The 56,401-nt window shown below is 72.2% G+C and carries 53 protein-coding genes and 1 pseudogene (1 of these 54 only partly in view); 45 read left to right on the plus strand and 9 right to left on the minus strand.

The features are described 5' to 3' along the window. From coaD to mutM, 6 genes are all read left to right on the plus strand, one after another. A protein-coding gene (gene coaD / locus ACZ3ZE_RS30125) for a pantetheine-phosphate adenylyltransferase (RefSeq protein WP_329428554.1) crosses the window boundary here: on the plus strand, nt 1–101 show its 3' end. It extends 391 nt beyond the left edge of the window; 101 of the gene's 492 nt are visible here — the last part of the coding sequence; the start codon falls outside the window, past its left edge; the stop codon is at nt 99–101. 109 nt (nt 102–210) lie between these two features. Beyond that, nucleotides 211–1,278 (plus strand): ATP synthase F0 subunit B, encoded by a 1,068-nt coding sequence (locus ACZ3ZE_RS30130; protein ID WP_361177664.1) that lies wholly within the window; start codon nt 211–213, stop codon nt 1,276–1,278. A gap of 112 nt (nt 1,279–1,390) precedes the next feature. Next, nucleotides 1,391–2,068, plus strand: a complete 678-nt coding sequence (locus tag ACZ3ZE_RS30135; RefSeq protein ID WP_361177662.1) for a YceD family protein — start codon at nt 1,391–1,393, stop codon at nt 2,066–2,068. A 2-nt stretch (nt 2,069–2,070) separates the two neighbouring features. Next, the gene (gene rpmF / locus ACZ3ZE_RS30140; protein ID WP_015036448.1) at nt 2,071–2,244 is read left to right on the plus strand and encodes a 50S ribosomal protein L32; all 174 of its coding nucleotides are present in this window, start codon (nt 2,071–2,073) and stop codon (nt 2,242–2,244) included. A 19-nt stretch (nt 2,245–2,263) separates the two neighbouring features. Next, entirely contained in the window at nt 2,264–3,073 is an 810-nt protein-coding gene (gene rnc, locus ACZ3ZE_RS30145; protein ID WP_361177659.1) for a ribonuclease III, read from the plus strand. 111 nt (nt 3,074–3,184) lie between these two features. Further along, nucleotides 3,185–4,045 (plus strand): bifunctional DNA-formamidopyrimidine glycosylase/DNA-(apurinic or apyrimidinic site) lyase, encoded by an 861-nt coding sequence (gene mutM, locus ACZ3ZE_RS30150; protein WP_467261467.1) that lies wholly within the window; start codon nt 3,185–3,187, stop codon nt 4,043–4,045. A gap of 61 nt (nt 4,046–4,106) precedes the next feature. On the opposite strand, the gene ACZ3ZE_RS30155 is transcribed toward mutM, so the two are convergent. Next, nucleotides 4,107–4,499, minus strand: coding sequence for a winged helix-turn-helix transcriptional regulator (locus ACZ3ZE_RS30155; RefSeq protein ID WP_361177655.1), 393 nt, complete (start codon nt 4,497–4,499; stop codon nt 4,107–4,109). A 132-nt stretch (nt 4,500–4,631) separates the two neighbouring features. Between ACZ3ZE_RS30155 and ACZ3ZE_RS30160 the strand changes: the two genes are divergently transcribed. Beyond that, a complete protein-coding gene (locus ACZ3ZE_RS30160; protein ID WP_361177653.1) occupies nt 4,632–5,216 on the plus strand; it encodes a flavodoxin family protein in 585 nt (194 codons plus the stop codon). A 97-nt stretch (nt 5,217–5,313) separates the two neighbouring features. Here the strand turns inward: ACZ3ZE_RS30160 and ACZ3ZE_RS30165 are convergent, their stop codons facing one another. Then, nucleotides 5,314–6,147: a CAP domain-containing protein gene (locus tag ACZ3ZE_RS30165; protein ID WP_361177651.1), complete on the minus strand. Its 834-nt coding sequence runs from the start codon at nt 6,145–6,147 to the stop codon at nt 5,314–5,316. Between the two features lie 162 nt (nt 6,148–6,309). Here ACZ3ZE_RS30165 and ACZ3ZE_RS30170 point away from each other — a divergent pair, with 162 nt between their 5' ends. The 4 genes from ACZ3ZE_RS30170 to ACZ3ZE_RS30185 all read left to right on the plus strand — a co-directional run bounded on the left by ACZ3ZE_RS30170 (nt 6,310) and on the right by ACZ3ZE_RS30185 (nt 12,618). Continuing rightward, nucleotides 6,310–6,591, plus strand: a complete 282-nt coding sequence (locus tag ACZ3ZE_RS30170) for an acylphosphatase (protein WP_132919092.1) — start codon at nt 6,310–6,312, stop codon at nt 6,589–6,591. 413 nt (nt 6,592–7,004) lie between these two features. Next, a complete protein-coding gene (locus ACZ3ZE_RS30175; RefSeq protein ID WP_351671903.1) occupies nt 7,005–7,220 on the plus strand; it encodes a hypothetical protein in 216 nt (71 codons plus the stop codon). Between the two features lie 186 nt (nt 7,221–7,406). Continuing rightward, entirely contained in the window at nt 7,407–10,976 is a 3,570-nt protein-coding gene (gene smc, locus ACZ3ZE_RS30180; RefSeq protein ID WP_467261469.1) for a chromosome segregation protein SMC, read from the plus strand. A 208-nt stretch (nt 10,977–11,184) separates the two neighbouring features. Continuing rightward, entirely contained in the window at nt 11,185–12,618 is a 1,434-nt protein-coding gene (locus tag ACZ3ZE_RS30185) for a sugar porter family MFS transporter (protein WP_361177646.1), read from the plus strand. A gap of 146 nt (nt 12,619–12,764) precedes the next feature. On the opposite strand, the gene ACZ3ZE_RS30190 is transcribed toward ACZ3ZE_RS30185, so the two are convergent. Both ACZ3ZE_RS30190 and ACZ3ZE_RS30195 read right to left on the minus strand, forming a co-directional pair. Then, nucleotides 12,765–13,742 carry an LLM class flavin-dependent oxidoreductase gene (locus ACZ3ZE_RS30190; protein ID WP_361177644.1) on the minus strand — a complete coding sequence of 326 codons (978 nt, stop codon included), beginning with the start codon at nt 13,740–13,742 and terminating at the stop codon, nt 12,765–12,767. A 52-nt stretch (nt 13,743–13,794) separates the two neighbouring features. Next, a complete protein-coding gene (locus ACZ3ZE_RS30195; protein WP_361177642.1) occupies nt 13,795–15,300 on the minus strand; it encodes a cytosine permease in 1,506 nt (501 codons plus the stop codon). Nucleotides 15,301–15,385: 85 nt separating this feature from the next. On the opposite strand from ACZ3ZE_RS30195, the gene ftsY reads away from it, so the two are divergent. Continuing rightward, a complete protein-coding gene (gene ftsY, locus ACZ3ZE_RS30200; RefSeq protein WP_361177640.1) occupies nt 15,386–16,591 on the plus strand; it encodes a signal recognition particle-docking protein FtsY in 1,206 nt (401 codons plus the stop codon). 93 nt (nt 16,592–16,684) lie between these two features. Here ftsY and ACZ3ZE_RS30205 read toward each other — a convergent pair whose 3' ends face one another. Next, the gene (locus ACZ3ZE_RS30205; RefSeq protein ID WP_361177638.1) at nt 16,685–17,338 is read right to left on the minus strand and encodes a bifunctional DNA primase/polymerase; all 654 of its coding nucleotides are present in this window, start codon (nt 17,336–17,338) and stop codon (nt 16,685–16,687) included. 413 nt (nt 17,339–17,751) lie between these two features. On the opposite strand from ACZ3ZE_RS30205, the gene nsdA reads away from it, so the two are divergent. The 6 genes from nsdA (at nt 17,752) to ftsH (ending at nt 27,587) form a co-directional block, all read left to right on the plus strand. Beyond that, nucleotides 17,752–19,224, plus strand: coding sequence for a transcriptional repressor NsdA (nsdA, locus tag ACZ3ZE_RS30210; RefSeq protein WP_467261471.1), 1,473 nt, complete (start codon nt 17,752–17,754; stop codon nt 19,222–19,224). Between the two features lie 369 nt (nt 19,225–19,593). After that, nucleotides 19,594–20,934: an ammonium transporter gene (locus ACZ3ZE_RS30215; RefSeq protein ID WP_361177634.1), complete on the plus strand. Its 1,341-nt coding sequence runs from the start codon at nt 19,594–19,596 to the stop codon at nt 20,932–20,934. Next, the gene (locus ACZ3ZE_RS30220; protein ID WP_329424608.1) at nt 20,931–21,269 is read left to right on the plus strand and encodes a P-II family nitrogen regulator; all 339 of its coding nucleotides are present in this window, start codon (nt 20,931–20,933) and stop codon (nt 21,267–21,269) included. Before ACZ3ZE_RS30215 ends, ACZ3ZE_RS30220 begins: the two co-directional genes overlap by 4 nt. A gap of 31 nt (nt 21,270–21,300) precedes the next feature. Continuing rightward, nucleotides 21,301–23,826, plus strand: coding sequence for a [protein-PII] uridylyltransferase (locus ACZ3ZE_RS30225; protein ID WP_467261473.1), 2,526 nt, complete (start codon nt 21,301–21,303; stop codon nt 23,824–23,826). A gap of 138 nt (nt 23,827–23,964) precedes the next feature. Then, entirely contained in the window at nt 23,965–25,518 is a 1,554-nt protein-coding gene (gene ffh, locus ACZ3ZE_RS30230) for a signal recognition particle protein (RefSeq protein ID WP_361177630.1), read from the plus strand. A 152-nt stretch (nt 25,519–25,670) separates the two neighbouring features. Next, nucleotides 25,671–27,587 (plus strand): ATP-dependent zinc metalloprotease FtsH, encoded by a 1,917-nt coding sequence (gene ftsH / locus ACZ3ZE_RS30235; RefSeq protein WP_361177628.1) that lies wholly within the window; start codon nt 25,671–25,673, stop codon nt 27,585–27,587. A 117-nt stretch (nt 27,588–27,704) separates the two neighbouring features. Here the strand turns inward: ftsH and ACZ3ZE_RS30240 are convergent, their stop codons facing one another. Next, entirely contained in the window at nt 27,705–28,430 is a 726-nt protein-coding gene (locus ACZ3ZE_RS30240) for a class I SAM-dependent methyltransferase (protein WP_467261475.1), read from the minus strand. Nucleotides 28,431–28,759: 329 nt separating this feature from the next. Between ACZ3ZE_RS30240 and ACZ3ZE_RS30245 the strand changes: the two genes are divergently transcribed. The 17 genes from ACZ3ZE_RS30245 (at nt 28,760) to ACZ3ZE_RS30325 (ending at nt 41,696) form a co-directional block, all read left to right on the plus strand. Then, the gene (locus tag ACZ3ZE_RS30245; protein ID WP_351667678.1) at nt 28,760–29,353 is read left to right on the plus strand and encodes a hypothetical protein; all 594 of its coding nucleotides are present in this window, start codon (nt 28,760–28,762) and stop codon (nt 29,351–29,353) included. Between the two features lie 157 nt (nt 29,354–29,510). Then, complete coding sequence (gene rpsP, locus ACZ3ZE_RS30250) at nt 29,511–29,957, plus strand: 30S ribosomal protein S16 (protein ID WP_361177624.1); 447 nt, start codon at nt 29,511–29,513, stop codon at nt 29,955–29,957. Nucleotides 29,958–29,959: 2 nt separating this feature from the next. Continuing rightward, nucleotides 29,960–30,199 carry an RNA-binding protein gene (locus ACZ3ZE_RS30255; RefSeq protein WP_005311361.1) on the plus strand — a complete coding sequence of 80 codons (240 nt, stop codon included), beginning with the start codon at nt 29,960–29,962 and terminating at the stop codon, nt 30,197–30,199. An 89-nt stretch (nt 30,200–30,288) separates the two neighbouring features. Next, nucleotides 30,289–30,891, plus strand: a complete 603-nt coding sequence (gene rimM, locus ACZ3ZE_RS30260) for a ribosome maturation factor RimM (RefSeq protein WP_361177621.1) — start codon at nt 30,289–30,291, stop codon at nt 30,889–30,891. Beyond that, nucleotides 30,888–31,709 carry a tRNA (guanosine(37)-N1)-methyltransferase TrmD gene (trmD, locus tag ACZ3ZE_RS30265; RefSeq protein ID WP_361177619.1) on the plus strand — a complete coding sequence of 274 codons (822 nt, stop codon included), beginning with the start codon at nt 30,888–30,890 and terminating at the stop codon, nt 31,707–31,709. The genes rimM and trmD overlap by 4 nt, the downstream gene beginning before the upstream one ends. Before the next feature lie 128 nt (nt 31,710–31,837). Beyond that, nucleotides 31,838–32,188, plus strand: a complete 351-nt coding sequence (gene rplS / locus ACZ3ZE_RS30270; RefSeq protein ID WP_329424626.1) for a 50S ribosomal protein L19 — start codon at nt 31,838–31,840, stop codon at nt 32,186–32,188. Between the two features lie 39 nt (nt 32,189–32,227). Then, nucleotides 32,228–33,040 (plus strand): signal peptidase I, encoded by an 813-nt coding sequence (lepB, locus tag ACZ3ZE_RS30275; RefSeq protein WP_361177616.1) that lies wholly within the window; start codon nt 32,228–32,230, stop codon nt 33,038–33,040. Next, complete coding sequence (gene lepB / locus ACZ3ZE_RS30280) at nt 33,033–34,109, plus strand: signal peptidase I (RefSeq protein ID WP_442304990.1); 1,077 nt, start codon at nt 33,033–33,035, stop codon at nt 34,107–34,109. The genes lepB (ACZ3ZE_RS30275) and lepB (ACZ3ZE_RS30280) overlap by 8 nt, the downstream gene beginning before the upstream one ends. Beyond that, a complete protein-coding gene (gene lepB / locus ACZ3ZE_RS30285; RefSeq protein ID WP_361177680.1) occupies nt 34,024–34,989 on the plus strand; it encodes a signal peptidase I in 966 nt (321 codons plus the stop codon). The genes lepB (ACZ3ZE_RS30280) and lepB (ACZ3ZE_RS30285) overlap by 86 nt, the downstream gene beginning before the upstream one ends. A 65-nt stretch (nt 34,990–35,054) precedes the next feature. Next, nucleotides 35,055–35,807, plus strand: a complete 753-nt coding sequence (gene lepB, locus ACZ3ZE_RS30290) for a signal peptidase I (protein ID WP_361177612.1) — start codon at nt 35,055–35,057, stop codon at nt 35,805–35,807. Then, the gene (locus ACZ3ZE_RS30295; RefSeq protein ID WP_361177610.1) at nt 35,804–36,298 is read left to right on the plus strand and encodes an NUDIX hydrolase; all 495 of its coding nucleotides are present in this window, start codon (nt 35,804–35,806) and stop codon (nt 36,296–36,298) included. Before lepB (ACZ3ZE_RS30290) ends, ACZ3ZE_RS30295 begins: the two co-directional genes overlap by 4 nt. A gap of 55 nt (nt 36,299–36,353) precedes the next feature. After that, nucleotides 36,354–36,662 (plus strand): DUF2469 domain-containing protein, encoded by a 309-nt coding sequence (locus ACZ3ZE_RS30300; protein WP_005311352.1) that lies wholly within the window; start codon nt 36,354–36,356, stop codon nt 36,660–36,662. A gap of 195 nt (nt 36,663–36,857) precedes the next feature. Continuing rightward, complete coding sequence (locus tag ACZ3ZE_RS30305; protein ID WP_467261477.1) at nt 36,858–37,223, plus strand: YraN family protein; 366 nt, start codon at nt 36,858–36,860, stop codon at nt 37,221–37,223. Then, nucleotides 37,223–38,836: a YifB family Mg chelatase-like AAA ATPase gene (locus ACZ3ZE_RS30310; protein WP_361626131.1), complete on the plus strand. Its 1,614-nt coding sequence runs from the start codon at nt 37,223–37,225 to the stop codon at nt 38,834–38,836. The genes ACZ3ZE_RS30305 and ACZ3ZE_RS30310 overlap by 1 nt, the downstream gene beginning before the upstream one ends. Further along, entirely contained in the window at nt 38,833–39,996 is a 1,164-nt protein-coding gene (dprA, locus tag ACZ3ZE_RS30315) for a DNA-processing protein DprA (protein WP_361626134.1), read from the plus strand. Before ACZ3ZE_RS30310 ends, dprA begins: the two co-directional genes overlap by 4 nt. A gap of 245 nt (nt 39,997–40,241) precedes the next feature. After that, nucleotides 40,242–41,078 carry an RNA polymerase sigma factor WhiG gene (gene whiG, locus ACZ3ZE_RS30320; protein ID WP_329424639.1) on the plus strand — a complete coding sequence of 279 codons (837 nt, stop codon included), beginning with the start codon at nt 40,242–40,244 and terminating at the stop codon, nt 41,076–41,078. A 57-nt stretch (nt 41,079–41,135) separates the two neighbouring features. After that, on the plus strand, nt 41,136–41,696 hold the full coding sequence (locus ACZ3ZE_RS30325; RefSeq protein ID WP_361177678.1) for a TetR/AcrR family transcriptional regulator: 561 nt from the start codon (nt 41,136–41,138) through the stop codon (nt 41,694–41,696). A 119-nt stretch (nt 41,697–41,815) separates the two neighbouring features. Here ACZ3ZE_RS30325 and ACZ3ZE_RS30330 read toward each other — a convergent pair. After that, nucleotides 41,816–42,217, minus strand: a pseudogene (locus ACZ3ZE_RS30330) (murein hydrolase activator EnvC family protein); the annotation flags it as partial. 255 nt (nt 42,218–42,472) lie between these two features. On the opposite strand from ACZ3ZE_RS30330, the gene rpsB reads away from it, so the two are divergent. The 10 genes from rpsB (at nt 42,473) to ACZ3ZE_RS30380 (ending at nt 53,951) form a co-directional block, all read left to right on the plus strand. Continuing rightward, complete coding sequence (rpsB, locus tag ACZ3ZE_RS30335; protein WP_361177605.1) at nt 42,473–43,396, plus strand: 30S ribosomal protein S2; 924 nt, start codon at nt 42,473–42,475, stop codon at nt 43,394–43,396. A gap of 111 nt (nt 43,397–43,507) precedes the next feature. Continuing rightward, nucleotides 43,508–44,344 carry a translation elongation factor Ts gene (tsf, locus tag ACZ3ZE_RS30340; RefSeq protein ID WP_361177603.1) on the plus strand — a complete coding sequence of 279 codons (837 nt, stop codon included), beginning with the start codon at nt 43,508–43,510 and terminating at the stop codon, nt 44,342–44,344. A gap of 157 nt (nt 44,345–44,501) precedes the next feature. Continuing rightward, nucleotides 44,502–45,266 (plus strand): UMP kinase, encoded by a 765-nt coding sequence (pyrH, locus tag ACZ3ZE_RS30345; RefSeq protein WP_467261479.1) that lies wholly within the window; start codon nt 44,502–44,504, stop codon nt 45,264–45,266. 94 nt (nt 45,267–45,360) lie between these two features. Further along, nucleotides 45,361–45,918 (plus strand): ribosome recycling factor, encoded by a 558-nt coding sequence (gene frr / locus ACZ3ZE_RS30350; protein ID WP_329424646.1) that lies wholly within the window; start codon nt 45,361–45,363, stop codon nt 45,916–45,918. Next, the gene (locus ACZ3ZE_RS30355) at nt 45,918–47,030 is read left to right on the plus strand and encodes a phosphatidate cytidylyltransferase (RefSeq protein ID WP_467261481.1); all 1,113 of its coding nucleotides are present in this window, start codon (nt 45,918–45,920) and stop codon (nt 47,028–47,030) included. Before frr ends, ACZ3ZE_RS30355 begins: the two co-directional genes overlap by 1 nt. Nucleotides 47,031–47,163: 133 nt before the next feature. Continuing rightward, a complete protein-coding gene (locus tag ACZ3ZE_RS30360) occupies nt 47,164–48,780 on the plus strand; it encodes an MFS transporter (RefSeq protein ID WP_361177597.1) in 1,617 nt (538 codons plus the stop codon). Nucleotides 48,781–48,863: 83 nt separating this feature from the next. Then, nucleotides 48,864–49,970: a dual-specificity RNA methyltransferase RlmN gene (gene rlmN, locus ACZ3ZE_RS30365; protein WP_361177595.1), complete on the plus strand. Its 1,107-nt coding sequence runs from the start codon at nt 48,864–48,866 to the stop codon at nt 49,968–49,970. Nucleotides 49,971–50,182: 212 nt separating this feature from the next. After that, on the plus strand, nt 50,183–51,277 hold the full coding sequence (locus tag ACZ3ZE_RS30370) for a thiamine ABC transporter substrate-binding protein (protein WP_361177593.1): 1,095 nt from the start codon (nt 50,183–50,185) through the stop codon (nt 51,275–51,277). A 41-nt stretch (nt 51,278–51,318) separates the two neighbouring features. Beyond that, nucleotides 51,319–52,932, plus strand: coding sequence for an ABC transporter permease (locus ACZ3ZE_RS30375; protein WP_361177676.1), 1,614 nt, complete (start codon nt 51,319–51,321; stop codon nt 52,930–52,932). Continuing rightward, entirely contained in the window at nt 52,932–53,951 is a 1,020-nt protein-coding gene (locus ACZ3ZE_RS30380) for an ABC transporter ATP-binding protein (protein ID WP_467261483.1), read from the plus strand. Before ACZ3ZE_RS30375 ends, ACZ3ZE_RS30380 begins: the two co-directional genes overlap by 1 nt. Before the next feature lie 169 nt (nt 53,952–54,120). On the opposite strand, the gene ACZ3ZE_RS30385 is transcribed toward ACZ3ZE_RS30380, so the two are convergent. Together ACZ3ZE_RS30385 and ACZ3ZE_RS30390 are read right to left on the minus strand one after the other, a co-directional pair. Further along, entirely contained in the window at nt 54,121–55,092 is a 972-nt protein-coding gene (locus tag ACZ3ZE_RS30385) for a hypothetical protein (protein WP_361177589.1), read from the minus strand. Nucleotides 55,093–55,170: 78 nt separating this feature from the next. Then, nucleotides 55,171–56,280: an LOG family protein gene (locus tag ACZ3ZE_RS30390; protein WP_442304993.1), complete on the minus strand. Its 1,110-nt coding sequence runs from the start codon at nt 56,278–56,280 to the stop codon at nt 55,171–55,173. Nucleotides 56,281–56,401 lie beyond the last annotated feature (121 nt).

Genomic DNA, 56,401 nt, shown 5'->3' on the forward strand with positions numbered 1-56,401 from the left:
AGGAGGTCGCCGCCTGGGGCGGCGACGTCTCCCACCTGGTGCCCCCGGCGGTCCTCGGCCGGCTCACCGAACGGCTCGCCGAGCAGCGCTCGGGGCAGTGACCCGCGGCCACCGCTCCTGACGCTCCGTCACCAGGTCCCGGACGGGGCCCGACTGGCCTTACAGTCGTCCCGTCCGTCTCCATCCAGCTGTAGAGAGTGGCGAGCACCGGTGGACGTGCAGAAGAAGCTCGACGAGATCGTCACGACGGTCCAGAGCGCCCGTTCCATGCCCATGTCGGCGTCCTGCGTGGTCAACCGGGCCGAGCTGCTCGCCCTGCTCGAAGAGGTGCGCGAGGCCCTGCCCGGCTCGCTCGCCCAGGCGCGGGAGCTGATCGGCGGCCGGGAGCAGATGGTCGAGCAGGCCCGCCAGGAGGCCGAGCGGATCATCGAGGCGGCGCACGCCGAGCGCGGCTCGATCGTCTCCGACAGCCAGGTCGCCCGCCAGTCCCAGGGCGAGGCCGACCGCATCCTCACCGAGGCCCGCCGGGAGGCGGAGGAGATCCGCGCCGAGGCCGACGACTACGTCGACTCCAAGCTGGCCAACTTCGAGGTCGTCCTCAACAAGACCATCGGCTCCGTCGACCGCGGCCGCGAGAAGCTGCTCGGCCGGGGCCCCGGCCTCGACGCCGACGGGTACGCCGACCCGGACGCCCCCGAGTACAGCGCGGACCCGCAGACCCTGATCCACCGCGCCGACGCCTACGTGGACGCCAAGCTGGGCGCCTTCGAGGCCGTGCTCTCCAAGACCCTGGAGGCCGTCGGCCGCGGCCGGCAGAAGCTGCACGGCCGGATCGCCTCCGACGACCTCGGCGAGCACATGGCCGCCCAGGACGCCGCCGGCGCCTCCGTGCACACCAGCGACGCCGACTACCTGGCCGGCCTCGCGGAGCTGGCCGACCCCGAGCCCGTACACATCCCGCAGCAGCAGGTCCCGCCGCAGCCGCAGCACGACCCGTACGGGTACGCCGCCCAGCAGCAGGTCCCGCAGGTCCCGCAGGCGCAGCCGGTCCCGGTCCAGCAGACCGACCCGTACGGGTACCAGCAGCAGGACCCGTACGCGTACCAGCAGCCGCAGGCCGACCCGTACGGGTACGCGGCCCAGCAGCAGTACGGCTACGAGCAGCAGCCGGCCCAGCCCGCGCACCCGCCGCAGACCGCCGCGCTCGACGAGACCAGTTTCTTCGACACGAGCATGATCGACCTGGAGGAGCTGCGCCGCTACGAACAGGGACACTGAGCCGGGACCTCACCCGGATTGGGCCCTGAGCGAAGCGTCCAGTATCCTGGCTCTTCGGTCGCGCCTATGCTCGCGACCCGTGCTGCCCACGGTCGGCAGCCCCCCTCACGATATGAACGATCCGAAAGCAGGAAGAACCCTGAGTACGCGCCTCGACCACCGCGACCCCCTCGTGTTCGACACGCACGAGCTGGGGCGGCGTCCTGGCGCCCTCCAGCGGATCTCCCGCACGATCGACGCCCCCAGGGACCTGGGTGTCGCCGGGGTCATCGGAGTGCCCGAGGGCGCTCCGGTGGAGATCGACCTCCGACTCGAGTCGGTCATGGAAGGGGTGCTTGTCACAGGCACCGCCCGTGCATCGGCCGAGGGGGAGTGCGTAAGGTGTCTGGAGTCCGTGGAGCTTGAGCTCGACGCCGACTTCCAGGAGATGTTCTCGTACCCCGACTCCGACGACCGGGGCCGCTCCAAGGCGGCCGCGGACGACGAAGCCGAGGACGACGAGAGCATGATCCCCCTCGAGGACGGCATGTTCGACCTCGAGCCGGTGCTGCGTGATGCGGTGGTGCTCGCACTGCCGATGCAGCCGGTGTGCCGGGAGGACTGTGAAGGTCTGTGTTCCACCTGTGGAATCAACCTGAACGAGAACCCGGACCACCACCACGACGCCGTCGACATTCGTTGGGCGGCACTGCAGGGACTCGCCGGTTCGCAGGGAACCGATGAGAAGGACAACATGCGCGGCTCCTCTGACGGTGACGTCCGAAGCGCCGCCGAGAAGCAGGAGAAGTAGCCGTGGCTGTTCCGAAGCGGAAGATGTCGCGCAGCAACACGCGCCACCGCCGGTCGCAGTGGAAGGCTGCGGTCCCCACCCTGGTTTCGTGTGAGCGTTGCCAGGAGCCGAAGCTGCAGCACATCGCGTGCCCGAGCTGCGGCACCTACAACAAGCGCCAGGTCCTCTCGGTCTGAGTGGCTGGTGAGAGGCACGATGTCTGACCACGTCAACACAGCCTCGTCCCACACGCTTCTGGAAGGGCGGCTCGGGTATCAGCTCGAGTCCGCCCTTCTGGTGCGTGCGCTCACCCACCGTTCGTACGCGTACGAGAACGGCGGTCTGCCCACCAACGAGCGTCTTGAGTTCCTCGGGGACTCTGTGCTCGGCCTGGTGGTCACGGACACGCTCTATCGCACCCACCCCGACCTGCCCGAAGGCCAGCTGGCCAAGCTGCGGGCCGCGGTGGTCAACTCGCGTGCGCTGGCGGAGGTGGGCCGCGGGCTCGAACTCGGCTCCTTCATCCGGCTCGGCCGGGGCGAAGAGGGCACGGGCGGCCGGGACAAGGCCTCCATCCTCGCCGACACCCTTGAAGCGGTGATCGGCGCGGTCTATCTCGACCAGGGTCTCGACGCCGCGGGTGAGCTGGTGCACCGGCTCTTCGACCCGCTGATCGAGAAGTCCTCGAACCTCGGCGCAGGCCTGGACTGGAAGACCAGTCTCCAGGAGCTGACCGCGGCCGAGGGTCTGGGTGTTCCGGAGTACCTCGTCAGCGAGGAGGGTCCGGACCACGAGAAGACCTTCACTGCTGCCGCCCGCGTCGGTGGTGTCTCGTACGGCACCGGCACCGGCCGCAGCAAGAAGGAAGCGGAACAGCAGGCGGCCGAGTCCGCGTGGCGCGCGATTCGCGCGGCCGCGGACGAGCGCGCGGCGGCGGCGAAGGCCGCTGCCGAGAACGCCGCCTCCGGCAACGGTGGGGAAGAGGTCGCCGACCCCTCTTCCGCCGACGACCAGGCCTCGGCCTGATCCGTTCGCTTCCCGGAGCCCCCGCCCCCTTCCCGGGGACGGGGGCCTCGTCATGCCGGGACGGTTGTAGGCTGCGGACATCACCCGCAGGAACCGTTCCGGAGGAGTCCCGTGCCCGAGCTGCCCGAGGTCGAGGTCGTACGACGCGGTCTTGAGCGGTGGGTCGCCGGACGCACCGTCGCCGAGGTCGAGGTCCTGCACCCCCGGGCCGTACGGCGCCACCTGGCGGGCGGCACGGACTTCGCGGCCCGGCTGAAGGGACAGCGGCTCGGCACCGCGCGGCGCCGCGGCAAGTACCTGTGGCTGCCGCTCGCCGACACCGACGCCTCCGTCCTCGGCCACCTCGGCATGAGCGGGCAGCTGCTCGTGCAGCCCGAGGACGCGGCCGACGAGAAGCACCTGCGGATCCGGGTGCGCTTCGCCGACTCCACCGGCACCGAGCTGCGCTTCGTCGACCAGCGCACCTTCGGCGGGCTCTCGCTGCACGACAACACGCCCGAAGGGCTGCCCGACGTCATCGCGCACATCGCGCGCGACCCGCTGGACCCGCTCTTCGACGACGCCGCGTTCCAGGCCGCGCTGCGCCTGCGGCGTACGACGGTCAAGCGCGCGCTGCTCGACCAGTCGCTGATCAGCGGCGTCGGCAACATCTACGCCGACGAGGCGCTGTGGCGCTCGAAGCTGCACTACGACCGGCCGACCGCCACCCTGACCCGGCCGCGCTCGGCCGAGCTCCTCGGGCATGTACGGGACGTGATGAACGCGGCCCTCGCGGCCGGCGGCACCAGCTTCGACGCGCTGTACGTCAACGTGAACGGCGAGTCCGGGTACTTCGACCGCTCGCTCGACGCGTACGGGCGGGAGGGCGAGCCCTGTCACCGCTGCGGTACGCCGATGCGCCGGCGCGCGTGGATGAACCGGTCCAGCTACTACTGCCCGCGCTGCCAGCGCCCGCCGCGCGTCACGGCCTGACAGGCCTGACCGCTGTTACCGGTCTGACCGGCCTGACCGGTCCCACCCGGCCGGCCGTCGCTCACGGCGCGACCGGCTCCGCGCGCCCCGCGTCATAGGTCTCGCGGGCGGCGAGCACCTGGTCCATCCGGCCCTCGACGAGGTGGATGAGGCCCAGCAGCCGCTCGGCGACCTCCTGGCCCAGCGGGGTGAGCCGGTACTCCACCCGCGGGGGGTTGGTGGGCTGCGCCTCGCGGTGCACCAGGCCGTCGCGCTCCAGCGCGTGGAGCGTCTGGGACAGCATCTTCTCGCTGACGCCGTCCACCCTGCGCCGCAGCTCGTTGAAGCGGAACGTGCCCTCGTGGAGCGCGCCCAGCGTCAGGCTGCCCCAGCGGCCGGTCACGTGCTCCAGCGTGCCGCGGGAGGGACAGGACTTGGCGAAGACATCGAAAGCGAGGTCCGGGTCGTCGGTCATGCCCTCTACCATACTCGCGCACAGCGCTGTGGAGAGGGCTGCGCTGTATCGCAGGTTGCGCTATCGAAAAGTTAGTGCTCTACTTCTTGTCGTCACCCCCTGCCGTCCTTCGCGCCGCCGAGGAGCTCCTCCATGACCACGCCCGTCGTCTCCATCGCGTACCACTCCGGCTACGGCCACACCGCCGTCATCGCCGAGGCCGTCCGGAACGGGGCCGCCGACGCCGGCGCCACCGTCCACCTGATCAAGGTCGACGAGATCACCGACGCCCAGTGGGAGCTGCTCGACGGCTCCGACGCGATCGTCTTCGGCTCGCCGACCTATATGGGCACCGCCTCCGGCGCCTTCCACCAGTTCGCCGAGGCCAGCTCGAAGCGCTGGTTCGCCGACGCCTGGCTGGACAAGCTGGCGGCCGGCTTCACCAACTCCGCCTCCAAGAGCGGCGACAAGCTGCACACCCTGCAGTTCTTCCAGACCCTCGCCGGCCAGCACGGCATGACCTGGGTCAACCTGGGCCTGAAGCCCGGCTGGAACAGCAGCACCGCCTCCGAGAACGACATCAACCGTCTCGGTTTCTTCTCCGGCGCCGCCGCCCAGACCCCCAGCGACCTGGGCCCCGAGGCCGTCCACAAGGCCGACGTCGCCACCGCCGAGCACCTCGGCCGCCGCGTCGCCGAGACCGCCCGCACGTTTGCGCTCGGCAAGGCCGCGGCCTGACCCGTACCCCATGCGAAAGGCCCCGTCACCTCTGTGGTGACGGGGCCTTCCCCGTGTGTACGGGGGTGTGCGCGGGCGGGTGGGGGCGTGCGGGGGATCAGTAACCGAAGTCCTGGGTCCACCACGGGCCGCCGTCCGCGAAGTGCACCCCCACGCCGAGCGTCTTGTAGTCGCAGTTCAGGATGTTCGCCCGGTGCCCGTCGCTCGCCATCCAGGACTTCATCACCGCGGCCGCGTCCACCTGGCCGCGGGCGATGTTCTCGGCCCCCAGACCGCTGACGCCCGCCTTCTCGGCGCGCACCCACGGGGTCCGGCCGTCCGGGTCCGTGTGGTCGAAGAAGTTCCGCGCGGCCATGTCCGCGCTGAAGGCGCCCGCCAGGGACGCGAGCTGCGCGTCGGAGCGGATCGCGACGCAGCCCACCTTGGCGCGCTCGGCGTTCACCAGCCGGACGACCTCCGCCTCGGCTGCCGTCTCACGGCCGGCCAGGGAACGGAGGGTGGCCACCGGCTCCGGAGCCTCGGTGGTCGGCGCCTGGGTCGGACGGGCCGTCCTCGAGGGCGTGGGCGCCGGGGCCTTCGGGCTCGGCGCGGCCGTCGTCCTCGTGGGGGTGGGCTTCGGCGAGGGCGTCGCCGGGGCCTTCGACGGGGTGGCGGTCCTGCCGTTCCCCGTGCCCGTGCCCGTACCGGTGTGCTTCGGCGTGGAGTCGCCGGCCGGGGTCGCCGAGGCGCCGCCCTGCGTGGTCAGGCTCGGCGCCTGCTGGGTCGCGACGCGCTCCTTGCCGCCCGAGCCCGCGCTCCCCACCGTGAACGTGTCCCCGCCGGGCAGCAGGCCCGAGGTGACCGCGATCGCGCCGATGGCGACCGCGGCGGAGACACCGAGCAGCCCGGTGCGTACCGGCGCGCCGCGTCGCGCGCCCCGATGGCGTCCCATCCGCTCTGCCTCCCTGAAGGACGATCTTTGCTGGTGTTTGCTTCTGCTGATGCTGTCGAACGGGACTCGTCCACTCGGGTGACTCCCATTCCGTCGGGACTGTACGCCATGACATGCGGGGCTGACGTGCTCCTTCGGCAATCCGCCCGCTAGCGTGCAGCCATGAACGACGACGTACGGATGACCGCCTGGGTGCGCGGCCGGGTACAGGGAGTGGGCTTCCGCTGGTTCACCAGGGCAAACGCGCTGGAGATCGGAGGGCTCGTGGGCTTCGCCCTGAACCTCGACGACGGCCGGGTGCAGGTCGTGGCCGAGGGGCCGAGTGAGAATTGCCACCGTCTCCTGGACTGGCTCCGGTCCGGCGACACGCCCGGGCGCGTGGACGGAGTCACTGAGATATGGGACACGCCCCGCGGCATCTACGAGACCTTCGCGATCCGCTGAACCCGCCCGACGATCTTGTCCGAACGCCCCCGCGCGACGGCCCGTGAGGGGCGCGCGGGGGGCGCTCACGGCGTACGGGGAAGGGTCGCCGGCAGCGGAAACCCCCTGGTGATTGCCAAGAAGGGCTTGCCGTGCCAGGCTGCGCGAGTAAGGATGATCTCCAGAGCCCCAGGGCACCGAGTTGCGAGGCGCCGCCGCCCTTCCCGCGGCCGTGGACCCCCCGGTAGCCCTTGATACGGGGCGTGATCGTGTTGACCGTCAAACTTTTTGGTGAGACTCTGGAAGCCCCGCGCACCTTAGCTGTCCGACCGTGGAAACCGGCACGACAAAGAGCATGGTCGGGCACCGCGGGTGCGAATCCCTCACGACCCACACCGTTACGGTCGGTCACTCAGTGTGGAGGACCATCCATCATGGCAAAGGCGCTTCTCGGTTACGTCGGCGGCTCCGACCCGCGACTCCTCGCCGAGATGCGACGGCTTCAGCAGCGCGTCCAGGACCTCGAGTCCGAGCTGGTTAGGATCCAGTCCGAGAACGACGCGCTCGCCGCTGCCGCCGCTCACCACGGAGAGTCGCTGCTGGACAGCATCGACCTCGACGTTCCCAAGGCGGAGCCTGCGCTCACCTGACGCCCCGTGCCGGGGCACCGGTGAGAAACACTCTCGCTAGCACAGCTAGATATGCAAGGGACGCCTAGGCGTCCCTTCTTTCTTGCGCCACCTCTTTCGCGCGCCACCCTGGTCCCCCTCTTTGGGGGAGGGTGTGCCCAGTGCGTTCACGGGCGAAACCCGACACCCCGGGTAGAGTCCGCAGGCGTGCACCTCAAGGCCCTGACGCTCCGCGGTTTCAAGTCGTTCGCCTCCGCCACCACGCTGCGGTTCGAACCCGGGATCACCTGCGTCGTCGGCCCCAACGGCTCCGGCAAGTCCAATGTCGTGGACGCGCTCTCCTGGGTCATGGGCGAACAGGGGGCCAAGTCGCTGCGCGGCGGCAAGATGGAGGACGTCATCTTCGCCGGCACGACGGGGCGGCCCCCGCTCGGCCGCGCGGAGGTCTCGCTGACCATCGACAACTCCGACGGCGCGCTCCCCATCGACTACGCCGAGGTCACCCTCACCCGGATCATGTTCCGCGGCGGCAGCAGCGAGTACCAGATCAACGGCGACACCTGCCGGCTGCTCGACATCCAGGACCTGCTCTCCGACTCCGGCATCGGCCGCGAGATGCACGTCATCGTCGGCCAGGGCCAGCTCGACTCCGTCCTGCACGCCGACCCCATGGGCCGGCGCGCCTTCATCGAAGAGGCCGCGGGCGTCCTCAAACACCGCAAGCGCAAGGAGAAGGCGCTGCGGAAACTGGACGCGATGCAGGCCAACCTCGCCCGCGTCCAGGACCTCACCGACGAACTGCGCCGCCAGCTCAAGCCGCTCGGCCGGCAGGCCGCCGTCGCCCGCCGGGCCGCCGTCATCCAGGCCGACCTGCGCGACGCGCGGCTGCGGCTGCTCTCCGACGACCTCGTCCGCCTCAAGGAGGCACTGAACGCCGAGGTCGCCGACGAGGCCGCGCTGCTCGCCCGCAAGGAGTCCACCGAGGGCCGGCTGAAGGCGGCGCAGGCCGCGGAGGCCGCGCTGGAGGACGAGGTGCGCCGCCTCGCGCCCCGGCTCCAGCGCGCCCAGCAGAGCTGGTACGCGCTCGCGCAGCTGGCCGAACGGGTACGCGGCACCGTCTCGCTCGCCGACGCCCGCGTGACCAGCGCGACCGCCCGGCCCGAGGAGGAACGGCGCGGGCGCGACCCGGAGGACCTGGAGCGCGAGGCCGCCCGGGTCCGCGAACAGGAGGCCGAACTGACGGCCGCTCTGGAGGCCGCCGAGCGGGCCCTGGAGGACACCGTCGCCCACCGCGCCGAACTGGAACGCGCCCTCGCCGTCGAGGAGCGGCGCCTCAAGGACGTGGCCCGGGCCCTCGCCGACCGCCGCGAGGGCCTGGCCCGGCTGCACGGGCAGGTCAACGCGGCCCGCTCCCGCGCCGCCTCCGCCCAGGCCGAGATCGACCGGCTCGCCGCCGCCCGCGACGAGGCGCGGGACCGGGCGGTCGCCGCGCAGGAGGAGTACGAGCAGCTGAAGGCCGAGGTGGACGGCCTCGACGCCGGCGACACGGAGCTGGGGGAGCGGTACGAGGCCGCCCGCCGGGAGCTCGCCGACGCGGAGTCCGCCCTCGCCGCCGCCCGCGAGGCCGCCGGCACCGCCGAACGCGCCCGCGCCGCGGCGGGCGCCCGCCGCGACGCCCTCGCCCTCGGACTGCGCCGCAAGGACGGCACGGGCGCGCTCCTCGCCGCCGGGCTCACCGGCCTGCTCGGCCCCGCGGCGGAACTGCTCACCGTCACGCCCGGATACGAGGTCCCGGTCGCCGCCGCCCTGGGCGCCGCCGCCGACGCCCTCGCCGTCACCGGCCCGACCACCGCCGCCGAAGCCCTCCGCCTGCTCCGCAAACAGGACGCGGGCCGAGCCTCACTGCTGCTCGCGGGCGCCGGGGACCCGGCCGCCCCGCCCCACCCCGCCCCGCCGCCGGCCGGCGCGGTGCCCGCCGCCCCGCTCGTCTCCGGTCCCGCAGACCTCCTCGGGGCCGTGCGCCGGCTGCTCCGGGACGTCGTCGTGGTGGACGGGCTCGACGAAGCCGTCGAGGTCGTGCGGGCCCGGCCGGGGCTCACGGCGGTCACCGTCGAAGGGGACCTGCTCGGGGCGCACTTCGCGCAGGGCGGCGCCGCGGGTGCGCCCAGCCTGCTCGAAGTGCGGGCCTCCGTCGACGAGGCGGCGGCCGAGCTGGCCGAACTGGACGTGCGCTGCGAGGAGCTGGCGGCCGGGCAGGAGGCCGCCGCCGAGCGTCGGCGCGCGGTCGCCCGGCTGGTCGAGGAGCTGGGCGAGCGGCGCCGGGCCGCCGACCGGGAGAAGTCGTCCGTCGCCCAGCAGCTCGGGCGGCTCGCCGGACAGGCCAGGGGCGCCGCAGGGGAGGCCGAGCGGACCGCCGCGGCCGCCGCGCGGGCGGCGGAGGCCCTGGAGACGGCGCTGGCCGAGGCGGAGGAGCTGGCCGAACGGCTGCTCGTCGCCGAGGAGGCGTCCCTCGGGGACGGAGCGGACGAGGAGCCGGACGGGGCGGTCCGCGACCGGCTCGCCATCGACGGCTCCAACGCGCGCCAGACCGAGATGGAGGCCCGCCTCCAGGTCCGTACCCACGAGGAGCGGGTCAAGGGCCTGGCCGGACGGGCCGACTCCCTGGACCGGGCCGCCCGCGCCGAGCGCGAGGCCCGGACCCGCGCCGAGCAGCGCAGGGCGCGGCTGCGCCACGAGGCGGAGGTCGCCGAGGCCGTGGCCTCCGGCGCCCGTCAGCTGCTCGCCCATGTGGAGGTCTCGTTGGTGCGCGCCGAGCGGGAGCGGGCCCTGGCGGAGGCCGCGAAGGGCGCCCGCGAGCAGAGTCTCGCGGCGGCACGTACCCGTGGCCGTGAGCTGAAGGCGGAGCTCGACAAGCTCACCGACTCCGTCCACCGCGGCGAGGTCCTGGGCGCCGAGAAGCGGCTGCGGATCGAGCAGCTGGAGAGCCGTTCGCTGGAGGAGCTGGGGGTGGAGCCGGCCGCGCTGGTCGACGAGTACGGCCCGCACCGGCCCGTACCGCCGTCGCCGCCGGCCGAGGGCGAGGAGCTGCCGGAGGACCCGGAGCATCCGCGCAACCAGCCGCGCCCCTTCGTCCGTTCGGAGCAGGAGAAGCGGCTGAAGGCCGCCGAACGGGCGTATCAGCAGCTCGGCAAGGTCAATCCGCTCGCCCTGGAGGAGTTCGCGGCCCTGGAGGAGCGCCACCAGTTCCTCTCCGAGCAGCTGGAGGACCTGAAGAAGACCCGGGCCGATCTCCTTCAGGTCGTGAAGGAGGTGGACCTGCGGGTCGAGCAGGTCTTCACCGAGGCGTACCGGGACACGGCCCGCGAGTTCGAGGGGGTGTTCTCCCGGCTCTTCCCGGGCGGCGAGGGCCGGCTGGTGCTCACCGACCCGGACGACATGCTCCGTACCGGCATCGACGTGGAGGCCCGTCCGCCGGGCAAGAAGGTCAAGCGGCTCTCGCTGCTCTCCGGTGGCGAGCGTTCGCTGACGGCCGTGGCGCTGCTCGTCTCCATCTTCAAGGCCAGGCCCAGCCCGTTCTATGTGATGGACGAGGTCGAGGCGGCGCTGGACGACACCAACCTCCAGCGGCTGATCCGGATCATGGAGGAACTCCAGGAGTCCTCGCAGCTGATCGTCATCACCCATCAGAAGCGCACGATGGAGGTCGCCGACGCGCTGTACGGCGTGTCGATGCAGGGCGACGGCGTCTCGAAGGTGATCAGCCAGCGGCTGCGGTGAGCGAGCTCTGTGTTTAGAACTTGAAGGCAGGACACATTGAGGTGCCTATTAAGTCACACGACATCGAGTATTGACTTCGAAACATGAAGGCATAGTCTCTGACGCGTTGCTTCTACCTTCAAGTGGTCGGCGCCGTGAAGTTGTGCCCCACTTGAAGGGCTCGCCCCCCACCGCACCGGCGACGCTGCCGGGGCCCCGAGGAGTCCTTGTGACCAGCACCGCGCAGGCGCCCACGCCGCCGCCGTCCGAAGGGCGTTCGGCCCATCCGGACCACATCGGACACGTCATCTTCATCTCGGCCTCGGCCGCGATGGGCGGGTTCCTCTTCGGTTACGACAGCTCCGTCATCAACGGCGCCGTAGAGGCCATCCGCGACCGGTACGACATCGGCTCCGCCGCCCTGGCCCAGGTCATCGCCATCGCGCTGATCGGCTGCGCCATCGGCGCCGCCACCGCCGGCCGGATCGCCGACCGCATCGGCCGCATCCGCTGCATGCAGATCTCCGCCGCGCTCTTCTCCGTCAGCGCCGTCGGCTCGGCGCTGCCCTTCGCCCTGTGGGACCTGGCCTTCTGGCGCATCGTCGGCGGCTTCGCCATCGGCATGGCCTCGGTGATCGGCCCGGCCTACATCGCGGAGGTCGCCCCCGCCGCGTACCGCGGCCGCCTCGGCTCTTTCCAGCAGGCCGCGATCGTCATCGGCATCGCCATCTCCCAGCTGGTCAACTACGGCATCCTCCAGCTGGCCGACGGCGACCAGCGCGGCAAGATCGGCGGCCTGGAGGCCTGGCAGTGGATGCTCGGCGTGATGGTCGTGCCGGCGCTCCTCTACGGCCTGCTCTCCTTCGCGATCCCCGAGTCCCCGCGCTTCCTCATCTCCGTCGGCCGCGTCGACCGCGCCAAGGAGGTGCTCGCCGAGGTCGAGGGCCACGGCGTCGACCTGGACCACCGGGTCGCCGAGATCGACCAGGCCATGCGCAGCGAGCACAAGTCCACCTTCAAGGACCTGATGGTGGCCGGCCGCAAGTTCAAGCTGCTGCCGATCGTCTGGGTCGGCATCGGGCTCTCCGTCTTCCAGCAGCTCGTCGGCATCAACGTCGCCTTCTACTACTCGGCGACGCTGTGGCAGTCCGTCGGCATCGACCCGTCGAGTTCGTTCTTCTACTCGTTCACCACGTCGATCATCAACATCATCGGCACCGTGATCGCGATGGTCCTGGTCGACCGGGTGGGCCGCAAGCCGCTCGCCCTCGTCGGTTCCGTCGGCATGGCCATCGCGCTCGCCTTCGAGGCCTGGGCCTTCTCCGCCGACCTCGTCGACGGCAAGCTGCCCACCACCCAGGGCGTCGTGGCGCTCGTCGCCGCCCACGTCTTCGTCCTCTTCTTCGCCCTCTCGTGGGGCGTGGTCGTGTGGGTCTTCCTCGGCGAGATGTTCCCGAACCGGATCCGCGCCGCCGCCCTCGGCGTCGCCGCCTCCGCCCAGTGGATCGCCAACTGGGCCATCACGGCCAGCTTCCCGTCCCTCGCGGACTGGAACCTCTCCGGCACCTACATCATCTACACGGTCTTCGCCGTGCTCTCGATCCCCTTCGTGCTCAGGTACGTCAAGGAGACCAAGGGCAAGGCGTTGGAGGAGATGGGCTAAACCCCGCTGCCCCTCTCCTCACACACGAGACTGCCCCGGCCCAAGGCATCCGCGCCTTGAGCCGGGGCAGTTCGCGATGCCTGAGCCGGGGCGGTTCGCCGTGCCTGAGCCTGGGCGGTTCGCCCTTGCCCGAGCGGGGCGGTCCGCTATCCCTTGAGCCGGGGCAGTACGGCGTCACAGAACAGGCGCACGCTCCGCCAGCCCTCCTCGACCGGCATCCCGCCGCACAGCGGATGCAGCACCAGGCTGTCGAGCTCCCGCCCGAGCGCCACGCACTCCTCGGGCGTCACCACCCGGTAGACCCCCTCCGCGCGCAGCTCCGCCACGCTCCCCGCGCCCGAGCGGACGGCCGAGCGGATGTCCTTCGACTGCCAGGAGGCGTAGGTGCGGGCCTCGTGCAGGAAGTGCTCCCCGAACTCCGCCCAGGTCCGGTCCGGGTCCTCCGACACGTGCAGCAGCGGGGTCTCGCGGGCCGGCATCATCGTCCAGCCCTCCGTGCCGTGCGCGGCGCACTGCTCCTGGTAGTACGTCTCCAGCTCGGGCAGGTGCGCGCTCGGGAAGAAGGGCAGCCCCAGCCGGGCCGCCCGCCGGGCCGCCGCCTTCGACGAGCCGCCGACCAGGAGCAGCGGGTGCGGCTGGGTGAAGGGCCGGGGCGTGATCCGTACCGTACGGCCCTGGTACGTGAAGGGCTCGCCCGACCAGGCCGTGAGCAGGGTCTCCAGGAGCAGGTCCTGGAGCTTGCCGCGGCGGCCCCAGTCGACCCCGCGCTCCTCGTACTCCTCGGGCCGGTAGCCGATCCCGGCGACGGTCACCAGCCGGCCCGCGCTCAGCAGGTCCAGGACGGCGATCTCCTCCGCGAGGCGCAGCGGGTCGTGCAGCGGGCCGATGATCGCGGAGACGGTGACCGCGATCCGCCGGGTGGCGCCGAAGACGGCCCCGGCGAAGGCGAAGGGGGAGGGGAGCCAGTTGTTGACGGCCCCGTGGTGCTCCTCGGTCTGCACGGTGTCGACGCCGTGCGCGTCGGCGTGGGCGGCCATCTCGACGGCCGCCCGGTAGCGGGCCGAGAGGGAGGCCGGGTCCGCGTGCGGATCGACGAGGTTGAACCGTACGACGGTGAACGGCATGGGAAGTCCCCCTCCACGGGTGCGTCGGAGGGGGACGGTATCTGACGTTGCGTCAGATGGAAACGGTCGCGCGCGTCCCGTCGGATTCCTCACCGGACTCGGCGGACGCGGCGGGCTCACCCGGCTCGCCCGGCTCGACGGCCGGCCGTGCCGCCCGGTCGCGGGGGAGCACCGCGTACAGCACGCCCGCCACCACGATCGTCGCCGCCCAGCCCAGGCCGTTCCGCCCGATCCAGGACGAGGCCAGCGGGCCGGAGAACCAGTCGACCTTGGTGAACAGCAGGCCCACCACCAGCGCCACGCCCCACGCGGCCATCGCCTGCCAGGCGAAGCCGCCCCGGTACCAGTACGCGCTGGTCCGGGTGGTGTCCATCAGCGCCTCGGCGTCGTACGTCCGGCGGCGCAGCATGTCCACGCCGAAGACGCCGATCCACGCCGAGAACGCGACCGCGAGCAGGGTCAGGAAGGAGATGAACGAGCCGATGAAGCTGGTCGCCACCACCATCAGGAGGAAGCCGAAGATGAGGCTGATCACCGCGTTCACGCTGACCGCCGCCGCCCGCGGCACCTTGATGCCCAGGGTCTGCGCGGTGAACCCGGCCGAGTACATCGACATCGAGTTGATCAGCAGCATCCCGATCAGGGCGATCAGCAGGTACGGCACCGAGATCCAGGTGGGCAGCAGCTCGCCGATGAAGGAGACCGGGTCCTGCGCCGAGGCCAGGTCCGGCGTCGAGACCGCCATGACCGCGCCCATCAGGACCATCGGCAGCACCACGATGCCCGCACCGCCGACCGTCGTGCCGACCAGGCCCTTGGAGGAGGCGCCGCGCGGCAGATAGCGGGTGAAGTCGGGGCCGGACGGCACCCAGCTGATGCCGCCCGCCGCGATGGTGCCGACTCCGGCCACCAGCATCGCCGTCGAACCGGCCGGCTTCGCGAAGACCGCGGACCAGTCCGTGTTCGCCACCAGGTAGCCGAGGACCAGGACGGAGAAGGCGCCGAACAGGTACGTCGACCACTTGCTGCACACCCGCAGCGCGTTGATGCCGAGCCCGGAGACCAGGAAGGTGCACGACACGAAGAGCAGCAGCGTCACCACGATGAGCGCCGTGTTGGACTTCACACCGAAGAGCAGGTCGAGCACGGTCAGCACCGCGTAGGCGCCGGTGACCGCGTTGATGGTCTCCCAGCCCCAGCGGGCCACCCAGATCAGCGCGCCCGGGAACAGGTTCCCGCGCTGCCCGAAGACCGCGCGCGACAGCGCCATGCCGGGCGCCCCGCCGCGCTTGCCCGCGATCGAGATCAGTCCGACGATCCCGTACGACAGGACCGGCGCGGCCACCGCGACGAACAGCACCTGCCAGAAGTTCAGGCCGTTGAAGACGATCAGGCCGGCGCCCATGGTGAGCAGCAGCACACTGATGTTGGCGGCTACCCAGGTGGGGAAGAGCTCACGGACCCGGCCGGTCCGCTCGGCGTCGGGGACGGGTTCGAGGCCGCGGCTCTCCAGCGTGCCGCCGCTCGGCGCGCCTTCGGTCTCGGAGGCGTGGGGCATGGGGGTACTCCGTACAAATGTGGGGGGACCCACCCAGACTACGTGCTCCTCGAACAGTCCTCCCGTGGCCGATACTGGACGGGTTATGGAACTCATCCTTGCTGTAGTCATCGCTCTGGTCGTCGCGGTCGCCGTGACCAGCGGACTCGTGATCAGCGGTCGCAAGAAGAAGCAGCTGCCGCCCGCCGAGCCGCCGTCCACCACGCCGACCATCACCGCTCCGCCCGCCGAACCGCACGTCGGCGACGAGGCGGAGACGCCGCGGGAAGAACCACGCCGCACCGTCGAAGAGGTCACCCTCCCCGCCCCCGAGGCCCCCGCCCCGGTCGAGGAGCCGGTCGCCGAGGTCCCCGCGATCGAGGTGCCCGAGCCGACCGCCGGCCGCCTCGTGCGGCTCCGGGCCCGGCTCGCCCGCTCCCAGAACTCGCTCGGCAAGGGGCTGCTCACGCTCCTGTCCCGCGAGCACCTCGACGAGGACACCTGGGAGGAGATCGAGGAGACCCTCCTCACCGCCGACGTCGGCGTCGCCCCCACCCAGGAGCTGGTCGAGCGCCTGCGCGACCGGGTCAAGGTGCTCGGCACCCGCACCCCCGAGGAGCTGCGCGCTCTGCTCCGCGAGGAGCTCGTCGCCCTCCTCGGCGCCGACCTCGACCGCTCGGTGAAGACCGAGAGCCCCGAGGACGTCCCGGGCGTCGTGATGGTCGTCGGGGTCAACGGCACCGGCAAGACCACCACCACCGGCAAGCTGGCCCGGGTGCTCGTCGCCGACGGCAAGTCCGTCGTCCTCGGCGCCGCCGACACCTTCCGCGCCGCCGCCGCCGACCAGCTCCAGACCTGGGGCGAGCGTGTCGGCGCCCGCACCGTGCGCGGCCCGGAGGGCGGCGACCCGGCGTCGATCGCCTACGACGCGGTCAAGGAGGGCATCGCCGAGAAGGCGGACGTCGTCCTCATCGACACCGCCGGCCGGCTGCACACCAAGACCGGCCTCATGGACGAGCTCGGCAAGGTCAAGCGGGTCGTCGAGAAGCACGGCCCGCTCGACGAGATCCTGCTCGTCCTCGACGCCACCACCGGCCAGAACGGTCTGATCCAGGCCCGCGTCTTCGCCGAGGTCGTCGACATCACCGGCATCGTCCTCACCAAGCTGGACGGCACCGCCAAGGGCGGCATCGTCGTCGCCGTCCAGCGCGAGCTGGGCGTCCCGGTCAAGCTGATCGGCCTGGGCGAGGGCCCGGACGACCTCGCCCCGTTCGAGCCCGGCGCGTTCGTGGACGCGCTGATCGGGGACTGATCCGCCACCCGCGTACGACGAAGGCCCCCGCCGGATGCGGCGGGGGCCTTCGTCGTACGTCCCGGGGGAGGGAGGGGCGCGGGGAGGTCTCCCTCAGAAGTGCGTCCGGTGGCAGATGTACGCCAGCGTGCCGAGCAGCAGCCGGGCCTGCGGCGGCGCTCCCGCCGTGTCCAGCGTCGGCGGGCGCAGCCAGCGCACCGGGCCGAGGCCGCCCAGGTCCGAGGGCGGGGCGGTGACGTGGGCGCCCGCGCCCAGGCAGTGGAGGTCCAGGTCGGCGTCGTCCCAGCCCATCCGGTAGAGCAGCTGCGGCAGCTCGGCGGCGGCGCCCGGGGCCACGAAGAATTGCGCCCGGCCGGTCGGGGTGGCGCTCACCGGGCCCAGGGGCAGCCCCATGCGCTCCAGCCGGACGAGGGCTCTGCGGCCCGCCGCCTCCGCGACCTCGATGACGTCGAAGGCCCGGCCGACCGGCAGCAGCAGGGCCGCCCCCGGGTAGTCGGACCAGGCCTTGGTCGCGTCGTCGAGGCCCGCGCCGGCCGGGACCGGCTCGGCGAACGAGAGCGGATGCGCCCCCGGCGCCGTACAGCCGAGGTCGCCGCAGGAGCAGCGGCCCGCGACCGCCCTCGCTCCCGGGACCACGTCCCAGCCCCACAGTCCGGTGTACTCGGCCACCGCTGTGCACTCCGTGGTGCGTAGGCGGCGGCGTGAGCCGGACCGCAATTCACGAATGCCGCCGATCGTGAAGCCCATGCCCCCTCCAACGGGTCGGACGCGCCGGTGGTTACGGACCGGGGAGCCACCGTCACGCTCCGCCGCCCCGAGGGGCGCGCGGTGACGCGGGGGGTGGTGCGGACCGCTGCGCGCGCCTCTCCGCGCATCGGTCCACTGACCCTGCTCCGTCGCATGTCAAGTGAATCGCGTTCCGTGCGGGGGGAGTTCATTCGAAGGGGTGGCGAATGGTGGCGTTTCTTGAATCGCCATGCCGGGGCGGTGATCGTAGGATTACCTTCGGTACACGAACCCGGGGCGGATCGCACGCACGGGTATGCCGGAGGCAAGCCGGTTTTCCGTTCGAAGGAGTACAAACACCGGACGGGAACCGTGAAACACGGCATTCTGGCAGGGGTTCGCAGGACGGCATTCAGGTGGATGGGGGCGTTCCAGTGGGCGGCAACGGCGCAGAGGGTTCGACTGCCGGCAAGCGCCCGAACGAACAGCTGAGTTCGTGGTTCGTGCGCAGCGGCTGGTCGAAGGGCGAACTGGCGCGCCAAGTGAACCGCCGGGCACGCCAGATGGGCGCGCACCACATCTCCACCGACACCTCGCGGGTGCGCCGCTGGCTCGACGGCGAGCAGCCCCGCGAACCCATCCCGCGCATCCTCTCCGAGCTGTTCTCCGAGCGCTTCGGCTCCGTCGTCGCCGTCGAGGACCTCGGGCTGCGCACCGCCCACCAGTCGCCGTCCGTCTCCGGCGTCGACCTGCCCTGGGCGGGCCCCCAGACCGTCGTGCTGCTCAGCGAGTTCTCCCGCAGCGACCTGATGCTCGCCCGCCGGGGCTTCCTCGGCTCCTCCCTCTCGCTCGCCGCGGGACCCACCCTCATCGAGCCGATGCAGCGCTGGCTGGTGCCCACCCCCGCCGGCGAGCCCCTGCCCGGACCGGGCCCCGACGAGCGCCGCGCCCACCGGCTCTCCCCGGTCGAGCTCGACCTGCTGGAGTCCACCACCGCGATGTTCCGCCAGTGGGACGCCCAGTGCGGCGGAGGACTGCGCCGCAAGGCGGTCGTCGGACAGCTCCACGAGGTCACCGACCTGCTCCAGGAACCGCAGCCCGCCGCCACCGCCCAGCGCCTCTTCAAGTGCGCGGCCGAACTGGCCGAGCTGGCCGGCTGGATGAGCTACGACGTGGGCCTCCAGCCCACCGCCCAGAAGTACTTCGTGCTCGCCCTGCACGCGGCGAAGGAAGCCGGCGACAAGCCCCTCGGCTCGTACATCCTCTCCTCCATGAGCCGCCAGATGATCCACCTCGGCCGGCCCGACGACGCCCTCGAACTCATCCACCTCGCCCAGTACGGCAGTCGGGACTGCGCCACCCCGCGCACCCAGGCCATGCTGTATGCGATGGAGGCCCGCGCCTACGCCAACATGGGCCAGCCCTCCAAGTGCAAGCGGGCCGTGCGGATGGCCGAGGACACCTTCTCCGACGTCGGTCTCGACGGCGAGCCCGAGCCCGACTGGATCCGCTTCTTCTCCGAGGCCGAGCTCAACGGCGAGAACTCGCACTCCTACCGCGACCTGGCCTACGTCGCGGGCCGCTCCCCGACCTACGCCTCGCTCGCCGAGCCCGTCATGGAGCGCGCCGTCGAACTCTTCGAGAAGGACCCCGAGCACCAGCGCAGCTACGCCCTCAACCTCATCGGCATGGCCACCGTCCACCTCCTCAAGCGGGAGCCCGAGCAGTCGGTCGTCCTCGCCGAGAAGGCCCTCGGCGTCGCCCGCAAGGTCCGCTCCGAGCGGGTCAACAACCGGCTCCGCAAGACCGTCGACACCGCCGCCCGCGACTTCGGCCACCTCGCCGAGGTCGTCCACCTCACCGACCGGCTCACCGCCCTGCTCCCCGAGGCCGCCGAGGCGGTCTGAGCCCCACCGCCGGACCCACCCCGGCCCCACCGCAGGACCCCACCGACCCCGGCCGCGCCGGCCGTCCCGTAACGCCCGACTCGGCTCCCCCGCCGCAAGGACACACGGACGCCGGCGCGGCCGGCTCCTTTGTGCGCGGCTCCCGCGGCGCTCCCGGTCCCGCGCGGAGGGTACGCCCGTAACCGGACCGTGACCCCCGCGTTCACGGTCGCGTAACACGCCCCGCCCCTTCGTCACTGCGGCGAAACATCGAGCGGCATCGGCGGAAACCGGCCTGCGCGAATCTCTGGCGCATAACCGGCCACCCCTCACGGCCAAGCCGCTCCGGCCCCGCCCCGCACAGGCCGCCCCGACGACGAGGAGACGCCGATGGCAGCAGCCATCACGACCCTGGCAGCAGACGCGCCCGCGCTGTCCGCCGCCAACACCGGGTTCATGCTCATCTGCTCCGCCCTGGTCATGCTGATGACCCCGGCTCTCGCCTTCTTCTACGGAGGCATGGTCCGCGTCAAGTCCACCCTCAACATGCTGATGATGAGCTTCATCAGCCTCGGGATCGTCACGATCCTGTGGGTGCTCTACGGCTTCAGCATCGCCTTCGGCACCGACTCCGCCTCGCTCTTCGGCTGGTCCTCCGACTACGTCGGCCTCAGCGGCATCGGCATCACCGAACTGTGGGACGGCTACACCATCCCGGTGTACGTCTTCGCCGTCTTCCAGCTCATGTTCGCGATCATCACCCCGGCCCTCATCAGCGGCGCCCTCGCCGACCGCGTCAAGTTCTCCGCCTGGGCCCTCTTCATCACCCTCTGGGTCACCCTCGTCTACTTCCCCGTCGCCCACTGGGTCTGGGGCACCGGCGGCTGGCTCTTCGAGATGGGCGTCATCGACTTCGCCGGCGGCACCGCCGTCCACATCAACGCCGGCGCCGCGGCCCTCGGCGTCATCCTCGTCATCGGCAAGCGCGTCGGCTTCAAGAAGGACCCGATGCGCCCGCACAGCCTCCCGCTGGTCATGCTCGGCGCCGGTCTCCTCTGGTTCGGCTGGTTCGGCTTCAACGCCGGCTCCTGGCTCGGCAACGACGACGGCGTCGGCGCGGTCATGTTCGTCAACACCCAGGTCGCCACCGCCGCCGCCATGCTCGCCTGGCTCCTCTACGAGAAGCTGCGCCACGGCTCCTTCACCACCCTCGGCGCCGCCTCCGGCGCGGTCGCCGGCCTCGTCGCCATCACCCCCTCCGGCGGCTCCTGCTCCCCGCTCGGCGCGATCGCCATCGGCGCCGTCGCCGGTCTGCTCTGCGCCATGGCCGTCGGCCTCAAGTACAAGTTCGGCTACGACGACTCCCTCGACGTCGTCGGCGTCCACCTCGTCGGCGGGGTCGTCGGCTCCCTCCTCGTCGGCTTCTTCGCCACCGGCGGCGTCCAGTCCGACGCCAAGGGCCTCTTCTACGGCGGCGGCCTCGACCAGCTCGGCAAGCAGGCCATCGGCGTCTTCTCCGTCCTCGCCTACTCTCTGATCGCCTCCGCGATCCTCGCCCTGATCATCGACAGGACGATGGGGATGCGGGTCGCCGAGGACGACGAGATCTCCGGCATCGACCAGGTCGAGCACGCGGAGACCGCGTACGACTTCAGCGGAGCGGGTGGCGGCAGCTCCGCGCGCAGCACCGCCGTGGCCGCCCCGACGGAGAACAAGAAGGTGGACGCATGAAGCTCATCACCGCGGTCGTGAAGCCGCACCGGCTCGACGAGATCAAGGACGCCCTCCAGGCCTTCGGCGTCCACGGCCTCACCGTCACCGAGGCCAGCGGATACGGCCGCCAGCGCGGCCACACCGAGGTCTACCGGGGCGCCGAGTACACCGTCGACCTCGTCCCCAAGATCCGCATCGAGGTCCTGGTCGAGGACGAGGACGCCGAACAGCTCATCGACGTCGTCGTGAAGGCCGCCCGCACCGGCAAGATCGGTGACGGGAAGGTGTGGAGCGTCCCGGTCGAGACCGCCGTACGGGTCCGCACCGGCGAACGCGGTCCGGACGCCCTGTAGAGCCGTACGCCACCTGACAAGGAGCCGCCGGGTGACCAGCCTCGACGCGCACACGGAATCCGACGACACGGGACCCAGCGGCTACGCGGCGGCCCGGCTGCGCCTTCTCACCGAGAAGGCGCGGTCCGGGCCGCCGCGCCGTGCCGAACTCTCCCGTCTCACCGACGGCTGGCTGGCCGGCCTCCTCGACGCCGGACTCGCCGCCGCCGGACGCCCGCCACGAGGGGTGGCGCTCGTCGCCGTCGGCGGCTACGGACGGGGCGAACTCTCCCCCCGCAGCGACCTCGACCTGGTGCTCCTGCACGACGGCTCCGCCGACCCGGGCGTCGTCGCCGCCCTCGCCGACCGCGTCTGGTACCCGGTCTGGGACCTCGGCCTCGCCCTCGACCACTCCGTCCGCACCCCCGCCGAGGCCCGCAGGGCCGCCGCCGAGGACCTCAAGGTCCAGCTCGGCCTCCTCGACGCCCGGCCCGTCGCGGGCGACGCCGGCCTCGTCACCGCCCTGCGCACCACCGTCCTCGCCGACTGGCGCAACCAGGCCACCCGGCGGCTCCCCGAGCTCGACGCCCTGTGCCGGGAGCGCGCCGAACGCAGCGGCGAACTCCAGTACCTCCTCGAACCCGACCTCAAGGAGGCCCGCGGCGGACTGCGCGACGCCCAGGCCCTGCGCGCCGTCGCCGCCTCCTGGCTCGCCGACGCGCCCCGCGAAGGACTCGACGAGGCCCGCCGCCGCCTCCTCGACGCCCGCGACGCCCTCCACCTCGCCACCGGCCGGGCCACCGACCGCCTCACCCTCCAGGAGCAGGACGCCGTCGCCGCCGAACTCGGCCTCCTCGACGCCGACACCCTGCTGCGCGAGGTGTACGAGGCCGCCCGGACCGTCTCGTACGCCTCCGACGTCACCTGGCGCGAGGTCAACCGGGTCCTCAAGGCCCGCGCCGGGCGGCCCCGGCTGCGCGGCCTCCTCGGCGGACGCGGCGGCCGGGCGGGCGCCGGACGCCCCGGCGGGGCGAAACCGCCCGCCGAACGCACCCCGCTCGCCGAGGGAGTCGTCGAGATGGACGGCGAGGTCGTCCTCGCCCTCGGCGCCCTCCCTCAAGGTCTCGGCCCCGCTCGATCAGGGGGCACCCCCGTCGAACGCGACCCCGTCCTGCCGCTTCGGGCCGCGGCCGCCGCCGCCCAGGCCGGCCTCCCGCTCTCCCCGCACGCCGTACGCCGCCTCGCCGCCTCCGCCAAGGCCCTGCCCACGCCCTGGCCCGCCGAGGCCCGCGAGGAACTCGTCACCCTCCTCGGCGCGGGCGAATCCACCGTCCCCGTCTGGGAGGCCCTGGAAGCCGAAGGGCTGGTCACCCGGATGCTGCCCGACTGGGAACGCGTCCGCTGCCGCCCCCAGCGCAACCCCGTCCACACCTGGACCGTCGACCGGCACCTCGTCGAGACCGCCGTGCGCGCCGCCTCCCTCACCCGCAACGTCCACCGGCCCGACCTGCTCCTCGTCGCCGCCCTCCTCCACGACATCGGCAAGGGCTGGCCAGGCGACCACTCCGTCGCCGGCGAGACCATCGCCCGCGACGTCGCCGCCCGGATCGGCTTCGACAGCGCCGACGTCGGCGTCATCGCCACCGTCGTCCGCCACCACCTGCTCCTCGTCGAGACCGCCACCCGGCGCGACCTCGACGACCCCGCCACCGTCCAGGCCGTCGCCACCGCCGTCGGCACCCTCGGCGCCCTGGAACTCCTGCACGCCCTCACCGAGGCCGACGCCCTGGCCACCGGGCCCGCCGCCTGGTCCACCTGGCGCGCCTCTCTGGTGGCCGATCTCGTCAAACGCGTCGCCGGGGTGCTCGCGGGGGAGGAGCCGCCCGACCCGGAGGCCGCCGCGCCCAGCGCCGAACAGGAACGGCTCGCCATCGAGGCGCTGCGCACCGGCGAACCCGTCCTCGCCCTGCACACCGAACCCGTCGTCGCCGGCCCCGGGGAACCCGAACCGGTCGGCGTCGAACTCCTCGTCGCCCTGACCGAGCGGCCCGGCGTGCTGCCCGCCCTCGCCGGCGTCCTCGCCCTGCACCGGCTCACCGTCCGCACCGCCGAACTGCGCGCCGTCGCCCTGCCGGCCGAGCTCGGCAAGGGACCCGTCCTCGTCCTCGACTGGCGGGTCGCCGCCGCGTACGGCTCGCTGCCCGAGGCCCACCGGCTCCGCGCCGACCTCGTCCGCGCCCTGGACGGCTCCCTCGACATCCCCGCCCGGCTCGCCGAACGCGACGCCGCCCAACCGCGCCGCCGCGGGGTCACCGCGCCGCCGCCCCGGGTCACCGTGGCCGCCGCCGGCTCCCGGCTCGCCACCGTCCTGGAGGTCCGCGCCCAGGACGCCCCCGGACTGCTGCACCGCATCGGCCGGGCCCTGGAAGGCGCCGAGGTCCGGGTCCGCAGCGCCCATGTGTCGACCCTGGGCGCCAACGCGGTCGACACCCTCTACGTGACCAGGCCGGACGGCACCCTGCTCTCCTCGGAGGAGGCCGCGGGGCTCGCGAAGACGCTGGAGGAGGCCCTGCGCTGAACGCGCCGCCGGGGTGCCCCGGCCCGGCCCCCGACCCGGCCCCCGACCGGTACGGGGCAGGGCACCCCTGACGCCCGTGTCCTCGGGACGGATACCCTGGGGGGACTGCCCACCCCGACCCGAGGAATCGCGACCACCGTGTTCGATACGCTTTCCGACCGCCTCAGCGCGACTTTCAAGTCCCTCCGGGGTAAAGGCCGCCTCTCCGAGCAGGACATCGACAGCGCGGCCCGGGAAATCCGTATCGCGCTCCTCGAGGCCGATGTCGCGCTGCCCGTCGTCCGCGCGTTCATCAAGAACGTCAAGGAGCGGGCCGCCGGTGCCGAGGTCTCCAAGGCGCTGAACCCCTCGCAGCAGGTCATCAAGATCGTCAACGAGGAGCTGGTCGGCATCCTCGGCGGCGAGACCCGCCGCCTGCGGTTCGCCAAGACGGCGCCCACCGTGATCATGCTCGCCGGTCTGCAGGGTGCCGGTAAGACCACCCTCGCCGGAAAGCTGGGCCTCTGGCTCAAGGGCCAGGGCCACTCCCCGCTGCTCGTCGCCTGTGACCTCCAGCGCCCCAACGCCGTCACCCAGCTCTCCGTGGTCGCCGACCGCGCGGGCGTGGCCTTCTACGGCCCGCAGCCGGGCAACGGCGTGGGCGACCCGGTCCAGGTCGCCAAGGACTCCATCGAGTACGCGCGCGGCAAGCAGTACGACATCGTCATCGTCGACACCGCCGGCCGCCTCGGCATCGACCAGGAGCTGATGCGGCAGGCCGCGGACATCCGCGACGCCGTCAGCCCCGACGAGATCCTCTTCGTCGTCGACGCCATGATCGGTCAGGACGCCGTCAACACCGCGGAGGCCTTCCGCGACGGCGTCGGCTTCGACGGCGTGGTGCTCTCCAAGCTGGACGGCGACGCCCGCGGTGGTGCCGCGCTCTCCATCGCGCACGTCACCGGCAAGCAGATCATGTTCGCCTCCAACGGCGAGAAGCTGGACGACTTCGACGCGTTCCACCCGGACCGCATGGCGTCCCGCATCCTCGGGATGGGCGACATCATGTCGCTCATCGAGAAGGCCGAGCAGACCTTCAGCCAGGAAGAGGCCGCCAAGATGGCCTCCAAGCTGGCGTCCAAGAAGGGCCAGGAGTTCACGCTCGACGACTTCATGGCGCAGATGGAGCAGGTCCGCAAGATGGGCTCCATCTCCAAGCTGCTCGGCATGCTCCCCGGCATGGGCCAGATGAAGGAGCAGATCGCCAACATCGACGAGCGCGAGGTCGACCGCGTCGGCGCCATCATCAAGTCGATGACCCCGGCCGAGCGCCAGGACCCGACGATCATCAACGGCTCCCGCCGCGCTCGTATCGCCAAGGGTTCCGGCGTCGAGGTCAGCGCGGTCAAGGGCCTGGTCGAGCGGTTCTTCGAGGCCCGCAAGATGATGTCCCGCATGGCCCAGGGCGGCGGCATGCCGGGCATGCCCGGGATGCCCGGCATGGGTGGCGGCCCCGGCCGGCAGAAGAAGCAGGTCAAGCAGGCCAAGGGCAAGCGCAAGAGCGGCAACCCGATGAAGCGGAAGGCCGACGAGCAGGCCGCCGCGGAGCGCCGCGAGCAGGCGCAGGCCGGCGGCGCCTTCGGGCTGCCGGCGGCGGGCGAGGGCCCGGGCGAGTTCGAGCTGCCCGACGAGTTCAAGAAGTTCATGGGCTGACCCGGGCCGGTTCCCGGGGCGAAGCCCGAAGGAGAGGGGCCCGTGGCGGTGCGAAACCGCCACGGGCCCCTTTTCACTCCCGCGAACCGCCCGTAATGCCGGGAATGTCCCGCTCTTCGATACTGGGGCCACTGCCGCCCCGAGGAGAGCCCGTGGCCAACCCCGTACCCCCGCGCGACCGGACCGACCAGCCCTGGCGCTCGGAAGGGGCCCCACCGCCCCCGCCGCCCAAGCGGAGGATGCCCGGCGGCTGGGGCAGCCTCATCCTCACCGCGCTCGCCGTCTACCTGATCGCCAACCTCGTGCTCGGCTTCTTCAACGAGGGCGACGGGCCGACCATCCCGTACACCGAGTTCGACAAGCAGGTCGCGGCCGGCAACGTCACCAAGATCTACTCCAAGGGCGACGCCATCCAGGGGCAGCTGAAGAACAAGCAGCCCGTCCCCGACGGCGACGGCGACTACAGCAAGTTCCAGACCCAGCGCCCCGCCTTCGCCGACGACGACCTGTGGGCCCAGCTCACCAAGCAGAACGTCATCGTCACCGCCAAGCCCGTCGTCGCGGAGCGCAGCTTCCTCGCCAACCTGCTCATCTCGCTCGCCCCCATGCTGCTGCTCGTCGCCCTGTGGGTGTTCATCGCCCGCCGGATGAGCGCCGGCATGGGCGGCGCCGGCGGCATGCTCGGCCGCAAGGCACCGCCCAAGCCCGTCGAGCTGGACGGCGGCAAGCGCACCACCTTCGCCGACGTCGCCGGCATCGACGAGGTCGAGGGCGAGCTCAACGACGTCGTCGACTTCCTCAGGAACCCCGACGCCTACCGCGCGATGGGCGCCAAGATGCCCCGCGGCGTGCTGCTCGCCGGACCGCCCGGAACCGGCAAGACCCTTCTCGCCCGGGCCGTCGCGGGCGAGGCGGGCGTGCCCTTCTTCTCCGCCTCCGCCTCCGAGTTCATCGAGATGATCGTGGGCGTCGGCGCCTCCCGCGTCCGCGAACTCTTCTCCGAGGCCCGCAAGGTCGCCCCCGCGATCATCTTCATCGACGAGATCGACACCATCGGCCGGGCCCGCGGCGGCGGCGCCGGCATGGGCGGCCACGACGAGCGCGAGCAGACCCTCAACCAGATCCTCACCGAGATGGACGGCTTCACCGGCTCCGAGGGCGTCATCGTGATCGCCGCCACCAACCGGTCCGACGTCCTCGACCCCGCCCTCACCCGCCCCGGCCGCTTCGACCGGATCGTGCACGTCAACCCGCCCGACCGCGGCGGCCGCGAGGCCATCCTCAAGATCCACACCCGCGAGATCCCGCTCGACCGGAACGTCGACCTGGAACACGTCGCCAAGACCACCCCCGGCATGACCGGCGCCGAACTCGCCAACCTCGCCAACGAGGCCGCGCTGCTCGCCGTCAAACGCCAGCAGAAGTCCGTCACCCAGTCCGACCTCTCCGACGCCCTGGAGAAGGTCCAGCTCGGCGCCGAACGCCCGCTCGTCATGGCCGACGAGGACCGCCGCCGCACCGCGTACCACGAGAGCGGCCACGCCCTGCTCGGCATGCTCCAGCCCGGCGCCGACCCCGTCCGCAAGATCACCATCGTGCCGCGCGGCCGAGCCCTCGGCGTCACCCTGTCCACGCCCGAAGCCGACCGGTACGCCTACACCGAGGAGTACCTGCGTGGCCGGATCATCGGCGCACTCGGCGGCATGGCGGCCGAACAGGTCGTGTTCGGCGTCATCACCACCGGCGCCGAGAGCGACCTGGAACAGGTCACGGGCATCGCCCGCGGGATGGCCGGCCGCTGGGGCATGAGCGAACGCGTCGGCCGCCTCACCGCCATCCCCGGCGACGCCCAGCAGGCCTACGGACTCTCCGCCGCCCCCGCCACCCTCGACACCGTCGACGCGGAGATGCGCCGCATCGTCGACGAGTGCTACGAGAGCGCCCTGCGCCAGCTCCAGGAACACCGCGACAAGCTGGACGCCCTCGCCGAGGCGCTCCTCGCCAACGAGACCCTGGAGGAGGAGGCGGCCTACCGGGCGGCCGGGATCCCGCGGCTGCGGAAGGAGTAGCCGGGGCGCGGGAGCATTCCGCTGGAGGGCTTCTACGACGGCTGGACGATCACGTACGGGGTCCACGGCGCCCGCGCGATCCCGTACGGCACGTCTCACGGCACCCCGGCGGACGCCCTACGGCACCCGCGCGATCACGTACCGGAAGACGTTCGGCATCCACACCGTGCCGTCCGCGCGGGCGTACGGCTCCAGCGCCTCCAGGAGCTCCTTCTCCACCTGGTGCGGATCCGTCGCCCGCACCGCCGCGTCGAAGTCGCCCGTCGAGAGCAGCCCCCGCACCGCGCTGTCCGCGTCCGCGTAGCCGAACGGGCAGGACACCCGGCCCGAACCCGCCGCGCGCAGCCCGGCCCCCGCCAGGACCTCCTCCAGGTCGTCGCGCTCCGCCGGACGCCAGCCGGTCAGCCGCGCCGCGACCCGCAGCACCGAGGCCGTCGCGCAGCGCTCCGGCGGGCCCCAGCCCGCCACCACGACCGCCGCGCCCGGCTGGGCCAGGGGAGTGAACCCGGCCGCCCGGGCCGTGATCGGGCCCGTCCCGTGGAAGGCGGTGACGACGTCGTACGGGGCGCCCTCCGGCGGCCCCGCCGGGCTCACCGTGCCCTCCGGCAGCCGCTCCCTCGCCAGCGCCAGGCGCGCGAGGTCCTCGTCCACCCCGGCCACCCGCGCGCCCCGCGCCGCCGCCATCAGGAGCGCGAGGCCGGAGCCGCAGCCCAGGCCGAGCACCGAGGACCGGGCGCCCACGCCGAGCCGGTCGTACACCGCCTCGTAGAGGGGCACGAGCATCCGTTCCTGGATCTCGGCCCAGTCGCGCGCGGGGTGGTGCGGGACGAGCGTAGGTGTCATGGAAAGCGCCCCAATCGGTGCCTGGACGACAACCCCCCGTAGTCAGGGAACTGCGCATCCCGGCCCGCGTCCAGTGCTCGCGCCGTACGACTTCCGGACAGCGGGAGCGGTGCTTTCGCGACGGCTCAGGGGCGGTGCCCGACTTCGGGCAGGAGCCCGGTACTGTCCCTCCCACCGGCCCCCGGCGCGTGTGCCGACACCGTGCGCCGGGGCGTATGCGCCGCTACGCACCGGCTTGACGGGCAACCAGGGCAACTGACGGGTACGTGCAAAATATTTGGGATGCCCCGGAATGGAACCCGGAGGCGATCCGGCTCGTTGTACCCGACGTGAGCACGACACCCCCTGTTCTCGCCGCAGAGCTGGCACAGGCGTGGGCCGACATTCAGCGGTACCACCCCGAGCTGCCCGATCTTGCCGCGCCCGAGTCCCTGATCGGAGAGTCGTCGTCCGCCTGTGGCGCCGAACTCTCCTTCGAGCGGCTGCTCCACGAGGCAGTCCACGGCATCGCCGCCGCCCGAGGAGTGCGCGACACCTCCCGGGCCGGCCGCTATCACAACCGCAGATTCCTCGCGATCGCCGAGGAACTGGGCCTCGACCACCCCGAGGAGCCACACGCCAGCAGCGGCTTCTCGCTGGTCACGCTGAACGCGGAGGCCAGGCGCCGCTACCGGCCCACCATCGAGCGGCTCCAGCGCGCGCTCAAGGCCCACACGGTCGCGACCGCCGCCGACACCAAGCGCTCCTTCCGCGGACCGGCCGCCCGGCACGGCTCCTCGGGTGGCGGCGTGCGGGTCAAGGCCGTCTGCGACTGCGGGCGCAACGTACGCGTGGTCCCGTCCGTGCTCGCCCAGGCGCCGATCGTCTGCGGCGGCTGCGGCAAGCCGTTCCGCATCCCGGAGGCCGTGGGCGCCGCCAGCTGACCTCGGCGGGTGTGGCACAATGGCTAGCTGTACTCGACAGTCGCATAGGACCCCTCTCTCCTCCGGCTGACGCGTCCTTCGGGCCCCTCGGGTTCCGCAACCCCACGTGGCATCCCGTTGGTGCCCAACCACGTCAAGACCAGGAGACACCACTCCAGTGGCAGTCAAGATCAAGCTCAAGCGCCTCGGCAAGATCCGCCAGCCTCACTACCGCATCGTCGTCGCCGACTCCCGCACCCGTCGGGACGGTCGCGCGATCGAGGAGATCGGCCTCTACCACCCGACGTACAACCCGTCGCGTATCGAGGTCGACTCCGAGCGTGCGCAGTACTGGCTGTCCGTCGGCGCCCAGCCGACCGAGCCGGTTCTCGCCATCCTGAAGCTCACCGGCGACTGGCAGAAGGCCAAGGGCCTCCCGGCCCCGGAGAAGCCGCTGCTCGCCCCGGCGACCAAGGAAGCCAAGCGCGCCACGTTCGACGAGTTCGCCAAGGCGCTCGAGGGCGGCGACGCCAAGGGCGAGGCCATCACCCCGAAGGCCAAGAAGGCTGACAAGAAGGCGGACGAGGCCGAGGCCGAGTCCACCACTGAGTCGACCGAGGCCTGAGCATGCTCGAGGAGGCTCTCGAGCACCTCGTGAAGGGCATCGTCGACAACCCCGACGATGTGCAGGTCGCCTCGCGCAACCTGCGTCGCGGCCGTGTGCTCGAGGTTCGGGTCCACCCCGATGACCTCGGCAAGGTGATCGGCCGTAACGGCCGCACCGCACGTGCGCTGCGTACCGTCGTGGGCGCCATCGGCGGCCGTGGCATCCGCGTCGACCTCGTCGACGTGGACCAGGTGCGCTGAAAAGAGAACACCGGCACGGGCCGGGGAGGGCCTAGCGCCCACCCCGGCCCGTTGTCGTACCCACGGGAAAGACAGGAGAGAGTGGAGAAGTGCAGCTGGTAGTCGCGCGGATCGGCCGCGCCCACGGCATCAAGGGCGAGGTCACCGTCGAAGTGCGGACCGACGAGCCCGAGCTCAGGCTCGGCCCCGGAGCAGTCCTGCTCACCGACCCGGCCTCCACCGGGCCGCTCACCATCGAGACCGGCCGGGTGCACAGCGGCCGTCTTCTGCTGCGCTTCGAGGGCGTCAAGGACCGCACCGCGGCCGAGGCCCTGCGCAACACCGTCCTCATCGCCGAGATCGACCCCGAGGAACTGCCGGAGGAGGAGGACGAGTACTACGACCACCAGCTCATGGACCTCGACGTGGTCCTCGCCGACGGCACCGAGATCGGTGTCATCTCCGAGATCTCCCACCTGCCGTCCCAGGACCTCTTCATCGTGGAGCGGCCCGACGGCAGCGAGGTGCTGATCCCCTTCGTCTCGGAGATCGTCACCGAGATCGACCTGGAGAACCAGCGGGCCGTGATCGTCCCGCCGCCCGGCCTGATCGACGACCGCGCCGAGATCGCCTCCGCCCGCGAGGACGAGCCCGCCGACCCCGCGGAGCCCTCCGCGCCCTCCGAGGGCGACGACTCCGGGGACCGCGCATGAGGCTCGACGTCGTCACGATCTTCCCCGAGTACCTCGAACCGCTGAACGTGTCGCTGGTCGGCAAGGCCCGCGCCCGCGGCCAGCTCGACGTCCACGTCCACCACCTGCGTGACTGGACCCACGACCGGCACAACACCGTCGACGACACCCCGTACGGCGGCGGCCCCGGCATGGTCATGAAGACCGACCCCTGGGGCGACGCGCTGGACCAGACCCTCGCCGACGGGTTCGAGGCCGGCGCCCACGGCCCGGTCCTCGTCGTCCCCACCCCCAGCGGCCGGCCCTTCACCCAGGAGCTCGCCGTCGAGCTCTCCGAGCGGCCCTGGCTGATCTTCACGCCCGCCCGCTACGAGGGCATCGACCGCCGGGTCATCGACGAGTACGCCACCCGGATGCCCGTCTACGAGGTGTCCATCGGCGACTACGTGCTGGCCGGCGGCGAGGCCGCCGTCCTGGTCGTCACCGAGGCCGTCGCCCGACTGCTGCCCGGCGTCCTCGGCAACGCCGAGTCGCACCGGGACGACTCCTTCGCCCCCGGCGCCATGGCCAACCTCCTGGAGGGGCCCGTCTACACCAAGCCCCCCGAGTGGCGCGGCCGCGGCATCCCCGACGTGCTGCTCAGCGGGCACCACGGGAAGATCGCGCGCTGGCGGCGCGACGAGGCCTTCCGGCGCACCGCCGCCAACCGGCCGGACCTGATCGAGCGCTGCGACCCCGCCGCGTTCGACAAGAAGGACCGGGAGATCCTCTCCATGATGGGCTGGGCCCCCGAGCCCGGCGGCCGATTTTGGCGCAGGCCCGACGGCGTGGAAGAATAGGCCGCTGTCGTACGTCCGGCGCGCGCCCCTGCCACAGGGGGACGACGCCCGCCTGAGACGCACGGCGATCACCAGACATCCGTACGTACCGCTGATGACCTGTGGCATCAGCGAGGAAAGAGACCTCCATGGCCTCCCTGCTCGACCAGGTCAACGCCGGTTCGCTCCGCGCCGACGTCCCGGCCTTCCGTCCCGGTGACACCGTGAACGTCCACGTTCGCGTCATCGAGGGCAACCGCTCCCGTATCCAGCAGTTCAAGGGCGTCGTCATCCGCCGCCAGGGCTCCGGCGTCTCCGAGACCTTCACCGTCCGCAAGGTCTCCTTCTCCGTCGGCGTCGAGCGCACCTTCCCGGTGAACTCCCCGATCTTCGAGAAGATCGAGGTCGTGACCCGCGGTGACGTCCGTCGCGCCAAGCTCTACTACCTGCGTGAGCTGCGCGGCAAGGCTGCCAAGATCAAGGAGAAGCGCGACCGCTGAACCTCGGTCCACAGGGTGGCGGGATAAGCTCTGCCCCCGATGGACACCGAAGCACAGCACACGGAGCGCGATCGCTCCTCCGACGAGGAGGAGCGGTCGCGCTCCGCGCGCATGTCCGGGGCCTTCGCCGCCGCCGGACCGCTCACCTGGCGCCGTACGGGTCTGATCGGCGTGGCCTGCATGGTCTTCCTGCTGGTGTTCAGCCACTTCGTGCTCCAGCCGTTCCTGGTGCCCAGCGGCTCCATGGAACCCACCCTCCAGGTCGGCGACCGGATCCTCGTCAACAAGCTGGCCTACCGGTTCGGCGACGAGCCGCGCCGGGGTGACGTCGTCGTCTTCGACGGCACCGGCTCCTTCGTCCAGCAGCCGCCGGCCGGCAACCCGGTCACCGGCGCCGTGCACGACGCGGCCGCCGCCCTCGGCCTCGCCGAGCCCGACGAGACCGACTTCGTGAAACGGGTCGTCGGCACCGGCGGCGACCGGGTGGTCTGCTGCGACAAGGACGGCCGGATCAGCGTCAACGGCGCCCCCGTCCAGGAGCGGTACGTGATGCTGGGCGACCAGCCGTCCAAGGTGCCGTTCGACATCGTCGTGCCGCCCGGCACCCTGTGGGTCATGGGCGACCACCGCAGCCAGTCCAGCGACTCCCGCGACCACCTCGGGCAGCCCGGCGGCGGCATGGTCCCGGTCGACAAGGTCATCGGGCGCGCGGACTGGATCGGCTGGCCCTTCGGCCGCTGGTCCACCGTCCCCGCCACGGACGCCTTCGCCGCCGTGCCCGACTGGACGGGCGCCGGACATCCCGGATCCGCCGCGAGCCCGGTGGGCGGCGCCGGACGCGGCCATGGGTAGGCGGGGCAGGGTGCCCGACGGGCGCCACGGCGGCGCCGCCGCCGACACCGGCCACGGGCCCGAGGACGGCGACCGTGCGCTGCCGGGGCGGGCCGAGCGGCGCAGGCTGGCCCGCAAGGTGAAACGGCGCCGGCAGCGCTCCGCCATGAGGGAGATCCCGCTCCTCGGCATCGTGGCCGTCCTGATCGCCCTGGTCCTGAAGACCTTCCTGGTCCAGGCCTTCGTGATCCCGTCCGGCTCGATGGAGCAGACGATCCGGATCGACGACCGGGTGCTGGTCGACAAGCTGACGCCCTGGTTCGGCTCCCGTCCGCAGCGCGGGGACGTCGTCGTCTTCAAGGACCCGGGCGGCTGGCTCCAGCAGGAGACCGCCCCGCCGGCCGACGACCCGGTGGGCGTCAAGCAGCTCAAGCAGGCACTCACCTTCATCGGCCTGCTGCCCTCGGCCGACGACCAGGACCTCATCAAGCGGGTGGTGGCGGTCGGCGGGGACACCGTGAAGTGCTGTGGCGAGGACGGGCGGATTACCGTCAACGGCGTACCGTTGGACGAACCGTATCTGCACCCGGGGAACGCACCTTCGAAGATCCCCTTCGAGGTGAAGGTCCCCCAGGGGAGGATCTTCGTCATGGGCGACCACCGGTCGAACTCCGCCGACTCGCGCTATCACCTGGACGAGAAGGACCACGGCACCGTCTCCGAGGAGCAGGTCGTGGGCCGGGCCGTCGTCATCGCCTGGCCCGTGGGCCACTGGCGGCGGCTCGAAGAACGGTCGACCTTCGCCTCCGTGCCCTCGGCGCCCCAAGACGGCGCGGTGGACGGGGCCGCGGGGCGGGGTGTGTCGCATAGTGTGTCCCAGCGGAATCTGAACGGATTGCCCGGGCTCCCGACCCCTGCGGAACTCCCGCTCGTTATGGGAGTGGTGGGCCTGTCCCTGTTCCGGGACAGGCGATTGCACGGACTGAGGAGTGGATGTGGGGGATTTGGCCGTCGGCGCACGATCCGGACACGACGAGCCCGAGAAGAGGCCCGATCGGCCCGCCCAACAGGCGGCGGCCATGACGGATGACTCCACGGGCCGTCAGGACGGTGACGCGGGCTCCGACCAGGGTCCGGACCAGAACGCCACCCCGTCCGGCGGCACCGGTGACGGCGGCGGCACGTTCACCGGCCGCGCCGCCAAGGGCCCGAAGAAGCCGCGCTCCTTCTGGAAGGAGCTGCCGCTGCTGATCGGCATCGCGCTGATCCTCGCGCTGCTGATCAAGACCTTCCTGGTGCAGGCGTTCTCGATTCCCTCGGACTCGATGATGAACACCCTCCAGCGCGGTGACCGGGTGCTCGTCGACAAGCTCACCCCGTGGTTCGGCTCCGAGCCCGAGCGCGGCGAGGTCGTCGTCTTCCACGACCCGGGCGGCTGGCTGGAGGAGGGCAAGACGCCCGAGCCCAACATCGTGCAGAAGGCCCTCAGCTTCATCGGCCTCATGCCGTCCGCCGAGGAGAAGGACCTCATCAAGCGGGTCATCGCGGTCGGCGGCGACACCGTCTCCTGCAAGGAGGGCGGCAAGGTCACGGTCAACGGCAAGGAGCTGGACGAGACCGCGTACCTGTACCCCGGCTCCGTGCCCTGCGAGCCCGTCTTCGGCCCGATCAAGGTCCCCGAGGGCCGCATCTGGGTCATGGGCGACAACCGGCAGAACTCCCTGGACTCCCGCTACCACCAGGAGCTCGCCGGCGGCGGCACCGTCTCCAACGACGAGGTCGTCGGCCGCGCCGTCGTCATCGCCTGGCCGGTGACCCGCTGGGCCACCCTGCCGGTCCCGTCCACCTTCGACCAGCCCGGCCTCAGCCAGGCGCTGGCCGTCGCTCCGGGCGCGGCGGGCGTCGCCGGTGCGCTTCCGCTGGTGCTGTGGCGCCGGAAGAAGCTCGCCGCACGTCATACCGCCGAGTAGTGACCCGCGGGTAGGGTGCCCTCCCGGACCGTCGCACGGACGGTCCGCGGACCCCTGAGGTGCCCATGAGCGTCAATCCGCGTACCAAGGACGGCCATGGCCGTCTCGGCAGCGTTCTGTCGGGACTGGCCGTGGCCGTCGGCTGTGTGCTCTTCCTCGGCGGCTTCGCCCTCGGGGCCGTGCTCTACCAGCCGTACACGGTGCCCAGCGACTCCATGACACCGACGCTCGCGGTCGGCTCCAAGGTGCTCGCCGAGCGCATCGACGGCACGGACGTCCGGCGCGGCGACGTCGTCGTCTTCACCGACCCGCTCTGGGGCAACGTGACCATGGTCAAGCGGGTGGTGGGCGTCGGCGGCGACACCGTCGCCTGCTGCGGCACCGACGGACGGCTCCTGATCAACGGCAAGCCGGTCGACGAACCGTATCTGCCGAAGGGCCAGCCCGGCTCGAACTATGTCTTCTCCACCACCCTGCCGGCCGGGAAGCTGTTCCTCCTCGGCGACGAGCGGCGGAACTCGGTGGACTCGCGCGCCCACCTCCAGGACGCCGCCCACGGCGCCGTGTCCGCCTCCTCCGTCGTCGGCCGCGTCGACGCCGTCGTCTGGCCCTCCCCGACCGTCCTCGAACGGCCCGCGAGCTTCGCGGCGCTGCCCGGCGGCATCTCCGGACCCGGACCCGTCGCGCCGCTCTTCTACGCGATCGTCGCCGGGTGTGTACTGATCCTGGCCGGGGCCGCGTACGGGCCGCTGGCCCGGCTCGCCGCCCGCAAGCAGGCGCCGGCGGCCGGGAACACGAGGGACAGGGTGAGCGCATGACGGACACGACGGAGCCCCGGCGGGTGGCCCGGGTGGTCCTGCTCGACCCCGACGACCGCATCCTCCTCATCCACGGCCACGAACCCGACGACCCCGCCCGGACCTGGTGGTTCACCCCCGGCGGCGGCCTGGAGGGCGACGAGAGCCGGGAGGAGGCCGCGCTGCGCGAGCTGGCCGAGGAGACCGGCATCACCGAGGTCGAACTCGGCCCCGTGCTGTGGCGGCGCTCCTGCTCGTTCCCGTTCGACGGGCGCCGCTGGAACCAGGACGAGTGGTACTTCCTGGCCCGTACCACCCGGACGGCCACCGCCCCGGCCGGCCTCACCGAACTGGAGGCCCGCAGTGTCTCCGGCCTGAGGTGGTGGACTTCCGCCGAACTGTCGGCGGCCCGTGAGACGGTGTACCCCGACAAGCTCGCCGAGCTGCTGCGCACGCTGCTCGACGAAGGACCTCCCAGCGCGCCGCTCGTGCTCGCCCCGCAGATCGTCTAGGGGCTTGTGCGACTGGCGCACAATGGGGGGACGCACGGCTGAAGGGGAACATGCCATGAGCGCCGAGGACCTCGAGAAGTACGAGACCGAGATGGAGCTGAAGCTCTACCGGGAGTACCGCGATGTCGTCGGCCTGTTCAAATACGTGATCGAGACCGAGCGGCGCTTCTACCTCACCAACGACTACGAGATGCAGGTGCACTCGGTCCAGGGCGAGGTCTTCTTCGAGGTCTCGATGGCCGACGCCTGGGTCTGGGACATGTACCGGCCCGCCAGGTTCGTCAAGCAGGTCCGCGTCCTGACCTTCAAGGACGTGAACATCGAGGAGCTCAACAAGAGCGACCTGGAGCTCCCCGGCAGCTGACCGGAGCTCGCCGGCGGCTGACCCGGAGCTTCCCGGCGGTTGACCCGGAGTTCCCGGTGGCTTCTCGGCCCCTTCTCGGCCCCCGGCCGTTCCACTCGCACGGGTGACCGGGTTTTCCACAGCGGCCCCTCCGTCCACAGCCCCGCACACGGGACGTACCACCTGAGTCACAGTCGGTGACGGAGGTGGTACCGAATGAACGCGACCCGAGCCCTCGGGCGATACGGAGAAGAGCTCGCCGCCCGTCGGCTGACCGCGGCCGGCCTGCACGTCCTCGCCAGGAACTGGCGGTGCGGCCGCACCGGAGAGATCGACATCGTCGCCCGCCAGGGCGACACCCTCGTCGTCTGCGAGGTCAAGACCCGGCGCGAGGGGGCCTTCGAGCACCCGATGGCCGCCGTCACCCCGCGCAAGGCCGAACGGCTGCGGCGCCTCGCCGCCTGCTGGCTCGACCGGCACGGCGGCCCAACCGCCGGGGGAGGCGTCCGCATCGACCTCATCGGTGTCCTGCTGCCCCGCAGGGGCGCACCCGTCCTCACCCACGCCCAGGGGGTGGCGTGATGGGATTCGCCCGCACCTGCTCCGTCGCCCTCGTCGGCGTCGAAGGCGTCGTCGTCGAGGTCCAGGCCGACCTCGAAGCCGGGGTCGCCGCCTTCACCCTCGTCGGACTCCCCGACAAGAGCCTCACCGAGAGCCGCGACCGGGTCCGCGCCGCCATCGTCAACTCCCAGGCCGAATGGCCCCAGAAGAAACTCACCGTCGGACTCAGCCCCGCCTCCGTTCCCAAGGGCGGCTCGGGATTCGACCTCGCCGTCGCGGCAGCCGTGCTCGGCGCCGCCGAGCGCATCGACCCCCGCAGCATCGCCGACCTCGTCCTCATCGGCGAACTCGGCCTCGACGGGCGCGTCCGGCCCGTCCGCGGCGTCCTGCCCGCCGTGCTCGCCGCGGCCGACGCCGGATACCGGCAGGTCGTCGTCCCCGAACAGACCGCCGGCGAGGCGGCCCTCGTGCCCGGCGTCTCCGTCCTCGGCGTCCGCAGCCTGCGCCAGCTCATCGCCGTCCTCTCCGACGAACCCCTCCCCGACGAACAGCCCCTGGAGCCGGGCCGCCCCGACCCCATGCTCGCCGGACTCCTCGTCCCCGGCGCCGGCGTCGGCACCGGACTCTCCGCCGACCCCGCCGACGGACCCGACCTCGCCGACGTCGCCGGACAGCACACCGCCCGCCGGGCCCTGGAGATCGCCGCCGCGGGCGGTCACCACCTGCTGCTCTCCGGACCGCCCGGCGCGGGCAAGACCATGCTCGCCGAACGGCTCCCCGGCATCCTGCCGCCGCTCACCCGCCACGAATCCCTCGAAGTCACGGCCGTCCACTCGGTCGCCGGGATCCTCCCGCCCGGCGAACCCCTCGTCCACCGCCCGCCCTACTGCGCACCCCACCACTCCGCGACCATGCAGTCCCTCGTCGGCGGCGGCAACGGACTTCCCCGCCCCGGCGCGGTCTCCCTCGCTCATCGGGGAGTGCTTTTTCTCGACGAGGCGCCGGAGTTCTCCACGAAGTCCCTCGACGCCCTGCGTCAACCCCTGGAATCCGGCCACGTCGTCATCGCCCGGGCCGCCGGCGTCGTCCGGCTCCCCGCCCGCTTCCTCCTCGCCCTCGCCGCCAACCCCTGCCCCTGCGGCCGCCACACCCTCCACGGCGCCGGCTGCGAATGCCCCGCCTCCCTGATCCGCCGCTACCAGGCCCGGCTCTCCGGCCCCCTGCTCGACCGCGTCGACCTGCGTGTCGAGGTCGAACCCGTCACCCGCTCCGACCTCCTCGGCCAAGGGGGTCGCGGCGAGTCGAGCCGCACCGTCGCCGACCGCGTCCGCGAGGCCAGGGCCCGTGCCGCCGCCCGCCTCGACGGCACTCCCTGGACCGTCAACAGCGAAGTCCCCGGACACGAGCTGCGCACCCGCTACGTCACCGAGCCCGGCGCCCTCGCCGCCGCCGAACGCGACATCGAACGGGGCCTGCTCACCGCCCGCGGCCTCGACCGGGTCCTCCGCGTGGCCTGGACCGTCGCCGACCTCGCGGGCCACGCCCGCCCCGGCGCCGACGACCTCGCCCTCGCCCTCGAACTGCGCACCGGGATCGCCCGGGGCGTCCCCGTCGGCGCGGGAGAGCGGCCGTGACCGCCCGGGAGGCGGAGCGCCTCGCCCGCGCCGCCCTCACCCATGTCGTCGAGCCGGGCGACGAACACGCCGGCCGTGCCCTTGGCCGCCACGGGGCCACCGGCTTCCTGCGGCTGCTCCGGGAGGACGAGGAGCCGGGGCCCGACGCCTTCCCCGGGACCGGTGCCCGGCGCGTCGACGGCTGGCGGCGCCGGGCCCGCACGGCCGCACCCGAGCGGGACCTCGGCCTCGTCGCACGGCTCGGCGGACGCTTCCTCGTCCCCGGCGACCCCGAGTGGCCGCGCCAGCTCGACGACCTGGCGGACGCCCGCCCCGTCGGCCTCTGGGTGCGCGGGCCGGCCGACCTGCGCGGCTGGGCCCTGCGCTCGGTCGCCGTCGTCGGCGCCCGCGCCTGCACCCCCTACGGGGCCCACACCGCCGCCACCCTCGCCGCCGGGCTCGCCGAGCGCGGCTGGGTCGTCACCTCCGGAGCGGCCTTCGGCGTCGACGGCGCCGCCCACCGGGGCGCCCTCGGCTCCGGCGGCGCCACCGTCGCCGTCCTCGCCTGCGGGGTCGACGTGCCCTACCCGCCCGGCCACGCCGGACTCATCCGCCGCATCGCCGAACAGGGCCTGGTCGTAGGGGAACTCCCGCCCGGCGCCCACCCGACCCGCAGCCGGTTCGTCCTGCGCAACCGCGTCATCGCCGCCCTCACCCGCGGCACCGTCGTCGTCGAGGCCGAGTACCGCAGCGGCTCCCTCGTCACCGCCCGCGCCGCGGCCCGCCTCGGGCGGTACGTCATGGGCGTCCCCGGGCCCGTCACCAGCGGACTCTCCGCCGGGGTCCACGAACTCCTGCGTGGCGAGGCCACGCTCGTCACCGACGCCGCCGAGGTCGTCGAACTGGTCGGCGCCATCGGCCAGCTCGCCCCGACGCGCCGAGGCCCCGTCCTGCCCCGCGACCTGCTCGCCCCCGACACCGCCCGGGTCCTCGAAGCCCTCCCCGGCCGAAGTCCCGCCCCCCTCGCCGAGATCGCCGCACGCGCCGGCGGTCACCCCGACCACACCCTCGCCAAGCTGTACGAACTCCACTCCCTGGGGTTCGTCGAACGACACGGAGACGACTGGCAGTTGACGAACACGAGGACAGAAGCCTCGAACACCCGGCATGGCGTTGCTTGACCTGGAGCATTCGGGTGAAAGGGTGACGGGGATGAGCAATCGAGTTCTCTCGGGCACACCCGAGGGGCCGACGCGCGCCTCGGCCCCCGTTCGAAGGTGTGGCCGACGGTGCCCACCCGGAGCGGCGCGATCCCCCGATGTTCGCGCACCGCGACAGTCCACTCACGCTACGCTCACGAGGATCCCCCGCCCGACGGACGGACCTACTCCTTCACACCCGACAGCAGAACGGCTCAAGGCGACGCATGCCCCAGCACACCTCCGGGTCTGACCGCGCTGCGGTGCCCCCAGCAGCCCGGGGCACCGTGCGACCGCCCGCACCGACCTCGCTCGACGAGCTGTGGCGCTCGTACAAGGACAGCGGCGACGAGCGGCTGCGGGAGCAGCTGATCCTGCACTACTCGCCCCTCGTGAAGTACGTCGCCGGACGCGTGAGTGTCGGTCTGCCCTCCAACGTCGAGCAGGCCGACTTCGTCTCCTCCGGGGTCTTCGGACTCATCGACGCGATCGAGAAGTTCGACGTCGAGCGGGCCATCAAGTTCGAGACCTACGCCATCACGCGCATCCGCGGCGCGATGATCGACGAACTCCGGGCCCTGGACTGGATCCCCCGCTCCGTGCGCCAGAAGGCCCGCAACGTCGAACGGGCCTACGCCACCCTGGAGGCGCAGCTGCGGCGCACCCCCTCCGAGCCCGAGGTCGCGGCCGAGATGGGCGTCACACTGGAGGAACTGCACTCCGTCTTCAGCCAGTTGTCCCTGGCCAACGTGGTCGCCCTGGAAGAGCTGCTGCACGTCGGCGGTGAGGGCGGTGACCGGCTCTCCCTCATGGACACCCTCGAGGACACCGCCGCCGACAACCCCGTCGAGGTCGCCGAGGACCGTGAGCTGCGCCGACTGCTCGCGCGGGCGATCAACACCCTCCCCGAGCGGGAGAAGACCGTCGTCACGCTCTACTACTACGAGGGCCTCACCCTCGCCGAGATCGGTCACGTCCTCGGCGTCACCGAGAGCCGGGTCAGCCAGATCCACACCAAGTCCGTCCTCCAGCTGCGCGCCAAGCTGGCCGACGTAGGGCGCTGACCGGGCGGGCCGCTCCCGCCGTACAGTGGTTCCGTGCCAAGGATTCGAGCGGCCTCGGTGGCCGAGCACCGGACGATGCAGCGAGGCGCCCTGCTGGACGCCGCGCGATCCCTGCTGTCCGAAGGCGGGACGGATGCGCTGACCTTCCCCGCCCTCGCCGAGCGCACGGGCCTGGCCCGCTCCTCGGTCTACGAGTACTTCCGCTCCCGCGCGGCCGTGGTCGAGGAGCTGTGCGCCGTCGACTTCCCGGTCTGGGCCGCCGAGGTCGAGGCCGCCATGGCCGGCGCCACGACCGCCGAGGGCAAGGTCGAGGCCTATGTGCGCACCCAGCTGGAGCTCGTCGGCGACCGGCGCCACCGCGCGGTCGTCGCGATCTCCGCGAGCGAGCTGGACGACGGGGCCCGCGAGAAGATCCGCGCCGCGCACGGCGGCCTGGTCACCATGATCGTCGAGGCCCTCGGCGCCCTGGGCCGCCCTCAGCCCCGCCTGGAGGCGATGCTCCTCCAGGGCGTGGTGGACGCGGCGGTCCGCCGTATCGAACTCGGCGCGGCCGAGGACCCGGCGGTCATCGCCGAGGCGGCGGTCTCCATGGCCCTCGGCGGAGTCCGCGGCGCCTGACCTGGCGGCGGCCTCCGCGTGACAGGGGGTCTCGGCCCAGGCCCCGGCAGGAGCACCGGCCCGGTCGCCGGCAGGAGCCGGGAGGGGCCGCCGTGGACCAGGGTCAGCGGGTTCAGGTAGTGGGCGCCGCGTAGCAGGCCCCAGTGCAGGCAGGGGTGCGTGCAGTGGCCGCCCGGGGCGACCCGGGCCACCAGGTCGCCCGGGCGGACGGTGGTGCCGGCTCCGACGAGGGGCTCCACCGGCCCGTACGTCGTCCGCAGGGGTGGCAGGCCGGTACCCGTGAGGGTGATCGTGAGGACGCCCCGGCCGCCGACCGGGCCCGCGAAGGCGACCGTGCCCGCCGCGGGGGCCAGCACCGGGGTGCCCGGCGGGGCCGCGAGGTCGACGCCGCGGTGGCCGGCCGCGTACGGACCGGGCGGCGGCTCGAAGCCGCGCAGGACCTCGGGGCGCGGCGGCCCGACCGGCCAGACCGCCGTGAGCAGGGACAACAGGGGCAGCAGGAACAGCGTGACAGGGCGCATGGCAGCAGGCTGCCCGGCCCGTCGCCGCCGCCACCGCGACGGCCCGGATCTGTGGACGACCGAACGGTTGTGGACAGCTCCGTCACCCGCCGCCTCCGGGGTCCCGTACACTTTCCATGGCGACCCGGGTCACCGGGTCGACTTCGCACGCCCCGCCATCGGTCTCCGTGACGGATGGCAGCGCCTTTCGGTCCCTCGTGGCACGGCGCGCCGGGGCGTCAGGTAATACAACCGAGAATTCAAGGAGATACGGCCATGGCCGTCGTCACGATGCGGGAGCTGCTGGAGAGCGGCGTCCACTTCGGTCACCAGACCCGTCGCTGGAACCCGAAGATGAAGCGCTTCATCTTCACCGAGCGCAACGGCATCTACATCATCGACCTGCTCCAGTCGCTGTCGTACATCGACCGCGCCTTCGAGTTCGTCAAGGAGACCGTCGCGCACGGCGGCTCCATCATGTTCGTCGGCACGAAGAAGCAGGCCCAGGAGGCCATCGCCGAGCAGGCGACGCGCGTCGGCATGCCGTACGTCAACCAGCGCTGGCTGGGTGGCATGCTCACCAACTTCTCCACCGTCTACAAGCGTCTGCAGCGCCTCAAGGAGCTCGAGCAGATCGACTTCGAGGACGTGGCCGCCTCCGGTCTCACCAAGAAGGAGCTCCTGGTCCTCTCCCGCGAGAAGGCCAAGCTGGAGAAGACCCTCGGTGGTATCCGCGAGATGCAGAAGGTGCCGAGCGCCGTCTGGATCGTCGACACCAAGAAGGAGCACATCGCCGTCGGTGAGGCGCGCAAGCTCCACATCCCGGTCGTCGCGATCCTCGACACCAACTGCGACCCCGACGAGGTCGACTACAAGATCCCGGGCAACGACGACGCGATCCGCTCCGTCACCCTGCTCACCCGCGTGATCGCCGACGCCGTCGCCGAGGGCCTCATCGCCCGCTCCGGCGCCGCGACCGGCGACTCGAAGCCGGGCGAGAAGGCCGCCGGCGAGCCCCTCGCCGAGTGGGAGCGCGACCTGCTCACGGGTGAGAAGAAGGCCGACGACGCCGAGGTCCAGACCTCCGCCGAGACCGAGAAGGTCGCGGACGCCGAGGCTGCCGACGTCGCCGCCGAGGTCACCGAGGTCGCTGCCGAGGTCGTCGCCGAGGCTCCGGCCGCGGACGCCGAGCAGGCCTGACCCTTCAGGACCCTGAGGTCCTTCGGGTGAGGACGGCGGGGGCCCACGAAGCCCCCGCCGTCCCCCCGTGGACCCGCCCGATCTTTCAGACTTCGAGAGAGAAAAAGACTCATGGCGAACTACACCGCCGCTGACGTCAAGAAGCTCCGCGAGCTCACCGGCGCCGGCATGATGGACTGCAAGAAGGCCCTGGACGAGGCCGACGGCGATGTCGACAAGGCCGTAGAGGCCCTGCGCATCAAGGGCCAGAAGGGTGTCGCCAAGCGCGAGGGCCGCTCCGCCGAGAACGGCGCCGTGGTCTCCCTCATCGCGGACGACAACACCGCCGGCACCATCGTCGAGCTGAAGTGCGAGACGGACTTCGTCGCCAAGGGTGACAAGTTCCTCGCCGTCGCCAACGCGCTGGCCGCGCACGTCGCCGCCACCGCCCCGGCCGACATCGAGGCGCTGCTCGCCTCCGAGATCGAGCCCGGCAAGACCGTCCAGGCGTTCGTCGACGAGGCCAACGCCAACCTCGGCGAGAAGATCGTCCTCGACCGCTTCGCGCAGTTCGCCGACGGCTACGTCTCCGCGTACATGCACCGCACCATGCCCGACCTGCCGCCGCAGATCGGTGTCCTGGTCGAGCTGGACAAGGAGAACGCCGAGGTCGCGAAGGGTGTCGCGCAGCACATCGCCGCGTTCGCCCCGAAGTACCTGACCAAGGACGAGATCCCGGCCGACGTCGTCGAGTCCGAGCGTCGCATCGCCGAGGAGACCACCCGCGCCGAGGGCAAGCCCGAGGCCGCGATCGCCAAGATCGTCGAGGGTCGCCTCAACGGCTTCTTCAAGGACGCCACGCTGCTCGGCCAGCCGTACGCCCTTGACAACAAGAAGTCCGTCCAGAAGGTCCTGGACGAGGCCGGTGTCACCCTGAAGCGCTTCGCCCGCATCAAGGTCGGCATCTGAGTCCGTCAGCAACGGACACCGGACCCCGGTAGGGTCTGAGGCAGCCGCCCGCGTTCGCGTCGGACGGCCGCAGATCTGACGAGGAGGCCATTGCCGTACGGGAAGCCGCAAGGACCCCAGGCAATGGCCTTCTTCGTATGTGCACGAGGAGACCTCCATGAATCAGGGCGCCGCACAGGGCGACGACAACATCGGCAAGAAGACCGGCCGCTACATGCTGAAGCTGTCCGGAGAAGCCTTCTCCGGCGGTACCGGGCTGGGGGTCGACCCGGACGTCGTGCACGCCATCGCGCGTGAGATCGCCGCCGTGGTCCGCGACGGCGCGGAGATCGCGATCGTGATCGGCGGAGGCAACTTCTTCCGTGGCGCCGAGCTCCAGCAGCGCGGCATGGACCGGGCCCGCTCGGACTACATGGGCATGCTGGGCACCGTGATGAACTGCCTCGCCCTCCAGGACTTCCTGGAGAAGGAGGGCATCGACTCCCGCGTCCAGACCGCCATCACCATGGGCCAGGTCGCGGAGCCGTACATCCCGCTGCGCGCCGTGCGCCACCTGGAGAAGGGCCGCGTGGTCATCTTCGGCGCCGGCATGGGCATGCCGTACTTCTCCACCGACACCACCGCCGCGCAGCGCGCGCTGGAGATCGACGCCGAGGCCCTGCTCATGGGCAAGAACGGTGTCGACGGGGTCTACGACTCCGACCCGAAGGCCAACCCGGACGCGGTCAAGTTCGACGCCCTGGAGTACGGCGAGGTGCTCTCCCGCGACCTCAAGGTCGCCGACGCCACCGCCATCACGCTGTGCCGGGACAACAACCTCCCGATCCTCGTCTTCGAACTGCTCGCCGAGGGCAATATCGCGCGCGCGGTCAAGGGTGAGAAGATCGGCACTCTCGTGAGCGACCAGGGCACCCGGGCCTGACCCGAACCGGGAACCGCCCCGCGAGGGGATGGACAGAGCCCTGCCGGTCGTACCGCCGTGCAGGACACAACGCGACGACGCACAGGAGCAAGTGGTGATCGAAGAGACCCTCCTCGAGGCCGAGGAGAAGATGGAGAAGGCGGTCGTGGTCGCCAAGGAGGACTTCGCCGCGATCCGCACCGGTCGTGCGCACCCGGCGATGTTCAACAAGATCGTGGCCGACTACTACGGCGCCATCACTCCCATCAACCAGCTGGCGTCGTTCTCGGTGCCGGAGCCGCGGATGGCCGTGGTGACCCCGTTCGACAAGAGCGCGCTGCGCAACATCGAGCAGGCCATCCGCGACTCGGACCTGGGCGTCAACCCCAGCAACGACGGCAACATCATCCGTGTGACGTTCCCCGAGCTGACGGAGGAGCGCCGCCGCGAGTACGTCAAGGTCGCGAAGACCAAGGCCGAGGACTCGAAGGTCTCCATCCGCTCCGTGCGCCGCAAGGCCAAGGACGCCCTCGACAAGCTGGTCAAGGACAAGGAGGCCGGCGAGGACGAGGTGCGCCGTGCCGAGAAGGAGCTCGACGACACCACCGCGAAGTACGTCGCGCAGGTGGACGAGCTGCTGAAGCACAAGGAAGCCGAGCTCCTCGAGGTCTGATGAACGACTCTTCCTGGGGGGCCCCGGCCGGAACCGGCTTCGGGGGACCCGACCAGGGGCCTGCCCCGGCGGGTCCCCCCTACGAAGGGCGGCAGGCGGCGCAGACTCGGCCCATGCCCATCGTGTCCGACGACGTTCCCGCCGGCGACAACCAGGACGACCACGATCGGGGGGCCGCCCAGCAGGGCGGTCCCCCGTTCCGTGGCGAGACGCCGCACGAGCACCCGCAGGAGCCCATGTCCAGCCCGTCCCAGCCCACCCCCGCGCCTTCGCCCCGGCAGCAGCCGCGGCAGAAGAAGAGCGCGGGCCGTGACCTGGGCGCGGCCATAGGGGTCGGCCTCGGCCTCGGCGCCGTCATCGTCGCGTCGCTGTTCATCTGGAAGCCGGCGTTCGTCGGAGTGATAGCGGTCGCCGTGGTGGTCGGCCTGTGGGAGCTCACCTCCCGCCTGCAGGAGCGCAAGGGCATCAAGGCCCCGCTGGTCCCGCTCGCGGTCGGTGGCGCGGCCATGGTCGTCGCCGGGTACGTGCGGGGTCCGGAGGGCGCCTGGGTCGCCATGGCCCTGACCGCGCTCGCCGTCCTGGTGTGGCGGATGACGGAACCGCCCGAGGGCTATCTGAAGGACGTCACGGCGGGCGTCTTCGCCGCGTTCTACGTGCCGTTCCTGGCGACCTTCGTGGCGATGCTGCTGACCGCCGACGACGGCCCGCAGCGGGTGCTGACCTTCCTGATCCTCACGGTGGTCAGCGACACCGGCGCGTACGCGGTCGGCTGGCGCTTCGGCAAGCACAAGCTGGCCCCCCGCATCAGCCCCGGCAAGACCCGCGAGGGCCTGCTCGGCGCGGTGACCTTCGCGATGGCGGCCGGCGCGCTCTGCATGCAGTTCATGATCGACGACGGCATCTGGTGGCAGGGCCTGCTCCTCGGCCTCGCGGTCGCGGCCACCGCGACCCTGGGCGACCTGGGCGAGTCGATGATCAAGCGCGACCTCGGCATCAAGGACATGGGCACCCTGCTGCCCGGCCACGGCGGCATCATGGACCGACTGGACTCCCTGCTGCCGACGGCGCCGGTGGTCTGGCTGCTCCTGGTGCTGTTCGTGGGCAACGGCTGACGGCCGCCGCCCCCGCGCCCCCCGTACGAAGGGCCCGCCGCCTCCTGGGCAGCGGGCCCTTCGGCATCCGCCGACCGGGTGAGGTCGGCGCGGCTCGCCGGTCCGGTGCGGGCCCAGCGGGAAGGATCCCGCCATGACACCGAAGGCTCACTCGGCCGGGAAGCCCCCGGGGTCCCTGACCGTCCTGCTGACCCTCGCGTCCGGACAGTTCCTGATGGCGCTCGACAGCTCCGTCATGAACGTCTCCATCGCGACCGTGGCGGCCGACGTCGACACCACGGTGACCGGCATCCAGGGCGCCATCACCGCGTACACCCTGGTCATGGCGATGTTCATGATCCCCGGCGGCAAGGTCGGGGTGCTGATCGGCCGCAAACGCGCCTTCATGATCGGCTGCTGCGTCTACGGCGTCGGCTCGCTCACCACGGCCCTCGCGCCCAGCCTCCCGGTGCTGCTGCTCGGCTGGTCCTTCCTCGAAGGCATCGGCGCGGCGCTCATCATGCCCGCGATCGTGGCCCTGGTGGCCGGCAACTTCCCCACCGAACGGCGCCCCTTCGCGTACGGCATCGTGGCCGCCGCCGGAGCCGTCGCCATCGCGCTCGGCCCGCTCATCGGCGGCGTCGCCACCACCTACTTCTCCTGGCGCTGGGTCTTCGCCGGCGAGGTCCTGCTGGTCCTCGTCATCCTCGTGTTCGCCCGCTCCATCGCCGACGCCGTGTCCGAGGAACGCCCGCGCATCGACCTCGTCGGCGCGCTGCTGTCCGCCGCCGGGCTCGGGATCTTCGTGTACGGCGTGCTGCGCTCCGACGAGTGGGGCTGGGTCCGGCCCAAGGCCGACGCGCCCGCCTGGCTCGGCGTGTCCATGGTCGTGTGGATGGGGCTGGCGGGGCTGTTCCTCCTCTGGCTCTTCCTGCGCTGGGAGGCCCGGCTGGTCAAGCGGGGCAAGGAACCGCTCGTCCACCCGCACATGCTGCGCAACCGGCAGCTCACCGGCGGCCTGACCATGTTCTTCTTCCAGTACCTCGTCCAGATGGGCGTCTTCTTCGTCGTCCCGCTCTACCTGTCCGTCGCCCTCGGGCTGTCCGCGCTGGCGACCGGGGCGCGCATCCTGCCGCTGTCGCTGACCCTGCTGGCCGCCGCGCTCCTGATCCCGCGCTTCCTCCCGGACGTCTCGCCCCGCCGGGTGGTGCGCCTCGGGGTGCTCGCGCTGCTCGCCGGCGCGGTCGTCCTGATGGCGGCCCTCGACGCCGACGCGGGCGCGGAGATCGTCACCCTTCCGCTGCTGCTGATCGGCCTCGGCATGGGCGCGCTCGCCTCCCAGCTCGGCTCGGTCACCGTCTCCGCCGTCCCCGACCGGCAGAGCGCGGAGGTCGGCGGCATCCAGAACGCCGTCACCAACCTCGGAGCCTCCATCGGCACCGCCCTGGCCGGCTCGCTCATGATCGCGGCGCTCACCACCTCCTTCCTGACCGGCGTCGAGCAGAACCCGGCCATCCCCACCGAGGTCAAGAGCACCGCGTCCGTCGAACTGGAGAGCGGCGTCCCGTTCCTCTCCGACGCCCAGCTCACGACCGCCCTCGACCAGGCCGGCGTCAGCCCCGAGGTCACCGCCGCCGCCCTGGAGGCCAACGCCGCCGCCCGCCTCGACGGCCTGCGCGCCGCCCTCGCGATCCTCGCCGGCGCCTCCGTGGTGGCCCTCTTCTTCACCTCCCGCATCCCCGGAGTCCAGCCGGGCTCCGTCGCCCCCTGACGGCGGGGCCGCCGCGCGACCGGGCGCACCGGCATCGGCCGGGAACGGGCGCACCGGTCCGCGTCTGCGACACTGGTAGGACCATGCCCAAGCCCGGAGAACTCACTTTCGTCGCCCCGCGCGGAGCCAAGCAGCCCCCGCGGCACCTCGCCGACCTCACGCCCGCCGAGCGCAAGGAGGCGGTCGCCGCGATCGGCGAGAAGCCGTTTCGCGCCAAGCAGCTGTCCACGCACTACTTCGCGCGCTACGCGCACGACCCGGCGGAGTGGACCGACATCCCCGCCGGTTCGCGCGAGAAGCTGGCGGGGGAGCTGCTGCCCGATCTGATGTCGGTGGTGCGGCACATCTCGTGCGACGACGACACCACCCGCAAGACGCTGTGGCGGCTGCACGACGGCACGCTCGTCGAGTCGGTGCTCATGCGCTACCCCGACCGGGTGACCATGTGCATCTCCTCGCAGGCGGGCTGCGGGATGAACTGCCCGTTCTGCGCCACCGGCCAGGCGGGGCTCGACCGCAACCTGTCCACGGCCGAGATCGTGCACCAGATCGTCGACGGCATGCGCGCGCTGCGCGACGGCGAGGTCCCCGGCGGGCCGGCCCGGCTGTCCAACATCGTCTTCATGGGCATGGGCGAGCCGCTCGCCAACTACAAGCGGGTCGTCGGCGCCGTCCGCCGGCTCACCGACCCCGAGCCGGACGGCCTCGGCCTGTCCCAGCGCGGCATCACCGTCTCCACCGTCGGGCTCGTCCCGGCGATGCTGCGGTTCGCCGACGAGGGCTTCAAGTGCCGTCTCGCGGTCTCGCTGCACGCCCCCGACGACGAGCTGCGCGACACCCTCGTCCCCGTGAACACCCGGTGGAAGGTCCGCGAGGTCCTCGACGCCGCCTGGGAGTACGCGGAGAAGTCCGGGCGCCGCGTCTCCATCGAGTACGCCCTGATCCGGGACATCAACGACCAGGCCTGGCGCGGCGACCTCCTCGGCCGGCTGCTCAAGGGCAAGCGGGTGCACGTCAACCTGATCCCGCTGAACCCGACGCCCGGCTCGAAGTGGACCGCGTCCCGCCCCGAGGACGAGAAGGCGTTCGTCGAGGCCATCGCCGCCCACGGCGTGCCCGTCACCGTCCGCGACACCCGCGGACAGGAGATCGACGGTGCCTGTGGACAGCTGGCCGCCGCCGAACGCTGACCTTGTAGTCTGAGCTCGAACACATCTTCATATTCCGACAGGGGAGCGCCACAGCGCTGAGAGTGCGGTCACCGTAGGACCGCAGACCCTCTGAACCTCGCCCAGGTCATTCTGGGTAGGAAGTTCGGTCGTAACTCGAGCTGTTGCGCCCTGCCCACCTCCGGGTGGGCGGGGCCGCGTCTCTTCCTGGTCCCACCCAGGAGGACAACCACGTGAACACCAAGAAGGCCGCCGCCGTCGCGCTCGTCGCGGCGCTCGGCGTCACCACCCTCGCCGCCTGCTCCACCGAGGACGCCCGCGGGGCCGCGGGCAAGTCGGGCGCGCCCGCGCCGAAGACCGTGACCCTCGTCAGCCACGACTCCTTCAACGCCTCCAAGGAGGTGCTGGCGGAGTTCACCCGGCAGACCGGTTTCACGATCAAGGTCCTCAAGAGCGGCGACGCCGGCGAGGCCGTCAACAAGGAGATCCTGACCAAGGGCTCCCCCCAGGGCGACGTCTTCTTCGGCGTCGACAACACCCTGCTCTCCCGCGCCCTCGACAACGGCATCTTCACGCCGTACGAGGCGAAGGGCCTGGACCGGATCCCCGCCGCGCTCCAGCTCGACAAGGAGCACCGGGTCACCCCGATCGACTCCGGCGACATCTGCGTCAACTACGACAAGCAGTACTTCGCCGGCAAGAAGCTGGCGCCGCCGCAGTCCTTCGACGACCTGGCCAAGCCCGCGTACAAGGACCTCCTCGTCGTCGAGAACCCCGAGCGCTCCTCCCCGGGCCTCGGCTTCCTCCTCGGCACCGCCGCGCAGTACGGCGACGACGGCTGGCAGGACTACTGGAAGAAGCTCAAGGCCAACGGCGTGAAGACCGTCGACAGCTGGGAGCTCGCCTACAACCAGGAGTTCTCCGGCTCCGCCGGCGGCAAGAAGGCCAAGGGCGACCGCCCGCTCGTCGTCTCCTACGCCTCCAGCCCGCCGGTCGAGGTGCTCTACTCCGAGCCCCAGCCGAAGGTGGCGCCCACCGGCGTCTCCACCGGCACCTGCTTCCGGCAGACCGAGTTCGCGGGCCTGTTGAAGGGTGCGAAGAACCCCGAGGGCGGCAAGGCGCTGATCGACTTCCTGATCTCCAAGAAGTTCCAGGACGACATGCCGCTCCAGATGTTCGTCAACCCCGTCACCGATGACGCCACGCTCCCGGCGCTGTTCACCAAGCACGGCGTGGTCGTCGACAAGCCGCAGACCATGGCGCCCGACAAGATCGCCGCCCACCGTGACCAGTGGATCCAGCAGTGGACCTCGCTCGTCCTGAAGTAGCCCGCCCGGGCCGTACGGGGAACGCGGCGCGGCTGGCCCTCATGGTGCTGCCCGTCGCGTTCTTCGGGGTCTTCTTCGCCTGGCCCGTCGTCTCGATCGTCGAGCGCGGGCTCAGGCCGGACGGGCACTGGGAGCTCGGCCGCTTCGCGGAGACGCTGAGCAGCCCGGAGATCCTCGACGTCCTGTGGTTCACGCTGTGGCAGGCGCTCGCCTCCACCGCGCTCACCCTGCTCGTCGCCCTGCCCGGCGCGTACGTCTTCGCCCGGTTCGACTTCCCCGGCAAGGGGCTGCTGCGGGCCGTCGTCACCGTGCCGTTCGTGCTGCCCACCGTCATGGTCGGCACCGCGTTCCTCGCCCTGCTGGGCCGCGGCGGACTCCTCGACGAGCTGTGGGGCGTCCGCCTCGACACCACCGTCTGGGCCATCCTCATCGCCCACGTCTTCTTCAACTACGCGGTCGTCGTACGCACCGTCGGCGGCCTCTGGTCCCAGCTCGACCCCCGCCAGGAAGAAGCCGCCCGGGTGCTCGGCGCCTCCCGCTGGCGGGCCTGGCGCACGGTGACCCTGCCGGCCCTCGGGCCGTCCGTCGCCGCCGCCGCGCTCATGGTGTTCCTGTTCACCGCGAGCTCCTTCGGCATCGTGCAGATCCTCGGCGGCCCCGCGTACTCCACCCTGGAGACCGAGATCTACCGGCAGACCGCCGACCGGCTCCAGCTCTCCACGGCCGCCGTCCTCACGCTGGTGCAGTTCGTCGCCGTCGGCGCGATCCTCACCGTGCACGCCCGGATGGTGCGCCGCCGGGAGACCGCGCTGAAGCTGGTCCCGCCGGAACGGACCGCCGCCCGCCCGCGCGGCGCCGGGCAGTGGCTGCTGCTCGGCGCGGTCCTGCTCTCCATCGGCCTGCTGATCCTCGCGCCGCTCGGCGTCCTCGTCGAACGCTCCCTCGCCACCCCCACCGGCTACGGCCTCGACTACTACCGCGCGCTGCAGTCCGTCGACGAGGACGGCACCTTCCTCGTGCCGATGACCGACACCATCGTCAACTCCCTCCAGTACGCGCTCGCCGCCACCGCCCTCGCCGTCGTCATCGGCGGCCTCGCCGCGGCGGCCCTGACCCGGCGGGCGGGACGCCTGGTCCGCGGCTTCGACGCGCTGCTCATGCTGCCGCTCGGGGTGTCCGCCGTCACCGTCGGCTTCGGCTTCCTCATCACCCTCGACGAGCCGCCGCTCGACCTGCGGGCCAGCTGGATCCTGGTGCCGCTCGCCCAGGCCCTGGTCGGCGTCCCCTTCGTCGTACGGACCATGCTGCCCGTGCTCCGCGCGGTCGACGAACGGCTCCGCGAGGCCGCCGCCGTGCTCGGCGCCTCGCCCTGGCGGGCCTGGCGCGAGGTCGACCTGCCCCTCGTACGGCGGGCGCTCCTCATCGCCGCCGGCTTCGCCTTCGCCGTCTCGCTCGGCGAGTTCGGCGCCACGGTCTTCATCGCCCGCCCCGACAACCCGACCCTGCCGGTGGCCGTGGCCCGGCTCCTGGGCCGGCCCGGCGAGCTCAACTACGGCCAGGCCATGGCCCTCTCGACGATCCTCATGGTGGTGTGCGCGGTGTCCCTGCTGCTCCTCGAACGGCTCCGCAACGACCGGACCTCGGGGGAGTTCTGATGCTGACACTCCACGACGCGACCGTACGGTTCGGGGACCGCGCGGTGCTCGACGCGGTGGACCTGGAGGTCGCCGAGCACGAGATCGTGTGCGTGCTCGGCCCCAGCGGCAGCGGCAAGTCCACCCTGCTGCGGGCCGTCGCCGGACTCCAGCCGCTCTCCGCCGGCCGGGTGCTGCTCGGCGGCGCGGACCAGACCGGGGTGCCGGTGCACCGGCGCGGGGTCGGCCTCATGTTCCAGGACCACCAGCTGTTCCCGCAGCGGGACGTCGCCGGGAACGTGGCGTTCGGGCTGCGCATGCACGGTGTCGCCAAGGCCGAACAGGGCGCCCGCGTCGAGGAGTTGCTGGACCTCGTCGGCCTCCCCGGGGCCGGCCGCCGGGCCGTCTCCTCGCTCTCCGGCGGCGAACAGCAGCGCGTGGCCCTCGCCAGGGCGCTCGCGCCCCGCCCCCGGCTGCTCATGCTCGACGAACCCCTCGGCCAGCTCGACCGCGGCCTGCGCGAACGCCTCGTCGTCGAACTCCGCGGCCTCTTCGCGCAGTTGGGCACCACGGTGCTCGCCGTCACCCACGACCAGGGCGAGGCCTTCGCGCTCGCCGACCGGGTCGTGGTCATGCGGGACGGGCACCTCGCCCAGACCGGCACGCCCCTGGAGGTCTGGGGGCGGCCCGCCTCCGAGTTCGTGGCCCGCTTCCTCGGCTTCGACAACGTGGTCGCCGCCACCGTCACCGGCGCCGCCGCCGCCACCGTCTGGGGCAAGATCCCCGTCCCGGACGGCTCCCCCCAGGGCGAACGCCGCCTCCTCGTCCGCCCCGGCGGCATCCGCCTCGTCGCCCCCGGCGAGGGCCTGAGCTGCCGCGTGGAGTCCCGTACCTTCCGCGGCAACCACGTCGCCGTACGGCTCGAACCGGTCGAAGGGCCGTCCCTTGAGGCGGAGTTCCCGTTGCGGGAGGCGCCGGACGGGGGTGCGGAGGTGGATGTGGTGTTCCGGGCGGAGGATGTGGTGGTGCTTGAGGGGTGATGTGACGGGGTGACGGGTGACGGGCGATGGGTGACTCGTGACGGGTGACGCGTGACGGGTGACGCGTGACTGGCGCCCGCCCCACCAGTCCCCTTCGCCTCGCCCGCGCCGGGCCGCCCGCCCGTCCTGCGAGCCCCGCCCGTCCCAGGGGCCCCGCCCGCCCCGCCGGTCAGCAGCGCCCGCACTCCCTGCGGGTCGCCCGCTGGTGGACGCGGGTCGCCCGGCCCAGGGCCAGGCCGAAGACGCAGAAGCCGCCGTAGGCGACGGCGACCACCCACGGGGCGTGGTCGGCGAGGCCGGTCGTCTCGATCGCGCCGGTCCAGGCCAGCAGGCCGAGCACCGCGAGGAAGACGCCGAACGGGGCCAGCGCGCCCGCCCCGGCCCACCCCAGGCCCAGCAGCAGCGGCCGGGGCAGCCGCCGCCCCCACGGCCGCGTCAGCGCCAGCGCCAGCAGCATCCCCACGACGGCCAGGACCGCGGTGACGTCGACCCCGTGGTCGTACAGCCACAGCCCCAGGTCGCTGGTGTACCGGGGATCGACGCCCGGCCTGCCACCGCCCGTGTACCCGGCCGTGAGGCCCAGCGCCCACGCCGTCTTCAGCGCGGTGTACGGGACGAGCGCGGCGACGGCCACCAGGCCCGCGCGGCTCGCGTCGCCCGCCACCGCCTCCTCCCGCCCGCCGCAGTACGCGCAGCTCCCGAGCCGCGCGCGGCGCCCGGCCAGCGCGGCGCACCCCCACAGCACGGCGCCCAGGATCGCGAGGCCCTGGTTGGACCAGGACGCCCAGTCCATCGGCTCCTGGCCGCGCGACAGGAAGTACAGCAGGTGCACCGGGCTGAGCAGGAACACGAACCCCGACGTCACGCACAGCCCGACGACCACCCACGCGCCCGCCGTCAGCACCCGCCCCCCGGGCCTGCGGAGCATCGCGTACGCGAGGACGGCGGCGGCCCCGTACAGTCCGGCCGCGGCCGCCTCGAAGCCCGGCCCCGTGCCCTTGCCCAGCAGCGCGTACCCGAAGGCCGGGCCGGTGGCGGCGGCGAGGGCCGCGCCCGTCGCGTACAGCAGGGACCAGACGAGGGCGGCGCGTCCCGCCCACGACGGCCAGTCGGCCAGGAACCTCAGTCTCTTCGTAGTCATGCCACGAGCCTTCCGGCCGGGCCCGGCCCGCACGTCCGACCAGGGTCGTGACCCGGTCCGCCGCGCGGGGGAGCGCCGCTACGCGACGGCCGGCCGCGCCAACGCCTCCGGCGCCTCGTCGATCGAGTCGACCAGGGCGATCCGCGCCGCCATCGGGCGCCCCTCGGCCAGGGTCCGCAGCAGCGGCCAGGCCGGCAGGCGCTCGGTCCAGTGGGCCCGGTCCACCAGGACCATCGGGGTCGGCTCGCCGCGCGAACCGTAGAAGTTCGGCGTCGCGCTGTCGAAGATCTCCTGCACGGTGCCGGCGGCGCCCGGCAGGAAGACGACGCCGGCGTTCGACCGGGCCAGCAGGCCGTCCTCGCGGGTCGCGTTGGCGAAGTACTTGCCGATGCGGGCGGCGAAGGCGTTGGGCGGCTCGTGCCCGTAGAACCAGGTGGGGATGCCGACCGAGTCGCCGCCGCGCGGCCAGCGCGCCCGCACCTCGAACGCGGCGCGGGCCCACTCCGTCACCGAAGGCGTGAACGACGGGGCCTTGGCGAGCAGTTCCAGGGCCTCGTCGAGGACGGCGTCCAGGAACGGGGCGGTGTACGCGCCCAGGTTCGCGGCCTCCATCGCCCCTGGCCCGCCGCCCGTCGCCACCGTCAGCCCCGAGCGCGTCAGCGACCGCCCGAGCCGGGCGGCACCCGCGTACGCGTCCGTGCCCCGGCCCATCTGGTGCCCGCCCATCACGCCCACCACGCGGGCGTCCGCCAGGTGCTCGTCCAGCGCGTCCGAGATCGCGTCGTCGTGGAGGGACCGCAGCATCGAGGAGAAGATGTCGCCGTCGCCCTTGGTCCGCTGGAACCAGTCGTACGAGCGGGCGTCGGGCGTCTCCGCGTACGGGTGGGTGGTGACGCCCTCGAACAGTTCCTCGGGGGAGTAGAGCCGGGACCGGTACGGGTCGAACGGCAGGTGCGGCACCGGCGGGAACACCAGCGCGCCGTCCGCGCGCACCTTGGCGGCGGCCTCGGGCTGCATCGGGCAGCCCAGGAACACGGCGTCCGTGGTGGAGGTGGAGAGGAGGGCGAAGGTGCGGTCGGTCAGGTCGACGGACTGGATCCGGTACGGGGAGAGGGAGCCGTGCGAGGTGAGTGCGGCGTCGAACTCGTCGAGGGAATGGATCTCCCGGTCCTGCCGGTGGGTCGCCATGGGGTCACGATAGGGGGTCCGGCGGCGGGCCGGTGGACTGCGCCCGGCCTCCGGCCGGGCTGGGGGTTCCCACCCGCACCACCCGTGCGGGTAGACGGGCAGAGGTGCGGGGCTTCCCGTG

The organism is Streptomyces sp. NPDC023157 (assembly GCF_055560575.1).

What these genes read in the sequence shown, in the direction of transcription:
- ACZ3ZE_RS30135 (WP_361177662.1), top strand. Translation starts at nt 1,391, where the DNA reads ATGAACGATCCGAAAGCAGGAAGAACCCTGAGTACGCGCCTCGACCAC.
- rnc (WP_361177659.1), top strand. Translation starts at nt 2,264, where the DNA reads ATGTCTGACCACGTCAACACAGCCTCGTCCCACACGCTTCTGGAAGGG.
- ACZ3ZE_RS30155 (WP_361177655.1), bottom strand. Translation starts at nt 4,499, where the DNA reads ATGACCGACGACCCGGACCTCGCTTTCGATGTCTTCGCCAAGTCCTGT.
- ACZ3ZE_RS30160 (WP_361177653.1), top strand. Translation starts at nt 4,632, where the DNA reads ATGACCACGCCCGTCGTCTCCATCGCGTACCACTCCGGCTACGGCCAC.
- ACZ3ZE_RS30165 (WP_361177651.1), bottom strand. Translation starts at nt 6,147, where the DNA reads ATGGGACGCCATCGGGGCGCGCGACGCGGCGCGCCGGTACGCACCGGG.
- ACZ3ZE_RS30170 (WP_132919092.1), top strand. Translation starts at nt 6,310, where the DNA reads ATGAACGACGACGTACGGATGACCGCCTGGGTGCGCGGCCGGGTACAG.
- ACZ3ZE_RS30175 (WP_351671903.1), top strand. Translation starts at nt 7,005, where the DNA reads ATGGCAAAGGCGCTTCTCGGTTACGTCGGCGGCTCCGACCCGCGACTC.
- ACZ3ZE_RS30190 (WP_361177644.1), bottom strand. Translation starts at nt 13,742, where the DNA reads ATGCCGTTCACCGTCGTACGGTTCAACCTCGTCGATCCGCACGCGGAC.
- ACZ3ZE_RS30195 (WP_361177642.1), bottom strand. Translation starts at nt 15,300, where the DNA reads ATGCCCCACGCCTCCGAGACCGAAGGCGCGCCGAGCGGCGGCACGCTG.
- ftsY (WP_361177640.1), top strand. Translation starts at nt 15,386, where the DNA reads ATGGAACTCATCCTTGCTGTAGTCATCGCTCTGGTCGTCGCGGTCGCC.
- ACZ3ZE_RS30205 (WP_361177638.1), bottom strand. Translation starts at nt 17,338, where the DNA reads ATGGGCTTCACGATCGGCGGCATTCGTGAATTGCGGTCCGGCTCACGC.
- ACZ3ZE_RS30215 (WP_361177634.1), top strand. Translation starts at nt 19,594, where the DNA reads ATGGCAGCAGCCATCACGACCCTGGCAGCAGACGCGCCCGCGCTGTCC.
- ACZ3ZE_RS30220 (WP_329424608.1), top strand. Translation starts at nt 20,931, where the DNA reads ATGAAGCTCATCACCGCGGTCGTGAAGCCGCACCGGCTCGACGAGATC.
- ACZ3ZE_RS30240 (WP_467261475.1), bottom strand. Translation starts at nt 28,430, where the DNA reads ATGACACCTACGCTCGTCCCGCACCACCCCGCGCGCGACTGGGCCGAG.
- ACZ3ZE_RS30255 (WP_005311361.1), top strand. Translation starts at nt 29,960, where the DNA reads ATGCTCGAGGAGGCTCTCGAGCACCTCGTGAAGGGCATCGTCGACAAC.
- trmD (WP_361177619.1), top strand. Translation starts at nt 30,888, where the DNA reads ATGAGGCTCGACGTCGTCACGATCTTCCCCGAGTACCTCGAACCGCTG.
- rplS (WP_329424626.1), top strand. Translation starts at nt 31,838, where the DNA reads ATGGCCTCCCTGCTCGACCAGGTCAACGCCGGTTCGCTCCGCGCCGAC.
- lepB (WP_361177616.1), top strand. Translation starts at nt 32,228, where the DNA reads ATGGACACCGAAGCACAGCACACGGAGCGCGATCGCTCCTCCGACGAG.
- lepB (WP_442304990.1), top strand. Translation starts at nt 33,033, where the DNA reads ATGGGTAGGCGGGGCAGGGTGCCCGACGGGCGCCACGGCGGCGCCGCC.
- lepB (WP_361177612.1), top strand. Translation starts at nt 35,055, where the DNA reads ATGAGCGTCAATCCGCGTACCAAGGACGGCCATGGCCGTCTCGGCAGC.
- ACZ3ZE_RS30295 (WP_361177610.1), top strand. Translation starts at nt 35,804, where the DNA reads ATGACGGACACGACGGAGCCCCGGCGGGTGGCCCGGGTGGTCCTGCTC.
- ACZ3ZE_RS30300 (WP_005311352.1), top strand. Translation starts at nt 36,354, where the DNA reads ATGAGCGCCGAGGACCTCGAGAAGTACGAGACCGAGATGGAGCTGAAG.
- ACZ3ZE_RS30305 (WP_467261477.1), top strand. Translation starts at nt 36,858, where the DNA reads ATGAACGCGACCCGAGCCCTCGGGCGATACGGAGAAGAGCTCGCCGCC.
- ACZ3ZE_RS30310 (WP_361626131.1), top strand. Translation starts at nt 37,223, where the DNA reads ATGGGATTCGCCCGCACCTGCTCCGTCGCCCTCGTCGGCGTCGAAGGC.
- whiG (WP_329424639.1), top strand. Translation starts at nt 40,242, where the DNA reads ATGCCCCAGCACACCTCCGGGTCTGACCGCGCTGCGGTGCCCCCAGCA.
- rpsB (WP_361177605.1), top strand. Translation starts at nt 42,473, where the DNA reads ATGGCCGTCGTCACGATGCGGGAGCTGCTGGAGAGCGGCGTCCACTTC.
- tsf (WP_361177603.1), top strand. Translation starts at nt 43,508, where the DNA reads ATGGCGAACTACACCGCCGCTGACGTCAAGAAGCTCCGCGAGCTCACC.
- pyrH (WP_467261479.1), top strand. Translation starts at nt 44,502, where the DNA reads ATGAATCAGGGCGCCGCACAGGGCGACGACAACATCGGCAAGAAGACC.
- ACZ3ZE_RS30355 (WP_467261481.1), top strand. Translation starts at nt 45,918, where the DNA reads ATGAACGACTCTTCCTGGGGGGCCCCGGCCGGAACCGGCTTCGGGGGA.
- ACZ3ZE_RS30360 (WP_361177597.1), top strand. Translation starts at nt 47,164, where the DNA reads ATGACACCGAAGGCTCACTCGGCCGGGAAGCCCCCGGGGTCCCTGACC.
- rlmN (WP_361177595.1), top strand. Translation starts at nt 48,864, where the DNA reads ATGCCCAAGCCCGGAGAACTCACTTTCGTCGCCCCGCGCGGAGCCAAG.
- ACZ3ZE_RS30375 (WP_361177676.1), top strand. Translation starts at nt 51,319, where the DNA reads ATGGTGCTGCCCGTCGCGTTCTTCGGGGTCTTCTTCGCCTGGCCCGTC.
- ACZ3ZE_RS30380 (WP_467261483.1), top strand. Translation starts at nt 52,932, where the DNA reads ATGCTGACACTCCACGACGCGACCGTACGGTTCGGGGACCGCGCGGTG.
- ACZ3ZE_RS30385 (WP_361177589.1), bottom strand. Translation starts at nt 55,092, where the DNA reads ATGACTACGAAGAGACTGAGGTTCCTGGCCGACTGGCCGTCGTGGGCG.
- ACZ3ZE_RS30390 (WP_442304993.1), bottom strand. Translation starts at nt 56,280, where the DNA reads ATGGCGACCCACCGGCAGGACCGGGAGATCCATTCCCTCGACGAGTTC.